Here is a 55,917-nt window from a genome sequence, read left to right on the forward strand (position 1 = left end):
TGCGTATCGCATGTGCATGATTCGTCTTTCGCAATCAGGGATCGCTGCCAATGTACCGGCAACGCAAGATAGTCCGCGAAGTCCAGAAAACTTGCTCAAGAAACACACAACATCTATTTCTAGCTCTGACCAGCGCTGAGTACCGTTGACGCCTCTGAGCCATCATTACCACTGTCGCCTTAGGGCCCGATAGCGTCCTTCGCCGTGGGGCAGAATCCGCCGCCCAAAGCAGACAGGGATGCTCATCTGTTTCTCGCTCAAAGCTGGCGAAGAATCCTTCGAAGCTCAGATAGTGAATTGCTGCAAGGTAGCAATCCGAGCTCCTCCGCTTCTTGTGGCGAAACATCTTCTGCGATAACCAAAATAGACAACGCATGAAGCCTGTCCTGCAAGTCTTTGGGGACGCCTTCAAGCGCCGAAAGATGTAGCTCAAGACTTGCGGCAATTGCGCTCGCGGGAGCTAAGCCAGTAGCGTACTTGTCCGCAATTTCCAGCACTCGCTCGGCTATTGAGGTATTCGACATATCGTGAATTTCCGCTCCTGGCCGCTTGCGGCCGTTGACTGAGGATACCTGCTGTGGGTGTTCATGGTGCCGGACTGACCGATCACCATCGCCGGAATGCGCAAGCAGACGAAGTATCCGGGCTTTGTTTAACCAAACTCCACCGGACTTGGCAGCAGGTCGCGGGGCAGCTTCCACTTATCGCGGTCGCGGCCATACAGCGGCGGTGGCTTCCAATGGCCTTGCACCAGCGCGGACAGCCCCGTGATAACCAGCCTGTCTATCAGCGCCTGGGTGTTGCTGTTCGGGAAAAGTCCTTGCGCAGCCTGTAGAGCCTCCACAGCAGCAGGTCCGGGCATGTAGTCCACCCGCACCCGGCGAGCCCTTGCGGTCGTTTGATTCGCATCGATTGTTTTCATTTTTTTCAGAGCAACGAACCTTGCGCGGCGGTCGGGCATCAGTCCCACGCGCTCAGGTCGTGGCTGTATTCGTCACGCTCCCGGGTCAGGCCATCGTCACCAATGCGCACGGCGGGTGCCGGTCTCTGCTTGGGCAGCTTGTGCGAGTGCCGTGCGGTAGCCTGTTGCTGTGCTGCGCGGGCTACACGCAGGCGGTCTTGATGTGGTGCAGTCCACTGGGAACGGCGGCCCACTGTGTCCCACAACTTCCCAAGTGAAGTGACAGCAGGCAGGGGCTGTTTTGAGAGTGGGGAATGGGTGAACCCTACACAGGATAGGGTTCGAGGTTTCTCCCCCTCCTTTTGAAACCCTATGGGGTTTGATTCAATCCCTATGGGCCTTGGTGGGGGCTCGCTCTGCGGCGGCTTGTCCGATGGGCGGATGGTGTTCGCGTCGATTCCCAATGCCAGCATTGCGGCGGTCGGGTCACGCTCTATAGATGCCACCACGCAGGGCCAAAGCGGCCCATTCGCAGCGGAGAGCCCCAGCACTTCGCAGCGTCGAAAAACCGCTGCAATGGCCCATTGCTTCGCCACCCCGCGCACCTTCGCTTCCGCGTGTTTCAGGCCAGCAGGCCCGGCCACTTTCGAAAAGAACCTTTCCCGCAAGCGCTTCAAGGCTGCGCGGTCGATAGGTGCGCTGCCTACGTGTGCGCCATCCTTCACAGGCAGTAGCAACACGTGCAGGTGCTTTGCCGACTCATCGCAGTGGACTACCGCACTCAGCACCGGCAGGGCCAGCGCACCAGCCAACCAGGCAAGGCACTTCGCGAAGTAATCTGCAGGGTCAGGAACTGCGGCCTGTTGAGGAAGGCTAAAAACCGCCTCGATGGCTTGGCAATGGTCACGGCGCAGACTACCGCGAACGATGCCCGCAGCGGTCTGTAAAGCCTCGGCCTGGGCGCACACCTCGGCAGCCGTCGCGGGCCCATGTAAAACGCTGTTGCAGTGTGTGCGGGTCGGGTCTATGTGACCTGTAGCGCCTTGCTCGGCCTGTATCTCGCGCAGGTTGTGCCGGGCGGCCTCCAACAAAGTGCAGGGCTTGCGTCCATTCACACGGGATAGGCCAATGCTCTTTACGGCAAAGTGGGCGATATTTTCAGCCATTTGCCTGCCCTCCTTTGCGAAACCAACGAGACGGGGCAGCGCACCACAGCGCAAGCAACAAACGATTGAGGGCGGAAACTATCATTGCTCCACCCCAAGCGCGGCTTTGATCCCAGCCACAGGCCACCCCAAACGACCGTTAATGCGGACGGGGCGCAGGCCATCAGGGAACGTTTCGGCGCTGGCCCAACCCCTCAGCGTCTGCGGACGGCGTAGCAAGTAATGCGCGGCCTGTTCAGTGGGCACCGTGGGCCGGTTAACCATTTCCAGCCGGGGAAATTGCTGGGGCTCAGTAGCAGTACGGCGAGTTTTCACCAGCTTAGCGGGTACAAGCAGCGAATCAGGCTGTCGCATGGTCGTAGATAGCATTGCATATCTCCTGCGCCTCTCGGCGTTAGGTGTTCAAAATCGTCAGTTGACAGGATTAATCGACTGACACAACCGGCGCATCACTGCGTTTGGTCGTTGATTGGATTTTGAACCTTTCTATCTAGGTTTGGCAATTACTGGCTTACGAAAAATTGGTCTCGCATCATTATTTCGTATGCTCGGGCATCTTTAACAATTTTGATCCAAGCAGGGTCGGCGGAGTAATAGCGTCTCTCCAAGGCCCCCATATTCATGGGGCTTGTCTTTTTCGCCCATGACTCCATGCGAATCACAATCTTTATTGCTTCAACAACTGTTAGATGACTTTCCTCGATAACGGCATCCACATCGATGCGGAACCCGGCGTTTTCATGGGGACCCCATTCAGGGGGGCGTCCTGGGGGATCAACGACCTTAAAACCAGGAACATGCGCTTGTGCAAGCCTGAATGCCAACGAGACCCAGTCCCCTTGATTTACTTCATGAACGGCGAAAAGCTCCGGCAACTTCGAGACCATTTCATCCACAATTCGCTGCGACTCAGCTTGAAATTCACTCTCAGTATGAAGAATACCCAGTCGCTTCCGAACAATGGTTTTCTTTAGTGCCCCCGTGTATTTCATCGCCCCCCCAAAATGCAGCCCTAAAAAAAAGTCCCAGCTGGCGGGCAGGGAAACCCGCTTTTCGGTTCGCGGGCCTAGCTGGGCAAAACTGATTTATGCGGCTTGCACCACGCGCAGCTTGCCGGGGTCGGCGTCGGCATCAAACTGCACACCGGCCAGTGCCAGAATGTGCGCCTCTATGCACTCAAGGAACGGGCGCAGAGCGTCAATGCTGCGAGGCCTGTAGCCCTCGGCGGTAGCGCTTGGCTTGTGCCCCATCACTTGCGCGATAGCCCCAGCAGGAGCCCCCGCAGCCTCACCCAGCAGAGAAAAGGAACGGCGCAGCCCGTGGATTGTCAGGCCCTCGATTGCGGCGCTTTGTAGGGCCTTTGAGTGGCTGTTGCGAGTGTCTGTAATGCGCCCCGCCTTGCCGGTGCTGGCAAACACATACGGCCCCACTCTGGGCAGCGTTGCCAGCATTTGCGCCATGTAGGGGCTCAGGGGAATGGTTCGCGTTGTTTCCACCTTGTCCGCAATGGTCAACTTGCGCCACTGAAAATCCACGTTCGCCCATGTGAGGGCGGCCAGTTCTTCACGGCGGGCACCCGTCAGCAGCAAGGCGCGCAGATAGGCGCTTGCGGTACGGTTGCTCAGTTGCTCCACACCAGCCCACCAGCCGGGCACCTGGGCGGCTTCTAGGGCGTCTGTGCGGCGGGTGTTGCTGGGTAAGCTCTCCACGATGGCGGCGGCCTTGCCTGCGTCACGGTCTGTCAGGTTTCGATACTCAGGGCGGGCAGCGCACCAACGCAGAAAGCCCCTGAACATCATCAAGGCGCGGGCGGCTTGATGTTTGCCTGCCACGGCCTCGCGGTCGTACCAAATTTTCAGCGTGTCCTCATTCACCCTCGCCAGCGGCAACGCCAGCAGGGGATACAGCGGCCCCGGCCTTGTCACGCCCTGCCCTCGCTTCTTCTTTTCGCCACCGGGCGCCGCCATCGCTTCCAGGTCGGCACGGTAACGGGGCTTCCATGCATCCCGGCGCTTGGGTTTGCCGTTCTCCAGATACAGCGGCCACACCTCGCCCACGGTCAGCGCCTTGGCAGTTGCGGCGGCCTTTGCTGCAGCCTTGTCCGCCTGCTGCTGCCGTTCCACCTCGCGGGGGTCGGTGCCACTGTCCACCAACACCTTTAGGTGTTGCGCCTCGCGCCGGGCTTTTTCAATCGACCAATCAGCGGCGGTGCCAATGTTCACGCGCAGGCTTGACCCATTCAGGCGCGACTCAAATACGTAGGTCTTTCGGCCCGTTGGGGTCACGCGCAACGCCAGAGCGGGGGCCTCGGTATCCCATAGAAAAGCCTGGGATTTGCCAGCGGGACAAGCAAAGGCGTCCACACGGCCAGCGGTCAGTCTCACCCGGTTTTGTAGCTTGCTCATGGCGCCCCTTGGAATCTGTAGGCAATCTGTAGGCAAATTCAATAGAAATTGCCGAATTTCAATCAACACTTTTACTGGTTGCACATCCAGTAAATTTCTCATAAGTCGTTGATTTTTATCGATTCTACCTACACCACTCAACAGAGGCAAATACAATCATCCCATCATTCGTAATGAGAAGGTCGGGTGTTCGATTCATCTCTCCGGCACCAAATAAAGGCCCCTGATTCGCAAGAGTCAGGGGCCTTTTGCTTGGGAATAACCCAACATGCACTCCTGAAGCGCCCACAGGCAAACAACATCACGGCCCTTACGCGCAAGGGGCTGTGGCACCTGACGGGTCGAAGAACCTGCACTCAACCGTCGGTTGCCGCGAGGGCTGCCCACGTCGGACAGCTCAGTGCCCATAAACACGCAGGCCCACCAGCACCACCACCGCCAAGCCCAGCGCGAGCGTGGTGAACTGCCAGAAAACGACCGGATTGCGCTCCACGAGCGGTACAGCCCGCTTGTGCTGAAACTGCAGGCCGGGTGAGTGCAAGTCGTGCAGGAACTCTGACACGGCCTCTTGGCGCTTGAGCGGGTCTGGGTGCAGTGCTTTCTGCAGCACGCCATCCAGCCAGTCCGGTAGCTCGGGCCGATGGTGGCGCACGGGTACATACCTTAGCCCTTTCAGATCTGCCGGAGAGCGTATGCGTACGACCTGCAGGCCATAGGGGAGCTGTGCCGTCAGCATCTGGTAGGCCAAAACCGCCAAGGAAAACAGATCGGAACGGGCTGTGCCCACCTGGCCAACAAAGCACTCGGGGGCGGTGTACTGCAAGGTGCCCGCGATGGGAGGTGCTTCGTGGGCGCCGGGCGTTGCGGGTGCCAGCCCTGCCACCAGGGTGGACCCGAAATCGATGATGCGCACGGTGCCGGTGCGGTCGATCATCACGTTTTCAGGCCGCAAGTCCTGGTGCAACATTTCCTTGTTGTGAAATGCGTGCAGCCCTTTGGCGACCTGGCCAATGAGGCTGCGCACGGCGTCGAGGTCTGGGTGGGGATGGTCCACCATCCACTGAGCCAACGTCTGGCCCTCCACAAACTCCATTGCCACATACACATGCTGGCGAGGTCGATCACTGACATGGGGCCTGAGCACATGGGTGCTGTGGATACGCCGGGCCACCCACTCTTCCAGCAGGAATTGATCAAGATAGCCCGGGTCATCACTCAGCGCCGTAGACGGCGTTTTGAGCACCACCTGCTGCCCTGTCCGCTCGTCCACGGCTAGATGCACGTGGCTGCGTGAACTGGCATGCAGTTCACGCACCACGCGGTAGCCCTCGAACAGCATGCGCGGTGACAGCGTTGGTGGCAGCGCCAGCCCCTCGCGCAGCACCTGCAGGTTATGGGGACTGGGCTCTGGCAACGCATCAATGCGCAGCAACTGCACCGTCATGTCGTCGTCAGCGCCCCGCGCCTGAGCGAGGGTGATCAGTGCTTCGGCAGCGCTGTCGAAGTCGTCGGCAAAACGGGACAACGCGTGGTGCACGTCCGAAGCATCGAAATACGCGTAGGCCCCATCTGTCGCCAGGACATAAAGGGCACCGACCTCAGCCACCATGCAGGCATAGTCGATCTCCACGTTGTCGCTGGCGCCGAGCGCGCGGCCCAGGAACGACTCCAAGGAGGAAAGATGGACACGGTGGTCCTTCGTTAGTTGCTCCAATGAGTGCGCATGCAGGCGATATATGCGTGCGTCACCGACATGCAATACGTGGACTTCGCGGCCTTTCAGAATCAACGCACTGAAGGCACAGACGTAGCCGCGATCCTTGTCGAATCGCGCGTGGCTGCGCATGGTTTGCGCATGCAGCCACGCATTGGTGGCACCGAGCACGCGCTGCGCCGACCTGCGCACCGACCAGGCGTCGGACGTAGCGTAGTAGTCGTCGAGAAAGCTGTGCACCGCGGCGGCGCTGGCCTCCTGGCTGACGGCGCTGGAGCCAATGCCGTCGGCGAGCGCAACGGCGATGCCTTTGGAGGTGCGCAGCGGCTCGGCCGGCAGCATGGCGCCGTGAAAGTCCTGGTTGACGCCGCCCTGCCCCGCCCGCGAGTGTTGGCCCAGCGTGACGCCGAGGTGGGTGTTGCTCTTGCCGCTCATGGCACAGGTGTACACGCACGCAGGGCCGGACCGTTCCGGCCCTGCAGGGTCTTCAGGCCACGTTGCGCTTCGGCGCGGTCTTGTAGTGGGTGGAGTACAGCATGGCCCCCACGAACGTCAGGCCGCCCACCAGGTTGCCGATGACGGTGGGAATTTCATTCCAGACCAGGTAGTCCATAACCGTGAAGTTGCCACCCAGCAGCAGGCCCGAAGGGAACAGGAACATGTTGACGATGCTGTGCTCGAAGCCCATGTAGAAGAACAGGGCGATGGGGATCCACATGCCGATGGCCTTGCCCGACACCGAGGTGGACATCATGGCCGCCACCACGCCGGTGGACACCATCCAGTTGCACATCACGCCGCGGACGAACAGGGTCAGCATGCCGGCGGCGCCGTGCGCGGAGTAACCCACCGTGCGGCCCTCGCCGATGTGGCCGATCTTCACGCCGACGGCGTTGGGTGCCTCGCTGAATCCGAAGGTGAAGATGATGGCCATGAACACCGCCACCATGAAGGCACCTGCGAAGTTGCCGCAGAACACCAGCGTCCAGTTGCGAAAGACGCCACCCCAGGTGGCGCCAGGACGCTTGTCGAGCACGGCCAGCGGGGCCAGCGTGAACACCCCTGTCAGCAGGTCATAACCGAGCAGGTACAGCAGGATGAAGCAGCCCGGGAACAGCATTGCGCCCAGGAGCGCGTTGCCGGTGTTCACCGTGACGGTGACGGCGAAGGCGGCGCCCAGTGCCAGCATGGCACCGGCCATGAAGGAGCGGATCAGCGTGTCGCGGGTGGACATCAGCAGCTTGGATTCACCGGAATCGACCATCTTGGTCACGAACTCGGCGGGGGCGAGGTAGGCCATTGCATTTCCTTTGGGACGGGAAGACTGACATGCGCCCCAGGGGATCCACCCAGGGAAGCGCGCAAGAAAAGGAGGAAAAGAAAACGGCGTCCGCTGCGCCCCCCATGCAGATGGGGAACGCAATGGACGCCGTTATCCTCGGATGCGCGATTCTTGGACCTGCGGGTGAACCGCAGGCGGTGGATGGCAGGCCGCCGTTAGCCCGCCATCCAATGCACTCTATGCAATTTCCGTACCCTCATTGGGGCCGTTCAGGGTGGCTTGCGTCCCGCATTCCGTGCATGCGCGGCGCCTGCGGAGCAGGAATGGCTTCACGGCGGTGCCGTCAAGCACCACCATGGATCAGATGGATTTGTCGCCCTTGCGATCGGGGTGGGCGAATGCCAGGTCCGGCAGGGATAGCGTGGCCTCGGCCACATCGAGCAGGCGGCGGTTCTGGTCCATCGAGGTCTTTTGCAGCACGCGGAAGGCGACTTCCTCGTTCATGCCCAGGCGGGCCATCAGCACGCCCTTGGCGCGCTCGATCACCTTGCGCTCGTTGAGCGTGCGGCGCGCCGCCTCGAGCTCGGCCTCCATGCTGGCCATGCGCGCCGACTGGGCCTGCAGCAGCTCCAGCAGCGAGGCCGATTCGGCCCCCTGCGCTCCCGCTGCCGACTGCTCCACCGCGGTCGGCGCGATGGCGATGTCGAAGAAGCGGTCCACCGCGTGCGTGCGCTGCGGCGGGTTGTCGCGCAGGCCGCGCAACAGGCCCTTGGAGTCCTGCAGGTCCTGCTGGGCCTGCACGATGTGCGCTGCACAGTCCTCGCGCAGGCGCTGCACCAGGTCCACCTGCAACTGCCACAGGGCCGTGATGCGCTCGGTGCACACATCGAACCAGGCGTCGCTGAGGTTGCTGTCCAGCGCGGCACCCGGCCGCACCACGCACAGCGTGCGCCGCAGCCGCTCCAGCTGGGCCATGCCGGGGGCGAGTTGCTGCTGCTCCCAGCGGGTGCGCAGCGCCGCATCGGCAAACTCGGCAAAGGCGCGCAGGCTGCGCTCCTGGGCGTCGATCAGGTGCAGCACGCGCTGCTGGTGGGCGTCGCTGCCCTGGCCCGAGGCGAACAGCAGCGCGCCCATGGCCCGCTCCTGCCCCGCCTCTTCCTGCGCCTGCACCAGGTGCACCAGGGCCACGAGCTGGCGCGAGACGCTGGGCAGCCCGGCCGCATCGGCCACGTGGAAGACCAGCTCGACCAGCCCGGCGATCAGGTGGCTGAACGCGGCAATCGAATCGTGGGCGGTCATCGCCTGCTTGTCGATCTGGCTGCGCAAGGCGGGCAGCGCATCGAGGCCCAGCAGCGCCCAGGCCATCAGCGACAGGGCCTTGGCTGTGGCGCCCTGCGCAGGCTCGACATGCTGGGCGAATTCCCCGCGCAGCTGGGCCTCCAGCGCCACGACCTCCTGCACGATACGGCCCCGCAGGTCGGCAAAGCGCTGGGCCTTGGAGGCCAGATAGACGCCCGAAGCGCCGCGCTCGCGCTGCAGCCCCTCGATCAGTTGCCCGACCACGTCCACCAGCGCGGCCCGGCTGGCAAGGTGGCGCACCGCATCGATCTCGAGCTGGCGCGAGCGCAGCACGAGGCTGGAAACGGACAGGGGCGCGGCGGCCAGATCGGGCATGCGGAGACTCCGGGATTCAGGATACGCAGATGCTAACCCCGCCCGGCCCCTGCAGCGGCATTCAAGCCACGGCCACGCTGATGCGCCCGCCCTCGGCACGCACGCCGTGCGCCTGCACCGAATGCTCGGGCGCCTCCAGGCATTCGCCGGTGCGCAGGTCGAAATGGTTCTTGTACAGCGGCGAGGCGACCACGACGCGCTCGCCCAGGTTGCCGATCAGCCCGCGCGAGAGCACGCTGGCGCCCGACTTGGGGTCCACGTTGTCGATGGCGAAGAACTGGTCGCTGCCGGTACGGAACACCGCCACATGGCGGTCGGCCACCAGGGCGCAGACGCCGGTGCTGGGCAGGATGTCGTCGACCGCGCAGATGTCGGTCCAGGCAAGGGAGTCGGTGCTGCTGTTCATGGGAAGTGCGCTCATGGTGTTCTCGTCCTTCTTCTTCAAGCGGCCTGATGGATGAGGATGACCTTGGCAGGGCCGGTTCCACGCTCATCGGCGCGCGCCGGGCGGATCTGGCCGCGTTCCTCGACGAAGAGCACGTTCTCGTCGGCCTTGTCGCTGTTCACGAACGAGCGGAAGCGCTTGCGCGTCTCGGGGTCGGTCACGGCCGTCTTCCACTCGCACTGGTAGGTGGCCACCACGTGCTGCATCTGCGATTCGAGCTCGGCGCACAGGCCCAGGCTGTCCTTTTGCAAAACATCCTTGAGGTAGTCGAGGCCGCCCTCCAGGTTCTCGCGCCAGGTGCTGGTGCGCTGCAGCCGGTCGGCCGTGCGCACGTAGAACATCAGCACCCGGTCGATCATGCGCACCAGGTCTTCCTTGGACAGGTCGGAGGCGAACAGCTCGGCATGGCGCGGCTTCATGCCGCCGTTGCCGCAGATGTAGAGGTTCCAGCCCTTTTCGGTGGCGATGACGCCGATGTCCTTGCCCTGCGCCTCGGCGCATTCGCGCGTGCAGCCCGAGACGCCGAACTTGATCTTGTGCGGGGCGCGCAGGCCCTTGTAGCGGTTCTCCAGCTCCACGGCCAGGCCCACGCTGTCGCCCACGCCATAGCGGCACCAGGTCGAGCCCACGCAGCTCTTGACCGTGCGCAGGGACTTGCCGTAGGCATGGCCGGACTCGAACCCGGCGGTGATCAGCTCTTCCCAGATCAGGGGCAACTGCTCCAGGCGCGCACCGAACATGTCCACCCGCGCACCGCCGGTGACCTTGGTGTACAGGCCGTACTTCTTGGCCACCTGGCCCACGGCGATCAGGCCGTCGGGCGTGACCTCGCCACCGGGCATGCGCGGCACCACCGAGTAGGTGCCGTCCTTCTGGATGTTGCCCAGGTAGTAGTCATTGCTGTCCTGCAGGCCGGCCAGCTCCTTCTTGAGCACGAACTCGTTCCAGCACGAGGCGAACACGCTGGCCGCCACGGGCTTGCAGATGTCGCAGCCCATGCCCTTGCCATGCTGGGCCAGCAGTTCTGCGAAGCTCCGGATGTTGCCCACGCGCACCAGGTGGTAGATCTCCTGGCGCGAATACGCGAAGTGCTCGCAGATGTGGTTGTTCACGGCCATGCCGCGGCGCGCCATCTCGGCCTTCATGACCTGGGTGACCAGGGGCACGCAGCCGCCGCAGGTGGCACCGGCCTTGGTGCAGGCCTTCATCTCGGCGATGGTGCAGGCGCCATTGCCCACAGCCTCGCAGATGCCGGCCTTGGTGACGTTGTTGCACGAGCAGATCTGTGCCGTGTCGGGCAGGGCGTCCACGCCCAGGCCGGGCTTGGCCTTGCCGTCGCTGGACGGGAAGATCAGGAACTCGGGGTCCTCGGGCAGCGTGATGCCGTTGAGCGCCATCTGCAGCAACGTGCCGTACTCGGTGGCGTCGCCGATCAGCACAGCGCCCAGCAGCTGCTTGCCGTCTTCGCTGATGACGATCTTCTTGTAGACCTGGCGGCGCTCGTCCACGTACTGGCAGGTGCGGCTGTGCGGCGTTTTCGCATGCGCGTCGCCGATGCTGGCCACGTCCACGCCCATGAGCTTGAGCTTGGTGCTCATGTCGGCACCGACGAAGGCCGCGTCGGTCTCGCCCGCGATGTGGCGTGCCGCCACGCGCGCCATGTCGTAGCCGGGGGCCACCAGGCCGAAGGTCTGCTCGTTCCAAGAAGCGCATTCGCCGATGGCATACACGTCGTGGTCGCTGGTGCGGCAGGCGCTGTCGATGGCCACGCCACCGCGCGGGCCGATGGCCAGCAGGCTCTGGCGGGCCAGTTCGTCGCGCGGGCGGATGCCGGCGGAGAACACGATCATGTCGGTCTCCAGGTAGGTACCGTCGGCAAACACCATGCGGTGGCGCGCGCGGGCGCCGTCGGTGATCTCCTGCGTGTTGCGGCCGGTGTGCACCTGCACGCCCAGCTCCTCGATCTTGGCGCGCAGCACGCGGCCGCCGCCCTCGTCCACCTGCACGGCCATGAGGCGCGGGGCGAATTCGACCACGTGCGTTTCCAGGCCCATGTCGCTCAGTGCCTTCGCGCATTCCAGGCCCAGCAGGCCGCCGCCCACGACCACACCGGTCTTGGACTTGGCGCCCGATGCCTGCATGGCCTCCAGGTCCTCGATGGTGCGGTAGACGAAGCAGTGCTCACGGTCGCGCCCGGCCACCTGCGGCACGAAAGGGTTGGAGCCGGTGGCCAGCACCAGCTTGTCGTAGTGGAGCACCTCGCCGTCGACCGTGGTCACGGTGCGGATGCGGCGGTCCACCGATGCGGCCCGCGCCGCCAGGCGCAGGGTGAAGCCGGTGCGCTCGAAGAAGCCGGGTTCGACCAGGGAGAGCTCGTCGGCCGAAGTCCCGCTGAAGAAGGCCGACAGGTGCACCCGGTCGTAGGCGGGGCGCGGCTCCTCGCACAGCACGGTGACTTCGACGCCGGTCATGCCGGTCTCGGCCAGGCTTTCGAGGAACTTGTGGCCGACCATGCCGTGGCCAATGAGAACGATTTTCATGCTTGCTCATCCTGCAAGAACCCGGGGAACCGCATCAAGGGGTGCAGGATGTGCCGTGCCTTGCGGCACAACGCACCCTCCGCGGAACCACGGGCGTGGGTTGGAACTACCAAGCGGCCGGCTGCATAAGCCGCGGCTCGCTCGGGTGTTCCGCCATCATTAGCGGAGGGGTTGTTGTCAGTCCGCAGGCAGCTTCACCGGCGGGTGTCCATCCAAATGCAATATCCATGCCGGGGTGCGATTGGCCTGAGAACCGGGGCAGTGTGGGCTTTCGAGAGGTCGTGCTCCACGGCTGTCTGCGTGGGCCCTGCAATCTCGCATCAATGCGGTGCACGGCCTCACCAACATAGGGCGAGCGCCTGAAGCGGGCCGTGTCAGGCAGGTTCAGTAGCAGCGGCACGCATGCTTGGCGGTTGACCGGAGGTATGAAACGCCTGAAAGACATACTGCGTGGAAGCTCATGCTGGCTCACCGTGCCGAACCCTGCCTTCGCTTCGGGCCCGATCGAGCGTCTGCGGTGATTTTTTTGTTTTCAAACCCGCGATCCAGAGGCAGACTCCATCGAGATGAGATAGCCGTGAGGAGACCAGCTCCACCGCAACCACGGAGACATCACCATGACAGAACGCAGATCCACAAACGACAGGCGCAGCGGCATGGATCGCCGACAAGAGGAAAAAGGCCCTCCCACCAATTACGAACGGCGGCGTACGATCGAAGCACGGCAACCCGAATTGACCGAGCTGCACTTGAGCGAAGAAGAACTTCATGCACTGGGGTTCAAGCAAGGCGAGCCTGCCCCCAAAAAACCTCGCTGATCCGGGCCGCCCCAGCCATGGCGTCAGCGCAACTCGCCGAGGCTGAACCTCAATGCTCGTTGTCAGCCACGGTGAGCACCCGATGCGCCACCATGTCCAGCGCAGGCCGGGTGACGCCCTGCTTGTCGGTCCAGACCTTGGGCACCAAGCTACCGGCGAGGGCCAGCGCATCGCCGTCGCGCAAGTGGTGCAGGGACGCGCGGACATCGCTGTCAAATGCGATCACATTCACGAACAACGTCTCGCCATCGGCCGTGCTAGCGCGCACCTTGGCCACGGTGAAGAGCTTGCCCGTCTTGTCGGTACGCTGCTCGGCATCGCCATAAAGGCGCCCTGACACCAATCCATCGATCATGTGAGTCCTTGGCCCCGAAGACGCACTGGGCGCGCGTAGCAACGAGGGCGGTTGTTTGTGGGCACCTGAGGTGAGCCGCGGGGAAGGCGAGCACCCCCTGCCACCACGGCAATTCACGGCACCGATTTCACGGCGCCAGCAAAAAAGCCCAGAACCTTTCGGTTCTGGGCTTTTGCGATCAATGGTCGGCGTGGCGGGATTCGAACTCGCGACCCCTTGCACCCCATGCAAGTGCGCTACCAGGCTGCGCTACACGCCGACAAGACTTAGATTATATGCAGAAAAACCCTCAGTTCAGAGAAAGCAGCGCACGAATCTCAAATAATTCTTTGCGCACTGCATTGGAGTCCAGCGTGAACCCCGTCGCCTCGATAGAGAGGTCACGGGCGCTGTCCACCAACATGCTCGGCATCTCGGAATCCAGTCCATCCAATGGCGCATCGGGTCCCACATCATCGCGGGCAGGATGCGCAAGCTCCTGCAGGCGATTGCGCGCGCCACTGATCGTGAAACCCTGGTCGTACAGCAGGTCACGGATGCGGCGGATCATCAGCACCTCATGGTGTTGGTAATAGCGCCGGTTGCCACGCCGCTTCATGGGACGCAGTTGCGTGAACTCCTGCTCCCAGTAACGCAATACATGGGGCTTGACGCCACATAACTCCGCGACCTCACCAATCGTGAAGTAGCGCTTGGCGGGGATGGAAGGGAGGGGGGTGCCCATGGGTTGTGGATTCAAACCGAACAGCCGACTAGCGTACTGCAGACGCGCACAGACCGCCAGCCATCGGCAACATTCTGGTCACAAAAACGGCACAAATTCACGAAGCAGCGGCCGTCTGGATTTGTTCCTTGAGCTTGCTGCTGGCATGAAATGTCACCACGCGGCGTGCCTTGATCGGAATGGCCTCGCCCGTGCGCGGATTGCGCCCCGGGCGCGGCGCCTTGGTGCGAATCTGAAAATTGCCGAAACCCGACAACTTGACATCCTTGCCTTCCACAAGGCTCTGGGAGATCAGATCGAAGAACGCGTCGATCATGTCCTTGGACTCGCGCTTGTTCAGGCCAATCTGATCGAACAGCAGATCGGCCAGCTGCGCCTTGGTCAGTGCCGGTGTTTCCAGGCTTTCGACGGCAAATTCGATCATGGCATCACTCCCCTCTTGGGCAATATCGTTGTCATCAAACACGCAGACGCGCACCCGTGCGCTGCACCAGCTGGGCCACCACGGCCTGCATCGCGGCCTCGATCTCGGCCTCGGTCAGCGTGGCCTCGTCCCGGGCCAGGGTCAGGCGCACGGCCAGACTCTTTTCACCCTGAGCAAGGCCGCCAGCGGGTGCTTCTTCGCCTGCACGCAGGGGCTTGGGGCGGTACACGTCGAACAGCACCGTCGAGCGCAACATGCCGCCCGGAACGGCCTGCTGCACCGCCGAGATCACGTCAGCGTGCGTCACGCGCTCAGCCACCACAACGGCCAAGTCACGCTCGACCGCCTGGTGCTTGGCCACGGCCTTGAACTGCGGCACCACGCGCTGCATCACGGCGTCGAGCTCGAGCTCGAACATCACCGGTGCCAGCGGCAGGTCCCAGGACTGGCGCCACTGCGGGTGCAGCTCGCCCACGAAGCCGATGGCGCGGCCGTCTACCACCACGCGCGCGCAGCGGCCTGGGTGCATGGCTGGGTGCGTGGCAGGCTCGAAGCTGGCCTGCAGCGGGGCCAGCAAGGCCTCCACGTCGCCCTTCACATCGAAGAAGTCGATGGCCTGCTCCTTGCGGCCCCACTGCAGCGCATCGTTCGGGCCGTAGGCCAGGCCGGACACGCGCATGGGCTGGTTGAAGCCTTCGACGGTGGTGTCGGTGTTGCGCACCGTGGCGTCGCGCAGAAACACGCGGCCCAGTTCGAACACGCGCACGCGCTGGGCCTTGCGGTCCAGGTTGAACTTCAGCACTTGCAGCAGCGAACCCAGCAGCGTCGAGCGCATCACGCTCATCTGGCTGGCGATGGGGTTGAGCAGCTTGATGGGCTGGGGGTTCGCGGCCAGCTCGTGCTCCCAACGCTCTTCGACAAAGCTGAAGTTGATGGTCTCCTGGTAACCCAGACCGGCCAGCGAGCGGCGCACGGCAAACGGGCTGCGCGTGGCCTCGGCCGGCAGCTTGGGCGTGATGGGCGCCAGGGGCGGCGTGGTGGGCAGGTTGTTGTAGCCCACCATGCGCGCCACTTCTTCGATCAGGTCTTCTTCGATGGTGATGTCGAAGCGGTACGCGGGGGGCGTGACGGTGAGCGTGCCTTCGCCCTGCACCACCGGCAGGCCCAGGCGGGCCAGCACGTCGGCGCACTGCGCCTGGGTCAGGGGCATGCCGATGACCTTGGAAGCACGCGCCACGCGCAGCGTGACGGGCTGGGGCACCGGCAGGTTCACCGACTGGTCGTCCATGGGGCCGCAGGCCGTGTCCGGCGTGCCGCAGATGTCGATGACCAGTTGGGTGATGCGCTCGATGTGCTCGACCGTGAGGCTCGGGTCCACCCCACGCTCGAACCGATGGCCGGCATCGGTGGAGAAGTTGAAGCGGCGCGAGCGCCCGGCCACGGCTTTGGGCCACCAGAAGGCCGCCTCGATGTAGATGTGCTTGGTGTCGTCGGACACGGCGGTGGCGTCGCCGCCCATGATGCCGGCGAGCGACTCGACCTGCTGCTCGTCAGCGATCACGCCGACCTTGTCGTCCACGGTGATGGTGTTGCCGTTGAGCAGCTTGAGCTGCTCACCCGGCTTGCCCCAGCGCACGTCCAGGCCGCCGTGGATCTTGTCGAGATCAAAAATGTGCGACGGCCGGCCCAGTTCGAACATCACATAGTTGGAGATGTCCACCAGCGGCGACACGCCGCGCTGGCCGCAGCGGGCCAGGCGGTCCAACATCCACTGGGGCGTGGCGGCGCGCGTGTTCACGTTGCGCACGATGCGGCCGGAGAAGCGGCCGCACAGGTCGGGCGCGCTCACCTTGACGGCGAGCTCGTCGGACAGTTTTGCAGCCACGGCGGGAAACGAAGGCTGCTGCAGCGGCACGCCGGTGAGGGCCGACACTTCGCGCGCAATGCCGTACACGCTGAGGCAGTGCGCCAGGTTGGGCGTGAGCTTGAGCGTGAACAGCGTGTCGTCCAGGTTCAGGTGGGTGCGGATGTCCTGGCCCACGGGCGCAGCGGCATCGAGCTCGAGCAGACCGCCATGGTCCTCAGACAGCTTGAGTTCGCGGGCCGAGCACAGCATGCCCTGGCTTTCTACGCCGCGCAGCTTGCCGACCTTGATGAGGAATGGCTTGCCATCGTCGCCAGGCGGCAGCTCAGCGCCCACCAGCGCGCAAGGCACCTTGATGCCCACGCGGGCGTTGGGCGCGCCGCACACGATGTTGAGCAAGGCGCCCTGTCCCACATCCACTTGGCACACGCGCAGGCGGTCAGCGTCGGGGTGCTGCACGGCTTCTTTGATCTCGCCCACCACGATCTTGGTGAAGGGCGGCGCCACGGGGCGCAGCTCTTCCACCTCGAGGCCGGCCATGGTCAGCGTCTCGGCCAGCTCGGCCGTCGTGAGGGGTGGGTTGCAGAACTCGCGCAACCAGGATTCAGGAAATTGCATAGTCGGACTCTTGTTCTAAAGGATCGGCGCGCTGCCGCCGGGCGTGCGCGCGTCGCTAAATCGGCGGGCTTTACTGGAACTGCGAGAGGAAGCGGATGTCGCCGTCAAAGAACAAGCGCAGGTCGTTCACGCCGTAGCGCAGCATGGTCAGGCGGTCGGGGCCCATGCCGAAGGCAAAGCCGATGTACTTTTCCGGATCGAGGCCCATGTTGCGCACCACGTTTGGGTGCACCTGGCCGGAGCCGGCCACTTCCAGCCAGCGCCCGGCCAGCGGGCCGGTCTGGAACTGGATGTCGATCTCGGCACTGGGCTCGGTGAAGGGGAAGAAGCTGGGGCGGAAGCGCAGCACCAAATCGTCGCTCTCAAAGAAGGTGCGGCAGAACGCCGTGAAGATGACCTTCAAGTCCTTGAAGCTCACGTTCTCGCCGATCCACAGGCCTTCGCACTGGTGGAACATGGGCGAGTGGGTGGCATCGCTGTCCACCCGGTAGGTGCGACCCGGCGCAATCACCCGGATCTCGGGCATGGCCTGGCCGGCGTCGAGCAGCGTGCGGTGTTTTTTCACATGCTGCACCGCGTGGCGGATCTGCATGGGGCTGGTGTGGGTGCGCAGCAGGTTGGGGGCGGTGTCAGTGCCGCCCTCCACGTAGAAGGTGTCGTGCATGGAACGCGCAGGATGGTCTTCCGGTGTGTTCAGTGCGGTGAAGTTGAACCAGTCGGTCTCGATCTCGGGGCCCTGGGCCACGTCAAATCCCATGGAGCCGAAGATGCCCTCGATGCGCTCGAGCGTGTGCGACACCGGGTGCAGGCCGCCCTGCCCGCGCTGGCGGCCCGGCAGGCTCACATCCAGCGCCTCGGCCTTGAGTTGGACCTGCAGCTCGGCATCGGCCAGCGCCTGGCGCCGCGCCGTGAGAGCGGCTTCGATGGCCTGCTTGGCAACATTGATGGCGGCACCGCGGGATTTCTTTTCCTCGACGGACAGTTGCGCCATGCCCTTCATGAGCTCGGTTACGCGGCCCGCCTTGCCCAGAAACTGCGCTTTGGCGTTTTCCAGATCAGCAGGGGTGGCGCTTTGGGCAAACAGTTGCGTCGCGCTTTCGACCAGGGAATCCAACTCGTTCATATCGACTCTTGAAAATGAACAAGGGCTAGCGCCTTTTCAAGCCCTAGCCCTTGCTGTTATTGCGCAAGCAGCTATCAAAAAGATAGCCACTCATCGTGAACTCAAGCAGCCAGTTTGGCCTTGACTTGGCTTACGATGCTGCCAAAGGCAGCCTTGTCGTGCACTGCGAGATCGGCCAGCATCTTGCGGTCGATCTCAATGGATGCCTTCTTCAGGCCGTTGGCGAACTGGCTGTAGGTCAGGCCCAGTTCACGGGCAGCGGCGTTGATACGGGCGATCCACAACTGGCGGAACACGCGCTTCTTGGTGCGGCGGTCACGGTAGGCATATTGCCCAGCCTTCATTACCGCCTGTTTGGCGATACGGTAGACATTACCGCGGCGACCACGGAAACCCTTAGCAAGGGCGAGAACTTTCTTGTGACGGGCACGGGCCGTTACACCACGTTTGACGCGAGGCATGTATGTACTCCTTGTTCGTCGTTAATTACACGCCCATGCCGGGCAGCATTTGTGCGATAGAGCCCATATTGGTCTCATGCACAGCAACTGCACCACGCAGGTGGCGCTTGTTCTTGGTGGTCTTCTTGGTCAAGATGTGACGTTTGAAGGCTTGACCGCGCTTGACGGTGCCACCGGGACGAACGCGGAAACGTTTTTTCGCGCTGCTCTTGGTCTTCATTTTGGGCATGTGAATGCTCCTTTTCTTTGTGCTCGTGAGGCGTTTGCAAACCGATCTGCAAACTTGTTGGCCCCGAGCCACTTTTATCGAAAGGCTCGCGCCTTTCGCTCGGCAGCGCCGAAACACTGCCTTTTTGAACACCGCCCCTCGCAGGAGCAGCGTTCAAAATTTCACACCAACCAGTGCACCCTCAGGCTGCAGTGCCAGTTGCCGGAGCGCCTTCTGCAGCTTGCTTGGCTGCAGCAGGCTTCTTTTTACCGGGGGCGATCATCATGATCATCTGGCGGCCTTCCAACTTGGGAAACTGCTCGATGATGATGCTGTCTGCCAATTCGTCCCGAATGCGATTCAACAAGGCAAGACCCAACTCTTGGTGCGTGATTTCGCGGCCACGGAAACGCAGCGTGATCTTGCACTTGTCGCCATCCGCCAAAAACCGACGGATATTGCGCATCTTGATGTTGTAGTCACCATCGTCCGTACCTGGGCGGAACTTGACTTCCTTGATCTCAATGACCGTTTGCTTGGCTTTGGCTTCCGCCGCACGCTTTTGCTCTTGGTATTTGAACTTGCCATAGTCCATGAGGCGGCATACCGGAGGATTCGCCGTGGCAGCGATTTCCACCAGATCCACATCCAGCTCACCCGCCATGCGCAAGGCTTCCATCAGGCTGACGACGCCCAAGGGTTCATTTTCAGGCCCGGAAAGACGAACTTCCGGAGCCATGATTTCACGGTTCAGGCGATGCTTGCGCTCTTCACGGTGGCGACGATCACGAAATTCAGTAGCGATGGCTATCTTCCTTCAATCAAATTACTACAAACTTTGTAGCTACAACCGCACACATGGCAGGCGCCGAAGCATGTTTTCACTAAAAATCAGGCTTTGGTGGCGATGTCTTGGGCGATCAGCTCAGCGAACGCTTCAACAGACATCACGCCGAGGTCACGATTGCCTCGGCCACGCACTGCGACGGCTCCTGCGGCCTTCTCCTTGTCGCCCGCGACAAGGATGTACGGCAGCTTTTGCAACGAATGCTCACGTATTTTATACGTAATCTTCTCGTTGCGCAGATCGACCGCCACTCTAAGGTCTTGATTCGGCAGTGCTTTTTGCAGCTTTGCAGCAATTTCGCGACAGTAATCGGCCTGTGCGTCAGTGATGTTGAGCACGGCAACCTGCACCGGCGCCAACCATAGAGGGAAGGCGCCTGCATAGTGCTCAATCAGCATGCCGATGAAGCGCTCCATGCTGCCCACGGTCGCACGGTGCAGCATCAAAGGGCGCTTGCGGCTGCCATCTTCAGCCACATATTCTGCGTCCAGGCGCTCAGGCAGATTGGGGTCGATCTGCATCGTGCCGCACTGCCACTGGCGACCCAGCGCATCCTTGAGCGTGTACTCGATCTTGGGACCGTAGAACGCGCCCTCGCCTTCGGCGATCTCGAACTCGCAGCCCGAATGGCGCAGGCCATCCATCAGCGCCTTCTCTGCGCGGTCCCACGATTCATCGGTGCCGATGCGCGCCTCAGGCCGCGTGGCCACCTTGTAGATGATGTCGGTAAAGCCGAAGTCCTTGTAGACCTTCTGCACCAGTGCGGTGTAGTTGGCACACTCTTCCAGCACCTGCTCTTCGGTGCAGAAGATGTGTCCATCATCCTGCGTGAAGCCACGCACACGCATAATGCCGTGCAGGCCACCCGTGGGCTCGTTGCGATGGCAGGCACCGAACTCGCCGTAGCGCAAAGGCAGGTCGCGGTAACTCTTGATGCCCTGCTTGTAGATCAGGATGTGCCCAGGGCAGTTCATCGGCTTGAGCGCGTACTCGCGCTTCTCCGACTCGGTCGTGAACATGTTGTCGCGGTACTTGTCCCAGTGGCCTGTTTTCTCCCACAGGCTCTTGTCCAGGATCTGCGGGCCCTTGACCTCCTGGTAACCATTGTTGCGGTACACGCGGCGCATGTACTGTTCCACCTCTTGCCACAGCGCCCAGCCCTTGGGGTGCCAGAACACTGTACCCGGGGAATGCTCGTCCATGTGGAATAGATCCAGCTCCCGACCCAGCTTCCGGTGGTCACGTTTCTCGGCCTCTTCCAGCATCGTGAGGTACTGCTGCAGCTCCTCCTTGGACGTCCACGCGGTACCGTAGATGCGCTGCAGCATCTCGTTGCGGTGGTCGCCACGCCAATAGGCCCCTGCCACCTTCATCAGCTTGAAGAACTTGAGCTTGCCTGTACTGGGAACGTGGGGACCACGGCACAGGTCCTCGAAATTGCCTTCACGATAAAGGCTCACATCTTCATTGCTGGGGATGCTGGCAATGATCTCCGCCTTGTAGTGCTCGCCAAGTCCCTTGAAATATGCAACGGCCTCGTCACGCGGCAGCACGCGGCGCACCACGGGCTCGTCCTTCGCAGCCAGTTCGGCCATGCGTTTTTCGATGGCCACCAAGTCTTCGGGAGTGAAAGGACGCTTGTACGCAAAGTCGTAGAAGAAACCGTTTTCGATCACCGGACCGATGGTCACCTGCGCCTCTGGGAAGAGTTCCTTGACGGCGTAAGCCAGCAAGTGGGCAGTGGAGTGGCGAATCACCTCCAGACCATCCGCATCCTTGGCCGTGATGATGGACAGTGGGCTATCTGCCGTAATCTGATAGCTGGTATCTACCACCTTGCCATCGATCTTGCCAGCCAGAGCTGCCTTGGCGAGTCCCGAGCCGATGGATGCAGCCACTTCGGCCACAGTGACAGGACCTGGAAACTCGCGCTGCGAACCGTCAGGAAGCGTGATGTGAATCATGGGAGTAACTCTTTCTTTTCAATCAGTGCAGTGGGTACGGGCACGCGCCAGGCCCAGAAAACAAAAAAGCGCGGAACAGGTCCGCGCTTTCTGGAGGAAGTATGCAATCTCGTGCAGGCGCGAACAGCCAGCCTCAACGGCCGGTCAACATCTCCGATGTAGTTCGCGGTGTCATAACCAGATTGCCTTTCTCGCTCTTGTGCAGTGGAATTTCCGCCATTTTACCCTCGCATCGGAATTGAATGCCCAAACAGGACACCTGCGCCTATCAACTGATGGCATTTCCGCCACACCCATCGGGGGAGCGCAGGTACGTCCGCCAAGCGGGCGCTAGGCTCTCTGGCCACGCAGGCCAATGAAATTTCGACGCGGAAGCCACTGCCGATCCAGGTGGAAACTGTGCGATGATTTTTAGCCGCAAGAGACATGGCAACGACCTTGGGCACCATGAAACGTGAGAAAGTCCTGCGCAGAGACACCACCGGCTCGTAGCCGATCTTCGGCCGGGATCGGCTTTATGAGAATGTTTATGCACCCAGAGATTTCCGTTGTCATCCCGGTTTATTGTGAAGAAGCAGGCATTCGCCACACGCTGCGGGAGGTGGAGAAATTTCTGACTTTGTCAGCCTCCACTTGGGAAATCGTGGTGGTGGATGATGGCTCCAAGGACAACACCTGGAACGAGATCACAACGATCTCTCAAACCCTGCCCCAGTTGCGGGGTCTGCGCCTGAGCCGCAATTTTGGCAAGGAAGCAGCGGTCTCGGCAGGCTTGGAGGCCGCAGGCGGCAAGGCGGTGATCATCATGGATGGAGACATGCAGCATCCCCCTTCCCTGCTGCCGACCATGATCGAGACATGGCGCACGGGCGAGTTTGACATCGTGGAAGCCGTCAAATCCAGCCGGGGCGACGAATCTGCCCTCTCTGCTGCACGGGCAAAACTCTTCTATCTGATTTTGCGGGCCTTCTCGGGCCATGACCTGAACGGCGCATCAGACTACAAGCTGCTCGATCAACGGGTCATCGAAGCGTATCGCACGATGAAAGAGCGCAACGTGTTCTTTCGCGGCATGATCAGCTGGATGGGATTCAGGTCTACACAGATCCCCTTCGAAGTCGAGCCACGCATCGCTGGCGATTCGGGATGGTCCGTCTTCGGATTGATTCGCCTCGCCGCCATTGCCGTCACGAGCTTCAGCACTTTTCCACTGCATCTGATCACGATTTTTGGCGTGCTCTTTTTCGCCTTCTCCGTGGTTCTGGGGATGCACACGGTGTACATGAAGTTGTCGGGGGCAGCCATCAACGGCTTTACCACTGTCATCTTGCTGCTGTTGATCATTGGCAGCTCGCTAATGATCGGCCTCGGCATCATCGGCGAATATCTGGCGCGCATCTATGACGAGGTCAAACAACGGCCCCGCTACATCGTCTCCCAAAAGCTGCCGCTGAACCCATCTTCTGAAAGCCCAAGCAGCCATTGAGTCCGCCACGCCGCTCGTCTCGGCACATCCTCGCGCAATGACCCCGCGTTTTGCGCCACCGTGGGACCAGTTCGCAGCCGTCTAGCATTCCTTCTGAACAACGCCTGGACCTTCGCGCGCAAGACCTAGGACATGCCATAGGCAATCTCCGCGAACGGCCTCACCCCCACCCAGCAAAGTGCGGCTCTTGTACGCTCTTGCCCTTCCACAGACAGGGCACCGTACCCAACCACCAGATGATCCAGAAGGTAGACATGCAGACAGCCGCTTTTCCGACCACCCAGCGAACATCGAGTGACTGGATAGCACTGATCTTCGTCGCCGTACTCGGGGCCATCCAGGTCTATTTTTTTGACATCACATTCCATGGTCCGGACCAGATCCGCGATGTGGAAATTGCACGCAGACTGATTCATCACCAGGAGTGGCCACTCAACGGCCCACCGCTGTTCGGGGAACGTTTTAACCTGCCACCAGGCTTTTACTATCTGCTTGCCCTGCCCCTTCTGGTCAGGGACACAGAGGCCGCGATCTTCATCACATTTGGTGCCCTGTTTGCGCTGTCGGTCTGGTACCTGTTGCATGTAATCCAAGCGCATTTGGGCTCCAGGTGCGCACTTGCCTATGCAGTGCTGGCGTTTCCCATCTTTGCGTCTTTTTATACCCATAGCGCCTGGAACCCCGCCCTGGTAATGACACTGAGCAATGTGGTCCTGGGCTTGTTCATCCGCCTAGCGCACCAACGCCGCCACGATGGGCTGCTGCTTCCCCTGGCCGCATTCCTGCTCGTGCAGATACACCCTTCTGCCGCGCCCCTGCTGCTGGGTCTGGGGGCCTACGCACTGCTGAACTACCAGATTCTCCTGAACCGCAAGACACTGGCGTCCCTGCTCCTCGTTGCAGGGCTGACATGGGTGTGGATCAGCAAGTCAGGTGTTATTTCCAAGCTCCTATCGTCGGCCCCGGCGTCCGCCGGCATATCCCCCGGCAATGGCTGGCTCAGCAATCTGCTGGACGTGGACAAATGGCGCGACGTTTTCCTGATGCCCTACAGCGCCATTGAAAGCATCCAGCCGGCCATCAACGGACTGGGCGCACTGGCAGGCTTTCAACTGGCCCTGATGGGGGTGGGTGTGTTGTTGGGCGTCGTCTTTGCGGCAAGAGAGCGCACCATCCGTTGGATATTGACCACCACGGTGCTGTGGTTCATCGTTTCCATGGCTTTCCTGAGCCAGGGCGCTTTCTGGCACCTGGATGTGGTGCACCCATGGCTTGCCGTACTCGCTGCCTCGGGACTAGCGCGCGCCAGCGAAAGAATCAGGCTGTCCACCAGGCGTTTCAATGCCGTGGCCGCAACATCCCTGGCCCTCATTGTCGTCGCCCATCTGACCCTCTACACGCAGTTCGAGAAGAAGGGCAAATACGATCTCTTGCTCGCTTCGCTGTTTTTCCCCAAGCTGGAACCCCTGGATTACAAGATCCCGGGATACACGTTCAAGCACCTGCATGCAATGCGCGACAGCCTGACGAGCCGAGGGATCTGCCAGGATCAGGTCATTGGCCTGGACCCCATGGTGATGGGCAATGCCGTCAACCGAACGCTCAACGCGCCGTGCACCTCCCGAGCGACCACGGGACAGGTTTCGCAGAACCTGTATTTCATATCCGGCGAGCAGGATGCACTCCTGTTTGACTTCACCCAAGGCTTGCAACCCTTGACCACAGTGGGCTCCAGCGGGATGTACGCAGTCAAGAACACCGGTGCTCTGCTCAACGGCAAAGCCGAAAACAATGTCTTGTCGCACAAAAAAATGGACTACATGACCTTCCTGCCCGCGCGACTTGAGGATGGCCTGACCATCACCCTCCCGCCAGCATCAGACACCATCTTGCGTGTTGCCTTGCGGTGCGGCCAGGACTACCCCATCGGGCAACAGACGCACTGGACGGTGCAAGGCGCAGAGTACAAAAAACCCCTGGTCGCCATACACACCCGCTACCTGGGGTCCAACTACTACGACCTGGAATGGACACTGACCATGCCAGCAGGCCAAACCCAGGACGCCACGGTTTCCTCGACACTGGGTCCGCTCGATTGCGACGTCTCCGCAATAGCCCGTCCTCTCCAGATGCACTGACAAGCCTCCCCGAAAAGGCTGCAAGAAGCATCACCGCAAAGTTCGTGGGCGGTAAAGTGCCTATGTCCGGCCCAACACCCAGGAAAGCGGAAAAAAGCCCCTCCGCAAGGCGGCCTCTTGTTTTTCTGCACCCGGATCTGTTTCATCACGGCCATACGGTCGTTCGGGATGCAACACACTCAGCGCTGGAACTTTTTCATCAACCGGCGCAAGAGCCCGGGGGGAGCACCGGGAGTCGTGTCAAACCATTCAGCAACACTCCAGGGCTGGGACGCCTGCAGCCCCGCCCCCTCTTCGCCATCCGCGGCCTCGGCTTCTCCTTTGAAGCCTTCAGACGCCACCACCCCACTGCTATAAATAGCGCGCTGTCGCCACAAGTCGGAATATCCGTTGCCATCGGCAACTCCAAAATCCGACAGCCCCGGTGAGCCCATCCGTTTTCTTTTAATGGCCACGATTTCATTTCGCAGAATCAAGCAATGCGACTTTTCATCGGGAGGTAATTCAATGTTTCGGACAGCTCTCGCAACCATCTCTTTTCCGACCAACCCCGCCACACCCGTGATGAGATCCTGAGGTTCGCACACGGTCGCCAACGCCTTGCCAAAAAGCGCTGGCCCAGTGGGGCACAGCGGTGTGTTGCCGTAGTAGCCGCGGCGCACATTGGCACAGACCATTTGAATAGTGACCTCCAATGCCTTGTGTCTGGGCGGCACGGAAAATACTCCGTTGCTCACATCCCAGGGTGAAGACCACATGAAATCCCGAAACACCACCACGCGGCGGGCATCCATCGGCAATGAGCGCAGAAAATAATACGAAAGATCCGCATAAATACCTCCGTACTCATACAGGACGCAATACCGTGCCAGATCTGCCTTGTATGCGTAGGGCTTCAGCTCCCCAAAAGCCCTCAACACCTCTTGAGAAAATTTTTCTTCAATGAATGAAAACAGCTCCGCATAGCCAAAAAGCTTGTGGGGAATATGGGGGTGGTTTCTTTGAAGGGAATGGACGTTCTCCAGGATGAGATATGGCAAAGACGCTGCATTGGCATCACCGGACGAGTTGATCCAAATGCTGGTCAGCAGCATTTCTCAACCTTTCAAGCCGAAAGTCATCACCGGCGGCCGATGACCAACATCCGTGTGTTCCACGGCTGCGCTGGAGGCCGGATGATCCTGGGCATCTGTCATGGATGCGCGGCGTCCCAATCTTGCAATCTTTCAAAATTGCCGATCTCCATCGCTGTTGTCAGCGGCCGACGGTGTGCGCCCAATACGGTAGAGAGCAAAATTTTCTCGGCGCCAAGGTACGCGCTCCGGGAGAGTTCTTCTTCTGACGAGCCGCAATGCGGCAGCCTGATATCCATCAAGATCACATCCCCAGCTTCCACATTGATGGATTGAACGAGAGAGGCATCAGCAGGTTCGCTGGCGGAATCGCTATCGAGAGAAATGGGCGCCGGGCACCGTCTTCAGGCTCTTTCCGGCCTGCAGATATACCAAGGCCTTGTATACCCCTCCTCCATCAGGCCCCCAACACAGATCAGCGTTGAGGTGATGCTGGTATTTCCCCCTCAGCAGATCAACATGCCAGGGTTGCGATCTGTTGACGGTGATGTCGCTCAAGCCGATGGATCGGAGCCTTTTACGTCCTGACGCCTCGCCCAAAACCGCCAGAATCTTTTCATTCCCGGACATCCATGTATGAAGCGGCTCCAAGTCGGGATATCGATGAAACCCCGCAAGATGGCCCGCAGAGGGATGTGGGCGTGTTTGTTTTAAAGAACCGATGCTTCTCAGCACCAACTCTCGTGCCCACTCCACTTGGCTGAGGGGATACAAAGCGGGCAATACAACACAACCATCCCTCCGCAGGATCTCCGCTTTTTCGATTGCCTCACCTGAGTTCATCCTCACATCTTTCGATCAAAAGTGGCCGTGCGTAAAACAGTCGCACATTCACAAGGCCCTTCTTGTAGTGCCCCACATCGGTTTGACTCAATACAAATACCCAGATGGGGAACGACAAGTGAAGGTCCAATCAGCCTTGGAGAGCCCATCGGTTGGAGTCTCTATTCGCACAGGAACAGCTGGCATTTTTTGGTGGCATTGTTTTACAACAAAAAAGCCCGGGGGTTGCCCGGGCTTCCTGTTCTCACACCCCGCTGATAGGCAGGGGTTGGCACTCCATCTCAGTGGAACTGCTCTTCTTCGGTCGAACCCGTCAGGGCCTTCACAGAGGACGAGCCGCCCTGGATCACCGTGGTCACGTCGTCGAAGTAGCCTGCGCCCACTTCCTGTTGGTGCGACACGAACGTGTAGCCCTTGTCGCGTGCTGCGAATTCTGGCTCTTGCACCATGTTCACGTAGTGCTTCATGCCTTCGCCGTTGGCGTATGCATGGGCGAACTGGAACGTATTGAACCAGTTGATGTGGATGCCGGCCAGCGTGATGAACTGGTACTTGTAGCCCAGGGCCGACAGGTCTTCCTGGAACGAAGCGATCTGGCTGTCGTTGAGGTTCTTCTTCCAGTTGAACGATGGCGAGCAGTTGTACGACAGCAGCTTGCCGGGGCAGGCGGCGTGCACGGCCTGGGCGAATTCGCGGGCGAAGCCGATGTCTGGCACGCCGGTTTCGCACCACACCAGGTCGGCGTAGGGAGCGTAGGCCACGCCACGGCTGATGGCTTGTTCCAGGCCGTTCTTGACGCGGTAGAAACCTTCTTGCGTGCGCTCGCCGGTCAGGAAAGGCTTGTCGTTGGCATCGTGGTCAGACGTGATCAGGTTGGCAGCTTCTGCATCGGTACGGGCCAGCACGATGGTGGACACGCCCATCACGTCGGCCGCAAAACGTGCGGAGATCAGCTTTTCGCAGGCTTCCTGCGTAGGCACCAGCACCTTGCCGCCCATGTGGCCGCACTTCTTCACGGCAGCGAGTTGGTCTTCGAAGTGCACGCCGGCAGCGCCCGACTGGATCATGTTCTTCATCAGTTCGAAGGCGTTCAGCACACCACCGAAACCGGCTTCTGCATCGGCCACGATGGGCAGGAAGTAGTCGATGAATTCCTTGTCGCCGGGGTTGATGCCACGGCCCCACTGGATTTCGTCGGCGCGCTTGAAGGTGTTGTTGATGCGGCGAACCATGGTGGGCACCGAGTCGTAGGCGTACAGCGACTGGTCGGGGTACATGGTCTCGGACGTGTTGCCGTCAGCGGCCACTTGCCAGCCCGACAGGTACACGGCTTCCAGACCGGCCTTGGCCTGCTGCATGGCCTGGCCGGCGGAGATCGCGCCGAATGCGTTCACATAGCCCTTCTTGGCGCCGCCGTTGATCTTGTCCCACAGCTTTTCAGCGCCGCGCTTGGCCAGCGTGTGCTCGATAGGCAGCGAGCCGCGCAGGCGCACCACATCGGCGGCGGAGTAGCCGCGCTTCACGCCCTTCCAGCGGGGGTTCTGGGCCCAGTCTTTTTCCAGGGCGGCAATTTGCTGTTCGCGGCTCAGTTGTTCGTTGAGGGATTGGGGCATGAGATCACTCCAGAGGTTGGTTGAAAACGCCGGGCTGCTTGTGCTGCCCTTGGAGATAACTTTAAGTCTTCTATAAGACTTGAGCAAGCTCTTATGTCTTATACAAGAGATAAATTTTCTCCTTGAAAAACAACAACTTAACCACACCATTTCTCAATACAGAAATTGATTTCTCATATCAAGAAAAATTGCGGCAATGCAACATCTATCGTATTCTGCATTACGAAATCCAGTTTTTGCATTACAAAAAATCTATGGCGTCACAGAGTGCCCAAACGCGGGGCCTTCAGCCAGTCCCCCTCGGGAATGCGCGGCGCAGAGACTACATATCGGGGATTGATCTCATAGACCAGGCAGGACACGGCTCGCCCGCCTACATCGACCACGATGTCGCGCTTCACATACTCGTCGCTGGGATTGGCGCCCAGGTCCTCGATCTCGTCCAGAACGCTCTCCAGTGCAGGCTCAATGGCATACACCTCGCCCTGAACCCACAAAGGCCCGCCCAGCGCCATGCCCGGATAGGCTCCCAGGTGGTAGAGCACCCCCTCCACTTGGGCGGTGCCCAGGAACCGGGGCGCCGGGCGAAGGCGGGTGATGTCATTGGATCCGCCGCGCCGCAGCGTGCCATAGACAAAGACACAGCGCAGGGAGGCAGCGGGCAGGATTTCGTCGGGCATGATGCGCACCTCTTTTTGGCATAAAACAGGTTCTTGGCAATCTCCAGTCTAGTGAACACCATCCCCAGCCGACCTTTCGCGTATCTGTGCCTGGCCCTCAGCATGGCGCTGGTGGGCAGCTACGTGGCGCTGTCCAAACCCCTGGCCGCCGTCCTGCCGGTATTCCTGCTCGCATGGATGCGCTTTGGCATTGGCGGTGTGGCCATGCTGCATTGGCTCAGGAAGCCTGTGGACGAGCCCCCACTCACCCCACAAACCCGGCGACTGCTGTTTCTGCAATCGTTCCTGGGCAATTTCCTGTTCACCATCTGCATGATCTACGGCGTGAGTCTGACCGATGCCGTCTCGGCCGGCGTGACCCTGGCTGCGATTCCCGCCGCAGTGGCGGTGATGGGCTGGGCTTTTCTGCGGGAACGCGTCGCACCACGCACCTGGGCGGCCGTGGCCTGTGCCGTGGCGGGAATTGCCTTGTTTTCGCTATCAAAACAAGAGCATTCAGCGCTTACTGGACAAGCGCTAGGCACTAAAAATTCTCAAAACCTTGCCTGGCTGGGGCCTTGGCTGCTGCTGGGCGCGGTGGTGTGCGAGGCGGCCTATACGGTGATCGGCAAGAAGCTCACGGGCAGCCTGGGCCCCAAGCGCATCTCCTCGCTCATCAACCTGTGGGGCTTTGTGCTGTCCACGCCGTTCGGGCTGTACGCAGCCTGGCATTTCGACTTTGCCGCCGTGGGCTGGGGCATCTGGACGTTGCTGGTGTTCTACGCGCTGGCGGCCTGCGTGTGGACGGTGTGGCTCTGGATGACCGGGCTCAAGGCCGTGCCAGCTGCGCAGGGTGGCGTCTTCTCGGTCATGCTGCCAGTGAGTGCTGCCTTGGTAGGCGTGCTGGTGCTGGGTGAATCACTGACCCGCTGGCAATGGGCGGCGTTTGCCATCGCGCTGGCCAGCATGCTGCTGGCCACCCTGCCCTCACGCGCCGCCCTGCGTGTGGGTCGGCATGGCGGCCGCGCAGGCTGATGGGGGCCCACCAGCCACCCAGCCCCAACGGCTACGCAGCCAACGGGCGCGCGCTGACGACGATGCCATCCGCATCGGCATACAACCAGTCGCCCGGCCGCACCCAGACCCCCTGGATCTGCACAGCAACATCGCGCTGTCCTTCCCCCCGGCGCTCGGTCGGCAAGGGAATCAGCGCCAGTGCACGAATGCCAACGGCCGCCGCGTTCAACTCGGCCACGTCACGCACGCAGCCGTCCACCACCACACCGGCCCAGCCATTGAGCGCAGCGGTAGCCGCCAGATTGCCCCCCACAAGCGCCCGGCGCAGCGATCCGCCACCATCCACCACCAGAACGCGGCCCTCTCCCGGCGACTCCACCGCAGCCTTGACCTGCGTGTTGTCCTCATGGCACTTGACGGTGCTTACCGGGCCTGCAAACGCGGCCACGCCGCCAAAACTCTGAAAAACGGGGGGCAGAACGCGAAAAGCCCCGGTCATGTCGCCCTTGTGCACATCGCAAAAATCGCAGGTACTAAAGGGGGCGGCAGAAGGTGCAGCAGTCATTTTTGGAAGGCCTTTCGGACGAAGTGAACAACGGGAACGCAGCGGGCGCACAGCGCCGGACAGGTTGCCCCGCATTGTCATACAGCCCCAGGGGGCGGACTGGAAAACGCGGCCGGCGCAGGCGGCTTTGTCAAGGCGGAAGCGCCGCGTGGGCGACTTATTGGCCTGCACGCGGCACCACCGCTACAAATCGAGGCAAAAAAAGCCGTTTCTCCCTTGGAAACGCGTTTTTTTCCCAGTAGCATCAGCCTGCCAGTGGGAAAGCCTAGTTTTCGCTGGTGAAAATTTACTTCCAACAAGGAAAACCCAACATGGCAACTGCAAAAAAAGCTCCGGCAAAAACAGCCCCCGCAGCCAAGACGGCTGCTGCCCCCGCCAAGAAGCGCACCCCCAACGCTGCTTTCATGAAAGCACTCACGCCCAGCCCCGCGCTGGCCGCCGTGGTGGGCTCGGCACCGCTGCCACGCACGGAGATCATCAGCAAGCTGTGGGTCTACATCAAGGCCAACAACCTGCAAGACGCTGCCAACAAGCGCAACATCAACGCTGACGCCAAGCTCAAGGAGCTGTTCGGCAAGCCCCAGGTCTCGATGTTTGAACTGGCTGGCCTGATCGGCAAGCACGTCAAGTAAACACGCACCCTGGTGCACAAAGAAGCCGGCCCAGCCGGCTTTTTTCCGTCTGGACTCCGGCAAACTGTGGCGTATTGGCATCAATGCAAATGAGAATGACCCGCATTTGATGTAACATAAAGAAGCAAGTCGAAGCACAGCCATGTTGATCTAGCCACTGCCTTTCGTCTGCAATCAGCGCCCCACGCGCCACCTGCACCCATTCCCCATCGACGGAGGCCATCTTGGCAAAAACACGCGCTCAGCGCCGCAGCTCCGTGCTGCGCCCACAACAATCCTCTCCCTCCCCCGTGTCCACCACATCGCGCGGCTTGTCCTCCGACAAGGCACTGCTTCCGCTGGGCGCGCTGATGCTGGCCGCCTCCGTGGGCGCCATGGCACAAACCACCACACCAGAGAAAACACTGGCCCCCGTCGTGGTCAAGGAACGGGCCGAAGCCCCTGAGGGCAAAGACAGCGTGCGTGCCACCGAGACCACCATTGGCAAGGGCAAGCAGCAGCTGCGTGATATTCCGCAGTCGATCACGGTGGTCACCGAGCGCCTCATCGACGACCGTAACCTCGACACCGTCAAGGAAGCCCTGAAGAACACCGCCGGCATCACTTTTCTGGCGGCCGAGGGCGGCGAGGAAGACATCCGCCTGCGCGGCTTTGCGCTGCAAAGCACGGGCGACATGTTCATCGACGGCATGCGCGACCCCGCGTTCTATGACCGCGACACCTTCAACCTGGACCGCGTCGAGCTGCTGCGCGGATCCGCCTCCATGCTGTTTGGGCGCGGCTCCACCGGCGGCGCTGTGAACCAGGTCAGCAAGGCCCCCCGCCTCATCGATTCGCACCAGGTGGACCTGACCCTGGGCAGCCACCAGTACCGCCGCATCACGGGCGACTTCAACATCCTCACGGGTGAAAACGCCGCCCTGCGCCTGAACGCGATGAGCACCACGGCCGACAACAATGGCTCGGGCAGCAGCCTTGAGAAGAAGGGCATTGCAGGCACCTACGCCTTTGGCATCGGCACGCGCGACGAGTTCGCCGTGAGCCTGTACCACCTGGACAACAAGAACGGCATGAACTACGGCATGCCCTGGATCCGCCGCAGCGCCAACTCGCCCGTCAGCGACACTACGCTGCTGCCGCTGGACCCCAAGAACTACTACGGCGCCGCCAGCGACTACAACGCAGGCAGCGCAAGCTTTGCCACGCTGGGCCACATCCACCGCTTTGACGGCGAATCGGAGCTCAAGACCCAGGTGCGTTTCGGCCGCTTCGAGCGCGACCAGCGCGCCGGCACCGTGCGTCTGGCCGCCGCGGCCCAACAGCCGGGCGGCATCGCCGCAACGCTGGACAGCTTCGGCCCCGCCACGCGCCTGACGCGCGGCACGCAGCTCAAGATCCAGAACATGGACACCGTGCACCTGCAAAGCGACTTCAGCAAGAAGTTCGAAGCACTGGGCTACAAACACGAATTGCTGGCAGGCGCCGACTTCGCGCACGAGAAGAAGACCGTGTACGCCGCACGCAACGCCGCGCAAGGTGGCGTGGACCTGGTCAAGCCCCCCACCACCGTGGCCACGCCCAACGATGGCGTCGGCGTGGACGAAACACGCCGCGTGCTGCGCACGTCGAGCGACTTCGATGCCAAGGGCTACGGCTTCTATGCCCAGGACCTGATCCAGATCGCTCCCCACTGGAAGCTGCTGGCCGGCCTGCGCTACGACAACATGGATGGCAGCTACAACACGTTTGGCATCCCTGCTGCAGCCCCAGGCCCTGTCACTACCACCAGCTACCGCCAGAAGATTTCCGAGTGGAGCAAGCGTGCGGGCGTGCTGTACCAGCCCAACGATCTGCAGTCGTACCACTTCTCGTACGGCACCTCGTTCAACACCTCGGGCGACACGTATTCGTACAGCGCCGCGACGGTGAACACGCCCCCCGAAGCCAGCCGCAACATCGAGATCGGTGCCAAGCTCGACTCGGCCGACAAGCGCTTCACCACGCGCCTGGCCGTGTTCCACTCCACCAAGTACCGCGAGCGCAACACCGATCCCGACCTGAATATCGCCGTGCTGTCGGGCAAGCGCCACGCTGCCGGCGCCGAGATCGACATTACGGGTCGCCTGACCTCCAAGTGGGAGGTCTACGGTTCGTACATGTGGATGCCCAGCGCCAAGATCGACATCGGAGCTGAAGGCGCCGAAGGCCAGGGCAGCCGTCCATCGCTCACGCCCCGCCACAGCGGCACGGTGTGGACCACCTACCAGATCACACCTGAACTGCGTGTGGGTGGCGGCCTGAACTTCCGCAGCTCGCAAACCCCCAACCGCAACCCCGGCTGGGAAGTGCCTGGCTACGTGACCGCCGACCTGATGGCCGAATATGCCATCAACGAGCGCTACACGATCAAGGCCAACCTGAGCAACGTGACGAACAAGCTGTACGCCGACTCGATCTACAGCGGCCACTACGTGCCCGGCGCAGGCCGCATCTTCCAGGTCACGGCCAGCATGAAATTCTGATCTGCGTCACAACGTTTCTTCAAGGTATTTGCCGCCCCCTTACCGGGGCGGCTTTTTTGCTTTACAACCCACGCCATGCTGCTCACGCTCCCCGATCTTCTCTCGCCCCACGACCTGCAGACCGCCCGCCAGCTGCTGCGCAATGCCCCTTGGGCCGACGGCAAGGACAGCGCGGGCACACAGGCGCGCCAGGCCAAGAACAATGAACAACTGCCACGCGACTGCGAGGCCGCGCAGCGCATTTCAGCCCTGGTGATGGCGTCGCTGGACCGCAGTGCGCTGTTCCTGACCGCTACCCTGCCCAAGCGCGTGTTTCCCCCGCGCATCAACCGCTACGGCGGCGGAGCCAACCACTACGGCGACCATGTGGACAGCGCCGTTCGCCAGATGGCCGACCGGCGTGAACGCCTGCGCACCGACATCTCGTGCACGGTGTTCCTGTCGGAGCCCGACGAATACGACGGCGGCGAGCTGTGCATCGACGACACGTTTGGCGAGCAGCGTGTCAAGCTGCCGGCAGGCCACGCAGTGATCTACCCCGGCACCAGCGTGCACCAGGTCAGCCCCGTGACCCGCGGGCACCGCATGGCCTGCTTCTTCTGGATCGAAAGCATGGTGCGCAGCGACGAGCAGCGGCGCCTGCTCTACAACATGGACATGGCCCTGCTGCGCCTGCGCCAGCAGCACGGCGAGTCGCCTGAGACCGTGGCGCTCACGGGCACCTACCACAACCTGTTGCGCATGTGGGCGGATACGTGAGCCAGCCTCCCGCCGATCCCCGCACCGCGCTGCCGCCCGGCATCGTGAACCTGGCAGACCACGAGGCCCATGCCGCCACCCACCTGGAGCCCGGGGCCTGGGCCTACTTCAACGGAGCCGCGGCCGACGAGATCACCCTGGCTGCCAACCGCCGGGCCTGGGACCAGATCGGCTTGCTGCCCCGCGTGCTGCGGCCCCTGGCGGGCGGGCACACACGCGTGGAACTGCTGGGCCGCACGCTGGCCCACCCCATCCTGCTGGCCCCTGTGGCCTACCAGCGCATGGCCCACCCCGACGGCGAACTGGGCGCAGCCTATGCCGCCGCCGCCTTGGGCGCGGGCATGGTGCTGAGCACCCAGGCGAGCACCCGGCTGGAGGCGGTGGCCAGTGCCATCCGGGACGATGCGGGGCGGGGGCCGTTGTGGTTCCAGCTGTACCTGCAGCACGACCGCGATTTCACCCGTGAACTGGTCGAACGGGTCGAACGCGCGGGCTACGAAGCCCTGGTGCTGACGGTGGACGCGCCCTGCCACGGGGCACGCGACCGCGAACGGCGGGCCGGGTTCCGCCTGCCGGCTGGCATCAGCGCCGCCAACCTGCTGGGCATGCTGCCCCCGCTGGAAGTCCCGCTCGCCCCCGGCCAGAGCGCACTGTTCGATGACTTGCTGCAGCACGCCCCCACCTGGGCCGATGTGCAGTGGCTGCAGTCCATCACCCGGCTGCCTGTGCTGCTCAAAGGGGTGCTGCACCCCGACGACGCCCGTGAGGCCGCCAGCCTGGGCGTGGCAGGAATCATCGTCTCCAACCACGGTGGGCGCACGCTGGACACCACGCCCGCCACCGCCACCCAGCTGCCGCAGGTGGTCGAGGCGGTCCGCGCCGTTCACCCAACGATGCCGGTGCTGGCGGACGGGGGCATCCGGCGTGGCACCGACGTGCTCAAGGCGATGGCGCTGGGGGCCAGTGCCGTGCTGGTGGGGCGCCCCGCCGTCCACGGCCTGGCCAATGCCGGGGCTGCCGGCGTGGCCCACGTGTTGCGGCTGTTGCGCGATGAACTGGAGATCGCGATGGCGCTCACCGGCTGTGCCACCTTGGCCGACGCCTCCCCCGCGCTGCTGGTGCGGCGTTGACGACTTTCCGGCGATCTGGCGCTTTGTCCCCGTTGCGGGAAATGATTTATTGCAAATGCGATAGATTCGTATTTATAATGCAGACACCTTCAACAGCCAGCCACACTGCCTGCCGCCATGATCGTCTGTGTTTGCCGCCGGATTTCCGACCGTGAGATTGCCCGCCACGCACGTGCAGGCATGAGCTTTGACGAAATCCAGTTCGAACTGGGCGTGGCCACCCAATGCGGGTGCTGCGAAAGTTGTGCCCGCGATGTCGTGGCGCAGTGCAATGCATCGAATCCGGTGGCCGCCCTGCACAATGAGGCAGCGCCGAAAACGATCCAGCTTGCCAGCTCCATCCTGGAAAGCAAGTCATGGAACTCCTCTCTACACTCGCAGGCAGCCTGATCCTCGTCGCAGGCTCGGCCTGGTGGATTTTTCGCAAATAATCGAGGTCTTTTAGGGCGCTAGCGCTTGATGTACAAGCGCTAGCCGCTATCATTTTTATGTCTCACCCAGATCGTTTTGCCACCCCCGGGGGGTTCAGCCGCAACACCGTGATCGTGGGCTCTGTCGTCGCTCTGCATGTTGCGGGCCTTTGGGCCCTGCAGTCCGGCCTGCTGCGCAAGGCCGCCGAGATCATCGTGCCGGCGGAACTGCTGACGGAGTTCATTGCGCCACCCGCCGCACCCAAGATCACGCCCCCGCCGCCTGCCCCCCCGCCGCCGCCCAAGCCCGCCCCCAAGGTGGCTCCGCGCCCCGCGCCCATGCCGGTGGCCATTGCAGACCCCACCCCCGCACCCAATGCCCCCACGGGCATCACCACACCCCAGCCGCCTGCGCCCCCCATCGAGGCGCCCATGGCTCCGCCCGCGCCAGCCCCGGCGCCCCCGGCTCCGCCCGCCCCCCCCAAGATCGAGCTGCCGTCCAGCGACGCCGCTTACCTGAACAACCCCAAACCCAGCTACCCCGCCATCAGCAAACGCATGGGCGAGCAGGGCAAGGTGATGCTGCGCGTGCTGATCGGCATCGACGGTACCCCGCAGAAGGTGGAAATCAGCAAGTCCAGCGGCTTCGACCGCCTGGACCGACAGGCCCAGGAAGCCGTCATGCGCTGGCGCTTCGTGCCCGGCAAACGCAACGGCGTGCCCGAGACCATGTGGAACCTGGTCCCTGTCAACTTCGTTCTCGAATAACCAAATTCACCACCAATTACCGCTTTAGGGAGTTTTTCTCATGGAATCGCAATTCGGCATCGCCAACGTCTGGATCCAGGGCGACTTTGTCACCCGCGCCGTCGCCATCCTGCTGCTGGCCATGTCGCTGGCCTCGTGGATCGTCATCCTCATCAAGGCCCTGGACATCATCAAGTTCAAGAAGCACACCCGGGCTGCCCAGGACTTCTGGCACAGCGAAGACTTCGCCGCTGGCCTGACCAAGCTGGGCGCCGACCCGACCAACCCCTTCCGCCACCTGGCGCTGGAAGGCCGTGAGGCCACGGCCCACCACCGCAACACCAAGGCGCACTTGCACGACAGCCTGGACGTGAGCGACTGGGTCACCCGCTGCCTGCGCAACTGCATCGACGAATTCACGTCGCGCCTGCAGTCCGGCCTGGCCATCCTGGCCTCGGTGGGTTCCACCGCCCCCTTCATTGGCCTGTTCGGCACCGTCTGGGGCATCTACCACGCACTGCTGGCCATTGGCACTTCGGGCCAGTCCACCATCGACAAGGTGGCCGGCCCCATCGGCGAGGCGCTGATCATGACGGCCCTGGGCCTGGCGGTCGCCATCCCTGCGGTGCTGGGCTACAACGCGCTGGTGCGTGGCAATAAGTCCATCCTGGGCGGCCTCAACAGCTTCGCCCATGACCTGCACGCCTACTTTGTCACCGGCGCCCGCGTGAATGCGCCCGGCGAGCAAGGCAAGGTCCTGCCCATGAAGAAAGGTGGCTAAGCCATGGCCTTCGGAACCCAAGACGACGCCGATGACGTGATGAACGAAATCAACATGACGCCCCTCGTGGACGTCATGCTGGTGCTGCTCATCATCTTCATCATCACCGTGCCCGTCATGAAGCACTCGGTCAACGTGGACCTGCCCCGCGCCACCAACCAGCCCGAGAACATCAAGCCCGAGACCGTGCGCCTGTCGGTGTCGGCCGATGGCAAGTATTTCTGGAACGAATCGCAGGTCACGGAAGAAGAACTCTTTCCCCGCCTGCAGGCCGAGGCCGCCAAGGAGCCCCAGCCTGACCTGCACATCCGCGGCGACAAGGAAGTGCGCTACGAACGCGTGGCCCAGGCCATGGCCGCAGCGCAACGTGCAGGTGTGCGCAAGATCGGGTTTGTGACCGAGCCCCAGTCCTGAGCGGAGCGTGCGGTGGGCATGCCCGCCGCACCCGATGCGCCAACAGCCTCTTACTCCGCCGGGCTCTCAGCCCGGCAGCCTGTTCAAGCCGCTGCCCGGTACAGCTTTGCTGGCCGGGCAGCGGTGTTGAAGGCCCCCGGAAAAGCGCCCCCGGACCGGCCAGAAAAAACAACAAAAAGAAACATCAAACCCGCTTGACTTGTAATTGCGAATCGTTATCATTAACAAAACGCACTGCAACGCAACAGGAAAAAATCTTCATGCAAGCCACACTGACCGCCGCCTCGCTCCTGCGTCCTCTTTCCGCCGACAAGGCTGCCTCGCAGGTCGGCCACGAAGGGGCCGTACCTTTTGCAGAGGCTGGCGCTGCTGCCGTGGACAGCAGTGCCTTGCTGCAAGGCCAGAAGGCGGTCGCCATCAGCCACAACGGTTCGGTCTACCGCCTGCAGGCCACCAAGCTGGGCAAGCTGATCCTGACCAAATAACGGCGTTTCTCCCTCCAGCGTGAACGGGTGAACGCAAAGGCCCAGCACAGGCCCTCCAGACAGGTTTCATCGTGGGGCGACTCCCGGGCTTGCAACAAGCTCGCAAGGGTCGTTTTTGCCAGCCAACGGGTTCGCCCGCGTAGCCAGGCTTTTTTTCTGCCCAGTTCTCCCCGCCCCAGGATGCTTCGAACCCAACAAAAAAACCGGCCACTGGGCCGGTTTTTTTGTTGGGGATGCAGGTTTGGAGTAAAAATTTGAAGATTTTTGGCGGTTAGCGCTTGATGGACAAACGCCAGCAGCTATAAATTCAATAGCACCCTCGACAACCCATGTGCATCAAAGCCCGAGCGCTGCAATCCCGGCACGGGCAATTTGCGCATCTTCGGTCGACTTCACGCCACTCACGCCCACGGCACCCAGGCACTGGCCGTCCTTGAGGATCGGCACACCGCCTTCGAGCAGGCCGTCGATGCCCGGCGCGCTCAGGAAGGACGTGCGGCCCCCGTTGACGACGTCCTCATACACCTTGCTCTCACGGCGGCCCAGGGCAGCCGTGCGGGCCTTGGACGGGGCGATGTGCGAGGACACGGCGGCGGCGCCATCCAGGCGCTGCAGCCACAGCAGGTGGCCACCATCGTCGACGATGGCGATCGTTACCGCCCAGTTGTTCTTCAGGGCTTCGGCTTCGGCCGCAGCGGCCACCGCCTTGACGTCGGCCAGTTCGAGTTCGGGTTTGGTTTTCATGGAGCAATCCGGAAAAGGAAGAAATGAAATGGAGGGTGAAAGGGTTGCCAGCAGGCCGCCCCCGGCACCAGAACCGGCAAGCATAGCGGCATCGCAGCGGCCCTTCACCCCCACCCAGGGTGAAAGAACCCTTACCAAAAGTAGGTGACCCAAAGCGGTTATTGCAAGGCCAAAAACCATCACCACCTAAAATTTGTCGTGTCTGCGTTGTGCAGGCCAACAAGGAGAGACACAAGATGAATGACCAAGTCACCACCCTGGGCCACTCTGCGGGCTATGGCGTCTCGCAGGAAGAGCGCCACAAGGTGCTTCGCAATACTTACTGGCTGCTCGCGCTGAGCATGATCCCCACGGTGCTCGGCGCCTGGGTGGGCGTGGCCACGGGCATCACCCAGTCGCTGCGCGGCGGCGTGGGCCTGATCGTTTTCCTGGGCGGCGCATTCGCCTTCATGTTCGCGATCGAAAAGACCAAGCGCTCGGCCGCTGGCGTGCCGGTGCTGCTGGCCTTCACGTTCTTCATGGGCCTCATGCTCTCGCGCCTGATCGGCATGGTGCTGGGCTTCAAGAACGGTACCGACCTCATCATGACGGCCTTTGCCGGCACCGCAGGCGTGTTCTTCGTGATGGCCAGCCTGGCCAGCGTGATCAAGCGCGACCTGTCGGGCATGGGCAAGTGGCTGATGGTGGGCGCACTGGTGCTCATGGTCGGCGCCGTCATCAACGTGTTTGTCGGCTCCTCGGTCGGCATGATGGCGATCTCGGTGGCTGCCATCGGCATCTTCAGCGCCTACATGCTGTATGACCTGAAGCAGATCCTGGACGGCGGCGAAACCAACTACATCAGCGCCACACTGGCGCTGTACCTGGACATCTTCAATGTGTTCCAGAGCCTGCTGGCCCTGCTGGGCATCATGGGTGGCGAGCGGGACTGATCCCCTCGTACTCGCGTGTGACCATCCTCAAAGGCTCCTCCGGGAGCCTTTTTTCTTGTACCTTTGCGCCGCCCGGGCCTCAATAGCGCGCACGGCGTGCCGATAATGCAAGTACATGTATCGCAAACCTTCCTCCACCGCATTGCGGCTGCTGGCTCTCTCCAGCATCCTGCTGCTGACTGCCTGCGACAAGATTCCCGGCCTGGGCCCGGACCCGCGCGTCGCCCAGCGTGAGGAGGAAGCCAAGGCCATCGGCGGCGCCTGCCGCCACGCACTGCGGGGCCTGGAAGACTGCTACACCCTGAACCCCAAGGCCGCCAAGGCCTCGGTGTTTGCCGGGTGGAAGGACATGGACGCCTACATGCGCGAGAACAAGCTGGAAGGCACACCTTCGGTGCTCGGCAAGGTGGAAAAGCCCGAACGCACAGAGCGGTCCGGCGACATCGAGACCGAACCCCGCGACCCCGCTGCCAGCCGCAGTCGCAGCTAACAACCCCATCCCGCCATCAGCATCTGAGGGGGCAGCCAGCACAGTGGCCGCCCTGCCCTCGCCTTGGGCTCAGACGCGCTCGAACACCGCCATGCTCTCCACGTGGGCCGTGTGCGGGAACATGTTCACCATGCCCGCCGCCGTGCACTGGTAGCCCCCCAGGTGGACCAGCAGCCCGGCATCGCGGGCCAGCGTGGCGGGGTTGCAGCTCACGTAGACGATGCGTTTCGGGGGCGTCCAGCCCTCGGCCCCAGCAGGCAATGGCCCTGCGCCCTCGGCACCGATGCGCGCCTGCTCGATGTCCGCAAGGGCCTTGGCCAGGGCGAATGCGCCTTCGCGGGGCGGGTCCACCAGCCATTTGTCGGCAGATCCGTCGGCCACCAGCATCTCTGGGGTCATCTCGAACAGGTTGCGCGCTACAAAATCAGTAGCTGCCAGCGCTTTATGGTCATGCGCGACGGCCTGATTCAAGGCATAGTTTTCGCGCGAACGTGCCACCAGCGCCTCGCTGCCCTCAATGCCCAGCACCTCGCGGGCCTGCGTGGCCAGCGGCAGTGTGAAGTTGCCCAGGCCACAGAACCAGTCGATCACACGCTCATGGGGCTGCACATCCAGCAGGCGCAGCGCGCGCGACACCAGCACGCGGTTGATGTGCGGGTTCACCTGCGTGAAATCGGTGGGCTTGAAGGGCATGGTGATGCCGAAGTCCGGCAGTGCATACGACAGCTGCTCGCCGCCTTCGTCCAGCAGCTTCACGGTGTCCGGCCCCTTGGGCTGCAGCCACCATTGCACGTGGTGCTCGGCCGCAAAGGCGCGCAGCCGGGCGAGGTCATCCGCGCTCAGCGGCTCCAGGTGGCGCAGCACCATGGCGGTCACAGTGTCGCCACAGGCCAGTTCGATCTGTGGGCAGGTGTCGCGCGCGTCCATGCCTGCAATCAGCGCCCGCAAGGGCATCAGCATGGCGTCCACATGGGGCGGCAACACGGGGCACTGCTGCATGTCTGCCACATAGCGGCTTTTGCGTTCATGAAAGCCGATCAGCACCTGGCCCTTCTTGATCACATGGCGCACGGACAGCCGGGCGCGGTAGCGATAGCCCCAGGACGGGCCTTCGATGGGGCGCAGCATGGTCTGGGCCTTGACCTTGCCCAGATGCCAGAGGTTGTCTTCGAGTACCCGCTGCTTGACGGCCACCTGGGCGCCGACATGCAGATGCTGCATCTTGCAGCCACCGCACGCACCGGCATGCAGGCCAAAGTGTGGGCAGCCAGGGCGCACGCGCTGCGACGATTCACGGTGGATCGCCAACAGGCTGGCCTGCTCCCAGTTGTTCTTTTTGCGGTGGGTGTTGGCGGTAACCAACTCGAAGGGCAAGGCACCGTCGATGAAGATGACCTTGCCGTCGGGCTTGCGGGCGACGCCCTGGGCATCCAGGTCCATGGACTGGACCTGCAGCCAGCCCTCGGGCAGGTCGCCCTGGGAATTCTGCTCGGTCGGTTCAAACGCGGGGGATAGTTCTTTCGGTTCGCTCATCCCCCGATTGTCTCAGGCCCGGGACGCCCTTCCGCCGGGGCCGCCGCACCGGGGTCCTGAGAACCTGCTCACGATCGCGCAGGGGATCGTGAGCCGCTTCTTAGCCGCGATCTGCGCGGGCAGGACGGCCGCCCATGCCCATGGAGCCCGTGGCCCCCTGTGCAGACGCCAGAGGCAGCTTGTTGATGGGGAGGTCGCAGTTGTGGTTGTCGGGCGAGAACACCAGCGTGGAGCCCGGGGCAACGAGAGGCAGGGTCTGGTGAATCTGGTAGGACATGTCCACCGGCGGCTCCGGCGCGCGGTACACGATGTCCTTGTCGGGGCCGTAGACCACGTAGCACGAGGCCGCGGCCGACTGGCTGAAAAAGGCGGCTGCCAGCAGGGCAGCAGCAGCGTATGGGAAGCGGATCATGGTTCTTCTCCTCAATCTGGCAGGTCTGCTGGGCATTATGCGGGCTTTGGCAGGTCGAGCCAATGTGGGTGTGGCCTGGAGGCTGCGGTGCGGCTGCACGCCCCCCTGGCTTTCAACGCAGATGTAGGTGGTTGGTGTGCTTGACCTCCTCCATCACCGCATAGGTGCGCGTCTCGCGCACGCCGGGCAGTTGCCACAGCACATTGCCCGCAAACACGCGGTAGGCATTCATATCGGCCGATCGCGTCTTGAGCAGGTAGTCAAACCCGCCCGCCACCATGTGGCACTCCATGATCTCGGGGTGCACCTGTACGGCGGCCTTGAACTGGTCGAACACGTTGGGCGTGGTGCGGTCCAGCAGCACCTCCACGAACACCAGCATGCCCGCACCCAGCTTGAGCGGGTTGAGCCGCGCCTCGTAGCCCAGGATGAAGCCATCGCGCGTGAGGCGTTGCACCCGCGCCAGCACGGCCGTGGGCGACAGGGCCACCGCCTCGGCCAACTTGAGGTTGGCAATGCGGCCGTCCTCCTGCAGGATTGACAGTATCTTGCGGTCAATCCGGTCCAGATCGGGTTCTGTTTGCATGTCGATTAGAGTTTTATTCGGCTTCCGTGCCAATTTTCGACCATTTATTCATCACCAACCCAAGGATCATCGCCAATAACGCGCCCAACCAACACTTCCCACCGTGTTGGGCCCCGCCAAATCCCTGAAAGACACCGCCATGACGCAGCCCTCCGCCCCGTTTGCCGACTTCGCTCCCCGCACTCCGCTGAGCAACCCACTGCGCGCCGCCATCACCGCCGCCACCCGCCGCCCCGAACCCGAGGCCCTGGCCCCGCTGCTGGCCCAGGCCCGCCTGCCTGCCGATCAAGCGGCGTCCGCCGAGCAATTGGCGCTGCGCATTGCCAAGGCGCTGCGCGAACGCAAGGCCAGCGCCGGGCGCGCAGGCATCGTGCAGGGGCTGCTGCAGGAGTTTTCGCTGTCGTCGCAAGAAGGCGTGGCGCTGATGTGCCTGGCCGAGGCGCTGCTGCGCATCCCCGACAAGGCCACGCGGGATGCGCTCATCCGCGACAAGATCAGCCACGGCCAGTGGGATGCCCACCTGGGCAAGAGCCCGTCGCTCTTCGTCAACGCCGCCACCTGGGGCCTGCTCATCACCGGCAAGCTGGTGGCCACGCACAGCGAAGGCAGCCTGGGCAACTCGCTCAGCCGCCTGATCGGCAAGGGCGGCGAGCCGCTGATCCGCAAGGGCGTGGACATGGCGATGCGCATGATGGGCGAGCAGTTTGTGACCGGCGAGACCATTGACGAGGCCCTGCGCAACGCCCGCACGATGGAGGCCGAGGGCTTTCGCTATTCGTACGACATGCTGGGCGAGGCCGCGCTGACCAGCGCAGACGCGCAGCGCTACTACGCCTCGTACGAGCAAGCCATCCACGCCATTGGCAAGGCCTCTGCCGGGCGCGGCATTTACGAAGGGCCTGGCATCTCCATCAAGCTCTCGGCCCTGCACCCGCGCTACAGCCGCGCGCAGTTTGGCCGTGTGATGGACGAGCTGTACCCGCTGGTGTTGCGCCTCACGGCCCTGGCCAAGCAGTACGACATTGGCCTGAACATCGACGCCGAAGAAACCGACCGCCTGGAGCTGTCGCTGGACCTGCTGGAGCGCCTGTGCCACGAGCCCACGCTGGCGGGCTGGAACGGCATCGGATTTGTCATCCAGGCCTACCAAAAGCGCTGCCCGTTCGTCATTGACTACGTGGTTCAACTCGCCCGCCGCACCCAGCGCCGGCTGATGGTGCGCTTGGTCAAGGGCGCGTACTGGGACAGCGAAATTAAGCGCGCCCAGGTCGATGGCCTGGAGGACTACCCCGTCTACACCCGCAAGGTGCACACCGACATTTCGTACATCGCCTGCGCACGCAAGCTGCTGGCCGCGCCCGAGGCCGTGTACCCCCAGTTCGCCACGCACAACGCCGAGACGGTGGCCACCATCTACCAACTGGCAGGCAGCAACTACTACGCGGGCCAATACGAGTTTCAGTGCCTACACGGCATGGGCGAGCCGCTCTATGAGCAGGTGGTGGGCGCCATCACTGCGGGTAAATTGGGACGCCCGTGCCGCATCTACGCCCCCGTGGGCACGCACGAAACCCTGTTGGCCTATTTGGTACGCCGCCTGCTGGAGAACGGCGCCAACACCTCGTTCGTGAACCGCATTGCCGACGAAACGATTGCACTGGATGAGTTGGTACGCAGCCCCGTGCAGGTCGTAGACCAGCAAGCTGCGGTGGAAGGCACTGCGGGCCTGCCCCACCCCCGCATTGCCACGCCGCAGGGCCTGTATGGCGCGCACCGCACCAACTCGCGCGGGCTGGACCTGTCGAACGAGAACACGCTGACCGAACTGGCTACCGCCCTGCAAGCCACTGCCGCCCATGCCTGGAACGCCGGCCCCTTGCTGGGCACCGATGCCCCTGCAGGCCCTGCCCAGCCCGTGCGCAACCCCGCCGACCACAGCGACATCGTGGGCCAGGTGCAAGAGGCCACCGAAGCCGACGTGGACCAGGCGCTGGCCCACGCCCAGGCCGCCGCAGCACCCTGGGCTGCCACACCGCCCGCCGAGCGTGCCGCCGCCCTGCTGCGCGCGGCCGATCTGCTGGAAGAGCGCATGTTGCCCCTGCTGGGCCTGCTGATGCGCGAAGCCGGCAAGAGCGCCAGCAACGCCGTGGCCGAAGTGCGCGAGGCCGTGGATTTCTTGCGCTACTACGCGGCACAGGTGCAAAACACCTTCGACAACACCACCCACATCCCGCTGGGCCCTGTGGCCTGTATCAGCCCCTGGAACTTTCCACTCGCCATCTTCATGGGCCAGGTCGCGGCCGCGCTGGCTGCGGGCAACCCCGTGCTGGCCAAGCCCGCCGAACAAACCCCGCTGATCGCCGCCGAGGCCGTGCGCCTGCTGTGGCAAGCCGGTGTGCCCCGCGCTGCATTGCAACTGCTGCCCGGCCAGGGCGAAACCGTGGGCGCCCGCCTGATCGGCGACGCCCGCGTGATGGGCGTGATGTTCACCGGCTCCACCGAGGTGGCGCGCATCCTGCAGCGCACCGTGGCGGGTCGGCTCGATGCCGCAGGCCGCCCCATCCCGCTGATTGCAGAAACCGGCGGGCAGAACGCGATGATCGTGGACTCGTCCGCGTTGGTGGAACAGGTGGTGGGCGACGCCGTGTCGTCCGCCTTTGACAGCGCAGGCCAGCGCTGCTCCGCACTGCGCGTGTTGTGTGTGCAGGACGACGCTGCCGACCGTGTGGTCGAGATGCTGCAAGGCGCCATGGGCGAGCTGCGCGTGGGCAACCCCGGCGCACTGTGCGTGGACGTGGGCCCGGTGATCGATGCCGACGCACAAGCGGGCATTACCCAACACATCGAGACCTTCAAGGCCAAGGGCCACCGCGTATTCCAGCACCCGAACCATGTGTCGGCAGCCGGAGCACGGGGCACCTTTGTGCCCCCCACATTGATCGAGCTGAACCACATCGGCGAATTGCAACGCGAAGTCTTCGGCCCCGTGCTGCACCTGGTGCGCTACGCCCGCAACGACCTGGACCAGTTGCTCGACCAGATCAACGCCACCGGCTACGGCCTGACGCAAGGCGTGCACACCCGCATCGATGAAACCATTGCCCGCGTGGTGAACCGCGCCCACGCGGGCAACGTCTACGTGAACCGCAACATGGTCGGTGCCGTGGTGGGCGTGCAGCCGTTTGGCGGCGAAGGTCTGTCGGGCACCGGCCCCAAGGCAGGCGGGCCGCTGTATCTGCTGCGGCTGCTTTCCCAGCGGCCAGCCGACGCGCTGGCCCGCACCTTTGCCGACGCGGCCCGCATCGCGCCACCTGAGGAAACGCAGCGGGAACGGCTGCTGGCCCCGCTCCACACGCTGCAGCAATGGGCTACGGCACAAGACCATCCCGCCCTGGCCCGCACCTGCGAGCGCTTTGCCGCAGAAACCCAAAGCGGCACTGCCCGCACCCTGCCCGGCCCAACGGGCGAGCGCAATGTCTACACCCTGGCCCCGCGCAGCCGCGTGCTGTGTTTGGCGCAAGACACCGACGATCTGCTGACACAAACCGCCGCTGTGATGGCCACGGGCGGCACTGCGCTCTGGCCGACCGATCAAGCCGGCCTGCGCGCGCAACTGCCCACACGGGTACAGGCCCAGATCGCGTTGCAGGACAACGCGCTGGTAAACAGCGCGGTGGGGCTGGACGCAGTGCTGCACCACGGTGACGCGGCCTCTCTGCACACGGTGTGCACCGCCCTGGCCCGACGCCACGGGCCGATCGTGGGCGTGACAGCGCTGCCAACCGGCGCGGTGGATATCCCGCTGGAGCGCCTGATCATCGAACGCGCGCTGAGCGTGAACACGGCGGCTGCGGGCGGGAATGCGAGCTTGATGACGATTGGATGATCGCCCGGCACCGAGGTGCCATCCTGCGGAGAAAAGTTGAATCAAATTGGCCGCTAGCGCTTATTTATCAAGCGCTAGCAGCTATTGATTCAGTAGCAATTCAAGAAGCCGATGCCAGCGGCAGATTAAGCAACAGGTTCTGCGGCTTGATGCGCACCACACCCTCGGCGGTGGTCGCCAGCCCCAGGTACACCGGCTTGCCCGCCACGTCGGCGCGCATCTCGGCCGGGTTGGCAAAGGTCAGCGTGAACAGGCTCACCAGCCGCGCCATCCGAGCTGCATCGACTGGGTGGTCCTGGTACAAGTCATTGAGGAGGGCCGTGGACTCCACGTCCAACCCCACGTGCCAGCGCCACGCGCTGTCGGTGACCTGGTGCACGGGCTCGATCAACACCTGAACACCCAGCAGGTGGGCAACCCACCGCTCCAGCACCCGTGCCAGCGCCTTGAGGCCCGAGCGCGCGCGCGTCACCTTGAACGTCAGGCCATGGCTCAGGTCCTGCGTCAGCTCGTGGGTCAGGTCGAGTAAAAAATGGTGGCGATCGCTCGCCTGCCAGTACTGACCGGCGTTGTCGGCGGCAAGTACCTGGACCTGCGCTGTGGGCTGCAATGCGCCGCTTTGCAGTAGAAGGCGCCCCACCTCCCCCAAGCCCGCTGTTTCATTCAACATGTCCAGCGTTGCGCGGTCGCCCGCCAACATCTGCCCATCTTGCAGGGTGATGCGCTGGGGGCGGAACAGCATCTCGGCCGCACGGGCTTCAAAGGCGTCATTGCAGTCATCGAGCAGGTTGCGCAGCAGGGCCTGCACCGCAGCGTCAATGAACACGGCTGGCACGTTGACCGTCGCACTGCGCATGAGTTGCAGGTAGTACGCCTCCAGTGTGCCCGCAGCCAGCAAGCCATCGCGAAAGCGCAGGAACACAGCGTAGTTTTCGCGTGCGTCGTCATCCTGCACAGCGGCCAACTCCTGAGGGGCGACGCTGCGTGCTGACGACATGGCCAAAGATTCGTGCAAAGCCACCTCCGCCGGGCACGACTCCGGCACCAGGTCCAGTTCGGGTCGGGTCAGCAGCCATTGCAGGTACGCATCGGTGGGCACCAGCCAGCCGCGCGTATCCCGGGCCAGCGCCTGAAAGCCGCATCCGGGCCAGAAATCAGCGGGCGCCGTCATGCGAAGGCCCTTTGCCCCAGGGGGAAGAGCGTTGTGAGGGAGCCAGTGGGGGGCATCAAGGGTCGAACCATGGAGGACGTGGGGTGGAAGCTGGAGTGGATGTGGGCGTGCAACGGGTGGTTTCACAGAAGGTTGCGGCACGGCGCGGGCACAGGCGGTGACTGCTGCCATCGCATTCTGCACAGCTTATGCGGCGCGCGGGCGCCTCTCGCGGACTGCCCCGACCCCATCAGCGAAAAGGGTGCGGCCTCGTACCGAAAAGCACCGTTTTTCCGCTGCTTACCCCGGGATTGGCGCGGGCGAATTCAGGGACCATCAGGGCAACGTCCATAGAACCCCCATCGGCCCGGTGATTGGCCCGGTGCCACGCCATGGACTGCCAGTCCATTGAAGGAGTCGCAAGATGCTCGATATTTCACAAGCCACCAACATGCTGACGTCCCTGGGCGTCTCCAGCACCATGGCGGCCAAGGCGGCCGAGCGCACGGCCCAGAATCACGCGGGCGCAGACCCTGTCACCTTTCTCAAAGAACTGCAGACCACGCTGGAACAGCTGTCTGCCGAGGCGGCGCAGGGAACAGCGGCTGGCACCACGGGGGCTACCACCACTGCCGCACAAACCAAACCCTACCAATCCACTGCGGCCCTCTACAGCAGCAAGGGCGCGACGGAAACCGGGACGACCCAGGCCGCAGTCAAGGCGCCCTTCAGCAACCTGGAAGAATTTCGCGAATGGGAAAGTGACCTGGGCGACACTTTTGCAGAAGACTATGAAGTGCCGGACTATGTGCGGATGATTTCGATGTCGCTGAGCGGTGGGGACCAGGAAGTGGTCGGCCGCTACATGTTCTTCAAGAACCACCCCGAATTTGCGGCCGACTATGAAGCCATTCGCAGCGGCAAACTGTCCAAGTTCCCGACGGACGGCTCGACGCTCGTCAAGAGCGACCTGACCGAGATGCCTTCGGAGACCGCATCGTTCTACAAGAAAAACACCGCCAGGCTGCTGGCGGCCGAGGGGTTCAACATGGACCCGACACTCGCCAAGATGCGAACAGATGGCGTCGTCGAGGTGCCCGACGGCGTCAATCCGTCGGAATGGCTCATGAACAACCGCTGGACGCCCGACGAAATCGTGGCCCAGAACAACCGCGTCGTTTTTGCCCGCGCACCGTACATCGGCCTGGACGGAAAAGGTGCCGACACCTACCGCCTGACCACCTACGACTCCGCCACGAACAGCATCATCAACTTCGACGGAATCGCCTACGACCCCGTTACAGGCGAAGCCAAAGCCTGATCCTGGCCCAGCATCGGGGTTTGCCTTCTTCCATGGGAGGGGGAGGCGCGGTCTGGCATGGTCCGCCTAAATGAACCTCTTCAACCAGGGGGTACGGTGGAAAACCAGCGCCACCACCAGCGCGCCCCCAAACACCAGAGCAGCCACAAGCGGCACGGTGAGCAATGGTGCATTGTCCTCGGGCTTGAAACCGTATTCCCGGAACGACTCCAGCAAAATGGGGTGCACCAGATAGACGCCCAGCGTCAACGGAGCAACCCGCTGAACAGACTGCGCCCATCTACCCGCCAACGCGCATCGCTTGAGCATCAGCATCACGCTGATCGACATGGGAACGACGGACAGGCTCAGGTAGCCATAGAAATACAGCCCTTTGTCCAGCCCTTGCGCACGGCCCAGCCAGTAACAGCCCACGGCGGTGACCGCCACAGCCAACCCAAAGACCGCCATCAACACGGACAGAGGGACCTTTCTGTCACTGGTCTGGATCAGGTAGCCGCAGAGGAAATACGGCAGATACGGCAGAAACCAGTTGATGAAGAGGCCCGCTCCATCGCCAGAGAAGACGCGGGAAAACTCGTTCACGCCAGACAGCACAAACATCAAGGCCACGAGCCACCACAGATCGCGCCGGCTTGTGTTGCGGACCAGCGTCCTCAGAAAGGGAACAAACAGGTACAGGCACAGGATCATGTACAGAAACCACAGATGGTAGTGAGGCCACCCTCTGGCAACGCTGTGCAAGACATCCATCGCGCGCAGCTCGGCCAGGGCCCCCCGGTGGTTCCAGAGAATGTAAACCGCGCTCCAGAAAGCAATTGGCAGCAGGACCCGCGCCGCCCGCTTGCGGTAGAACTCGGCCACGCTCTCGGTCTTGCGGGGGTCGAGCAACAACGCCCCACTCACCATCACGAACACCGGCACACACCAGCGCACGAGTGCGTCGTACAGATTGCCGTACCACCAGCCGGAGGAGCCCAGCGCGGTCAGGGTCACCACGCTGGCGGCCACGTGCAGGACCACCACGGCCAGGATCGAGACGACCCTCGCAGCATCAAGCCAGATCATTGTTTCAAGGTCTTGGCGTGACAGTGCTTGTTATTCCCACTCGATCGTCGCAGGCGGCTTGCTGCTCACATCGTAGGTCACGCGGTTGATGCCACGCACCTCGTTGATGATGCGGCCTGACACCTTCTTGAGCAGCGCGTAGGGCAGCTCCGCCCAATCCGCGGTCATGAAGTCGCTGGTCTGCACGGCGCGCAGTGCCACCACGTAGTCGTACGTGCGGCCATCGCCCATCACGCCCACGCTCTTGACGGGCAGGAAGACGGTGAAGGCCTGGCTGGTGAGGTCGTACCAGGTCTTTCCGGTGGCTTCGTCGATGTGGTTGCGCAGCTCTTCGATGAAGATCGCGTCGGCGCGGCGCAGCAGGTCGGCATACTCTTTCTTCACCTCGCCCAGAATGCGCACACCCAGTCCGGGGCCGGGGAAGGGGTGGCGGTAGACCATTTCGGGCGGCAGGCCCAGAGCCACGCCGAGTTCGCGCACTTCGTCCTTGAACAAATCGCGCAGGGGCTCCAACAGCTTCAGGCCCAATTGCTCGGGCAGGCCGCCCACGTTGTGGTGGCTCTTGATGGTGACGGCCTTCTTGCTCTTGGCGCCGCCGGATTCGATGACATCGGGGTAGATGGTGCCCTGGGCCAGGAAGGTAGCGCCCTTGTGGCCTCCGTCACCGGCCTTCAGTTTCGCGGCTTCGGCCTTGAACACGTCGACGAACAGGCCGCCGATGATCTTGCGCTTGGCTTCGGGCTCGCTCACGCCCGCCAGCTTGCCCAGGAACAGGTCGCTGGCGTCCACGCGGATGACCTTGGCGTGCAGCTTGCCGACGAACATGTCCATGACCATGTCGCCTTCGTTCAGGCGCAGCAGGCCGTGGTCGACGAACACGCAGGTGAGCTGGTCGCCGATGGCGCGGTGGATAAGCGCTGCGGCCACGGACGAATCGACGCCGCCCGACAGGCCGAGGATCACTTCCTCATTGCCCACCTGCTGGCGGATCTGCTCGACGGCTTCAGCGATGTGGTCGCGCATGACCCAATCGGGGCTGGTGCCACAGATGCCGAGCACGAAGCGGTCGAGCAGCGCCTTGCCCTGCACGGTGTGCGTGACTTCAGGGTGGAACTGCACGGCGTAGAAACGGCGGTCTTCGTCGGCCATGCCGGCGATGGGGCAGCTGTCGGTGCTAGCCATGAGTTTGAAGCCCGGGGGCAGTTCTGTGACCTTGTCGCCGTGGCTCATCCACACGTTGAGCATGCCGTGGCCTTCAGCGGTGGTGAAGTCGGCAATATCCTTGAGCAGTGCGGTGTGGCCGCGGGCGCGCACGGCGGCAAAGCCGAACTCGCGCTTGTGGCCGGTTTCGACCTTGCCACCCAGTTGCTGCGCCATGGTTTGCATGCCGTAGCAAATGCCCAGCACGGGCAGGCCCAGATCGAACACGGCCTGCGGGGCGCGGTCGGTGGTGTCTTCGGTCACGCTGGCATGGCTGCCCGACAGGATGATGCCCTTGAGCGAACCGTCCTTGGCATAGTCACGCACCCATTCGTCGGTCACATCGCACGGGTGCACTTCGCAGTACACATTGGCCTCGCGCACGCGGCGGGCGATGAGCTGGGTGACTTGCGAGCCGAAATCGAGGATGAGGATTTTCTGGTGTTGCATGGCGGTGGGTGGTCGAGGGGATGGCAAAAAATGGGGCGCCTGCTCAGAGGCTGGAGAGGTCGAGAAGCGGTACGCCGCTGCGCTTGGCGGCGGCTGCCTGGGCGGGGTCGAACGTGGCCAGGGGCAGGCGCAGGGAGCGGGCCAGCCACAGGTAAGCGGCGTCGAAGGTGGGCAGGCCGGTATCGAGCGCCACGTCGAGCACCGCCTTGTGCTGGGCAGGGGCCAGCTCGTGCAGCTCTACGCGGTGGCGTATGGCTTCGAGCACGCCCCACAGGCCTTCAACCGATGCGGGCGGGATGCGGCCGCTGTGCACGCCGCTGCTGATGAGGTTGTTGCACTCCCACTGCCAGAGGTTGGGGGCCTGGGGCTCGACCTCGTCGCGGCGGATCAAGGTGTACAGGCGGCGCGTGTGCTCACTGGCCGCGTCGGGCAGCAGCCAGGCGGCGGTGACGGAAGCGTCGAGGACAAAGGCGGTCATGCTGCGGCCCTGCCCTTGCAGCGAAGCGTGTCGGGGATGTCGGGAGTAGCGGCCTCGGCTGCTGGGCGGATGCTGGCGTGAAGGGCATCCATCTGGCCCAGTTCGCGGGCGATCTGCTCGTCGGTGATGACGGGGCGGCGGCGCACAGGCAGCAGGCGCACCACCTCTTTGCCGTGGCGGGTGATGCGCACTTCCTCGCCCTGCTCGACCAGCTCGATCAGGGCAGAGAACCTGCTCTTGGCTTCGTAGATGCCGACGGACTGCATGGATGCGTGGACCTCAAAAGAAAAAGTCTGGCCTGAATGGTGAATTCAGGTCAGACTATATCATTCTGATCAGATATTTTCAATCAGGCCAGACTCAGGATCTCAGATGGTAGACCAGACCCACGTCCGGCGACGCCCACGATCCTAGCCAGGGCAGCCGTGCAAGGGCCGCCCCGCCGCACTGGCTGCGTCCCCCTTCCCGAATGGCGAAGCTGTTCGAGAGAAGGGGGAAGGCGCGAAGCGACTTAGGGGGTTGTCCCTTATTAATCAGCGCGGTAGTTCGGCGCTTCCTTGGTGATCTGCACGTCGTGCACGTGGCTTTCGCGAATACCAGCCGTGGTGATCTCGACGAACTCGGCCTTGTTGTTCATCTCTTCGATGGTGGCGCAGCCACAGTAGCCCATGGAGGCACGCACGCCACCGGCCATCTGGTAGACGATGGAAACCATGGAACCCTTGTAGGGCACGCGGCCTTCAATGCCTTCAGGCACGAGCTTGTCGGCATTGGGGTTGCCGGTGCTCGATTCCTGGAAGTAGCGGTCGGCACTGCCCTGCTGCATGGCGCCGATGCTGCCCATGCCGCGGTAGCTCTTGTAGCTTCGGCCCTGGAACAGGATGACTTCGCCGGGCGCTTCTTCGGTGCCCGCAAACATGCCACCCATCATCACCGTGCCTGCGCCAGCGGCCAGGGCCTTGGCGATGTCGCCGCTGTAGCGAACGCCACCATCGGCAATCAGTGGCACGCCCGTGCCCTTGAGTGCGGTGGCTACGTTGTCGATGGCCATGATCTGGGGCACGCCCACGCCGGCCACGATGCGGGTGGTGCAGATGGAGCCCGGGCCGATACCGACCTTGACGGCGTCCGCACCAGCTTCGACCAGCGCCAGCGCGGCCGCGCCGGTGGCGATGTTGCCGCCGATCACGTCGATCTGCGGATAGTTCTGCTTGACCCAGCGCACGCGGTCGATCACGCCCTTGCTGTGGCCATGGGCGGTGTCCACCACAATGACATCGACACCCGCCTTGACCAGCGCTTCCACGCGCTCTTCAGTGCCCTCGCCCACACCCACCGCAGCACCCACGCGCAGACGGCCAGCGGCATCACGCGCCGCATTGGGGAAGCTTGTTTGTTTGGTGATGTCCTTCACCGTGATCAGACCCTTGAGCTCAAAGGCGTCGTTCACGACCAGGATGCGTTCGAGCTTGTGCTTGTTGAGCAGCGCCTTGGCTTCGGCGGGCGTGGTGCCCTCCTTCTCATTGACCGTGATGAGTTTTTCGCGCGGGGTCATGATCTGGTGGACCTTGACGTCGTAACGCGTCTCAAAACGCAAGTCGCGGCCGGTGACGATACCCACAACCTTGCCGCCATCGCACACCGGGAAGCCCGAGATACCGAGCTGTTCGGACAGCTGCAGCACCTGCAGCACGGTGTGTTCGGGGGTGATGACCACCGGATCACGCAGCACGCCCGATTCGTAGCGCTTGACTTTGGCCACGTGGGCAGCCTGTTCTTGCGCCGTGAGGTTCTTGTGCACGATGCCGATGCCGCCCTCCTGGGCAATGGCAATGGCCAGGCGCGCCTCGGTCACGGTGTCCATGGCGGCGGACACGAGAGGCAGATTCAGCTGGATGTTACGGGAGAGTTTCGTCGCAAGGGACGTGTCCTTGGGCAGGACCTGGGAGTACGCTGGCACCAGCAACACATCGTCGAAGGTGAGCGCTTTTCCAAGAAGGCGCATGAGAAAGCTCCAAAAAAAGGATTGTACCCGCGCCGCGTGTGGCGAAAACACGCCCACCCGTCCGCAACGCACTGGCGGGGGGGGAATCACATGGATAAACTTGTCCGCATGAAAATGCACAAGCTTCTCCTGCTGGCCGTGGCCTGCACCTGGACCATGGGCGCAGCAGCGCAATGGCAGTGGATCGACAAGGACGGCCGCAAGGTCTTCAGTGACCGCCCGCCACCACAGGAAACCCCTGAAAAAAATATCCTGAAGCAACCGGGTGGTGGCGTCCCACGTTCAGCACCCGCCCCAGCGGCAGCCACGCCAGCGGATGGCGTGCCTGCGGCCACCGCCACCGCAGCAGCCTCCGCACCAAAGCCCGCCGCCAGCGCGCCGGGCAGCGGCAAGGACAAGGCCCTGGAAGAGAAAAAAGCACAGGCAGAAGCCGCGGAAGCAGCCAAGAAAAAGACGGAGGAAGAAAAGCTGGCCAAGGCCAAGGCGGACAACTGCACACGTGCGCGTCAGGCCAAGGCAACGTTTGACTCGGGCAAGCCAGTCACTCAGTCCAACGCACAAGGCGAGCGCATCTTCCTCGACGAATCCGCCCGCGCGGCAGAATCCAAGCGCATCGAAGGCATCATCGCTGCCGACTGCAAACGCTGACGCACAGCCGTCACCAAGGGCGGTGTCAGTAGCCCGATTTCCCCCCCGGCCGCTGACGGGAAAACAAACCAGGAGTGCGGGCACCCTGGCGCGCAAAACGCTCACGGCGGGCCACCTTGGGGTCCACTTTCAGCGAGCGATAAACCTCCACGCGGTCCAGGTGCTTGACAGGCGCATCCAGTGACGCAGCACGGCCCCAGATTCCCA

Annotated in this window: 52 protein-coding genes and 1 tRNA gene (1 of these 53 cut by a window edge); 18 read left to right on the forward strand and 35 right to left on the reverse strand. The window is 62.8% G+C overall.

Features of this window, described 5'->3' with window-relative positions; genetic code table 11:
- Positions 1–257 precede the first annotated feature (257 nt).
- The 10 genes from ASE52_RS25585 to nirB all read right to left on the reverse strand — a co-directional run bounded on the left by ASE52_RS25585 (position 258) and on the right by nirB (position 12,127).
- On the reverse strand, positions 258–524 hold the full coding sequence (locus ASE52_RS25585; RefSeq protein ID WP_140426158.1) for a hypothetical protein: 267 nt from the start codon (positions 522–524) through the stop codon (positions 258–260).
- A 128-nt stretch (positions 525–652) separates the two neighbouring features.
- Positions 653–961, reverse strand: coding sequence for a hypothetical protein (locus ASE52_RS07780; protein WP_140426159.1), 309 nt, complete (start codon positions 959–961; stop codon positions 653–655).
- On the reverse strand, positions 961–2,067 hold the full coding sequence (locus ASE52_RS25590) for a plasmid recombination protein (protein ID WP_140426160.1): 1,107 nt from the start codon (positions 2,065–2,067) through the stop codon (positions 961–963). The genes ASE52_RS07780 and ASE52_RS25590 overlap by 1 nt, the downstream gene beginning before the upstream one ends.
- 503 nt (positions 2,068–2,570) lie before the next feature.
- Positions 2,571–3,059, reverse strand: coding sequence for a hypothetical protein (locus ASE52_RS25595; RefSeq protein WP_140426161.1), 489 nt, complete (start codon positions 3,057–3,059; stop codon positions 2,571–2,573).
- A gap of 93 nt (positions 3,060–3,152) precedes the next feature.
- Complete coding sequence (locus ASE52_RS07795) at positions 3,153–4,472, reverse strand: integrase family protein (RefSeq protein ID WP_057224946.1); 1,320 nt, start codon at positions 4,470–4,472, stop codon at positions 3,153–3,155.
- A 397-nt stretch (positions 4,473–4,869) separates the two neighbouring features.
- The gene (locus ASE52_RS07800) at positions 4,870–6,621 is read right to left on the reverse strand and encodes a bifunctional protein-serine/threonine kinase/phosphatase (RefSeq protein WP_057224948.1); all 1,752 of its coding nucleotides are present in this window, start codon (positions 6,619–6,621) and stop codon (positions 4,870–4,872) included.
- 52 nt (positions 6,622–6,673) lie between these two features.
- On the reverse strand, positions 6,674–7,486 hold the full coding sequence (locus tag ASE52_RS07805; RefSeq protein WP_010465827.1) for a formate/nitrite transporter family protein: 813 nt from the start codon (positions 7,484–7,486) through the stop codon (positions 6,674–6,676).
- Between the two features lie 342 nt (positions 7,487–7,828).
- Positions 7,829–9,142, reverse strand: coding sequence for a nitrate regulatory protein (locus ASE52_RS07810; RefSeq protein WP_057224950.1), 1,314 nt, complete (start codon positions 9,140–9,142; stop codon positions 7,829–7,831).
- Positions 9,143–9,203: 61 nt separating this feature from the next.
- Entirely contained in the window at positions 9,204–9,563 is a 360-nt protein-coding gene (nirD, locus tag ASE52_RS07815; RefSeq protein WP_225584989.1) for a nitrite reductase small subunit NirD, read from the reverse strand.
- A gap of 20 nt (positions 9,564–9,583) precedes the next feature.
- Positions 9,584–12,127: a nitrite reductase large subunit NirB gene (gene nirB / locus ASE52_RS07820; protein WP_057224951.1), complete on the reverse strand. Its 2,544-nt coding sequence runs from the start codon at positions 12,125–12,127 to the stop codon at positions 9,584–9,586.
- A 617-nt stretch (positions 12,128–12,744) separates the two neighbouring features.
- Between nirB and ASE52_RS25035 the strand changes: the two genes are divergently transcribed.
- Complete coding sequence (locus ASE52_RS25035) at positions 12,745–12,945, forward strand: hypothetical protein (protein ID WP_082606790.1); 201 nt, start codon at positions 12,745–12,747, stop codon at positions 12,943–12,945.
- A 49-nt stretch (positions 12,946–12,994) separates the two neighbouring features.
- On the opposite strand, the gene ASE52_RS07825 is transcribed toward ASE52_RS25035, so the two are convergent.
- The 10 genes from ASE52_RS07825 to thrS all read right to left on the reverse strand — a co-directional run bounded on the left by ASE52_RS07825 (position 12,995) and on the right by thrS (position 21,533).
- Positions 12,995–13,300: a single-stranded DNA-binding protein gene (locus ASE52_RS07825; protein ID WP_057224953.1), complete on the reverse strand. Its 306-nt coding sequence runs from the start codon at positions 13,298–13,300 to the stop codon at positions 12,995–12,997.
- 182 nt (positions 13,301–13,482) lie between these two features.
- Positions 13,483–13,559: transfer RNA gene (locus ASE52_RS07830), tRNA-Pro, on the reverse strand.
- 30 nt (positions 13,560–13,589) lie between these two features.
- Entirely contained in the window at positions 13,590–14,024 is a 435-nt protein-coding gene (locus ASE52_RS07835; protein WP_010465952.1) for a MerR family transcriptional regulator, read from the reverse strand.
- Positions 14,025–14,121: 97 nt separating this feature from the next.
- A complete protein-coding gene (locus ASE52_RS07840; protein WP_035198379.1) occupies positions 14,122–14,448 on the reverse strand; it encodes an integration host factor subunit alpha in 327 nt (108 codons plus the stop codon).
- A 34-nt stretch (positions 14,449–14,482) separates the two neighbouring features.
- Entirely contained in the window at positions 14,483–16,930 is a 2,448-nt protein-coding gene (gene pheT / locus ASE52_RS07845) for a phenylalanine--tRNA ligase subunit beta (protein WP_057224955.1), read from the reverse strand.
- A 70-nt stretch (positions 16,931–17,000) separates the two neighbouring features.
- Positions 17,001–18,053, reverse strand: coding sequence for a phenylalanine--tRNA ligase subunit alpha (gene pheS / locus ASE52_RS07850; protein ID WP_057224957.1), 1,053 nt, complete (start codon positions 18,051–18,053; stop codon positions 17,001–17,003).
- 101 nt (positions 18,054–18,154) lie between these two features.
- Positions 18,155–18,514 (reverse strand): 50S ribosomal protein L20, encoded by a 360-nt coding sequence (gene rplT / locus ASE52_RS07855; protein WP_010465961.1) that lies wholly within the window; start codon positions 18,512–18,514, stop codon positions 18,155–18,157.
- Between the two features lie 25 nt (positions 18,515–18,539).
- Entirely contained in the window at positions 18,540–18,743 is a 204-nt protein-coding gene (rpmI, locus tag ASE52_RS07860; RefSeq protein ID WP_010465963.1) for a 50S ribosomal protein L35, read from the reverse strand.
- Positions 18,744–18,924: 181 nt separating this feature from the next.
- Complete coding sequence (gene infC, locus ASE52_RS07865; RefSeq protein WP_167539801.1) at positions 18,925–19,527, reverse strand: translation initiation factor IF-3; 603 nt, start codon at positions 19,525–19,527, stop codon at positions 18,925–18,927.
- Between the two features lie 86 nt (positions 19,528–19,613).
- Positions 19,614–21,533: a threonine--tRNA ligase gene (gene thrS / locus ASE52_RS07870; protein WP_057224960.1), complete on the reverse strand. Its 1,920-nt coding sequence runs from the start codon at positions 21,531–21,533 to the stop codon at positions 19,614–19,616.
- A 529-nt stretch (positions 21,534–22,062) separates the two neighbouring features.
- Between thrS and ASE52_RS07875 the strand changes: the two genes are divergently transcribed.
- Together ASE52_RS07875 and ASE52_RS07880 are read left to right on the forward strand one after the other, a co-directional pair.
- Positions 22,063–23,019: a glycosyltransferase family 2 protein gene (locus ASE52_RS07875; RefSeq protein WP_198928069.1), complete on the forward strand. Its 957-nt coding sequence runs from the start codon at positions 22,063–22,065 to the stop codon at positions 23,017–23,019.
- A gap of 236 nt (positions 23,020–23,255) precedes the next feature.
- Positions 23,256–25,157 carry a hypothetical protein gene (locus ASE52_RS07880; RefSeq protein ID WP_057224965.1) on the forward strand — a complete coding sequence of 634 codons (1,902 nt, stop codon included), beginning with the start codon at positions 23,256–23,258 and terminating at the stop codon, positions 25,155–25,157.
- Positions 25,158–25,336: 179 nt separating this feature from the next.
- Here the strand turns inward: ASE52_RS07880 and ASE52_RS07885 are convergent, their stop codons facing one another.
- The 3 genes from ASE52_RS07885 to ASE52_RS07895 all read right to left on the reverse strand — a co-directional run bounded on the left by ASE52_RS07885 (position 25,337) and on the right by ASE52_RS07895 (position 29,366).
- A complete protein-coding gene (locus ASE52_RS07885) occupies positions 25,337–26,251 on the reverse strand; it encodes a glycosyltransferase (RefSeq protein ID WP_057224967.1) in 915 nt (304 codons plus the stop codon).
- 1,103 nt (positions 26,252–27,354) lie between these two features.
- Positions 27,355–28,686 carry an isocitrate lyase gene (gene aceA, locus ASE52_RS07890; protein ID WP_056171944.1) on the reverse strand — a complete coding sequence of 444 codons (1,332 nt, stop codon included), beginning with the start codon at positions 28,684–28,686 and terminating at the stop codon, positions 27,355–27,357.
- Positions 28,687–28,946: 260 nt separating this feature from the next.
- On the reverse strand, positions 28,947–29,366 hold the full coding sequence (locus ASE52_RS07895) for a gamma-glutamylcyclotransferase family protein (protein ID WP_057225309.1): 420 nt from the start codon (positions 29,364–29,366) through the stop codon (positions 28,947–28,949).
- Positions 29,367–29,417: 51 nt separating this feature from the next.
- Between ASE52_RS07895 and ASE52_RS07900 the strand changes: the two genes are divergently transcribed.
- Complete coding sequence (locus ASE52_RS07900; protein WP_277814400.1) at positions 29,418–30,380, forward strand: DMT family transporter; 963 nt, start codon at positions 29,418–29,420, stop codon at positions 30,378–30,380.
- Between the two features lie 31 nt (positions 30,381–30,411).
- Here ASE52_RS07900 and rraA read toward each other — a convergent pair whose 3' ends face one another.
- Positions 30,412–30,927 carry a ribonuclease E activity regulator RraA gene (gene rraA / locus ASE52_RS07905; protein ID WP_057224969.1) on the reverse strand — a complete coding sequence of 172 codons (516 nt, stop codon included), beginning with the start codon at positions 30,925–30,927 and terminating at the stop codon, positions 30,412–30,414.
- A 311-nt stretch (positions 30,928–31,238) separates the two neighbouring features.
- Here rraA and ASE52_RS07910 point away from each other — a divergent pair, with 311 nt between their 5' ends.
- From ASE52_RS07910 to ASE52_RS07950, 9 genes are all read left to right on the forward strand, one after another.
- Positions 31,239–31,559: an SWIB/MDM2 domain-containing protein gene (locus ASE52_RS07910; protein ID WP_010458169.1), complete on the forward strand. Its 321-nt coding sequence runs from the start codon at positions 31,239–31,241 to the stop codon at positions 31,557–31,559.
- A gap of 350 nt (positions 31,560–31,909) precedes the next feature.
- Positions 31,910–34,081, forward strand: coding sequence for a TonB-dependent siderophore receptor (locus ASE52_RS07915; protein ID WP_241776957.1), 2,172 nt, complete (start codon positions 31,910–31,912; stop codon positions 34,079–34,081).
- Positions 34,082–34,156: 75 nt separating this feature from the next.
- The gene (locus tag ASE52_RS07920; RefSeq protein ID WP_057224973.1) at positions 34,157–34,840 is read left to right on the forward strand and encodes a Fe2+-dependent dioxygenase; all 684 of its coding nucleotides are present in this window, start codon (positions 34,157–34,159) and stop codon (positions 34,838–34,840) included.
- Complete coding sequence (locus ASE52_RS07925; RefSeq protein WP_057224975.1) at positions 34,837–35,970, forward strand: alpha-hydroxy acid oxidase; 1,134 nt, start codon at positions 34,837–34,839, stop codon at positions 35,968–35,970. The genes ASE52_RS07920 and ASE52_RS07925 overlap by 4 nt, the downstream gene beginning before the upstream one ends.
- 117 nt (positions 35,971–36,087) lie before the next feature.
- Positions 36,088–36,360: a (2Fe-2S)-binding protein gene (locus tag ASE52_RS07930; protein ID WP_057224977.1), complete on the forward strand. Its 273-nt coding sequence runs from the start codon at positions 36,088–36,090 to the stop codon at positions 36,358–36,360.
- Positions 36,361–36,458: 98 nt separating this feature from the next.
- Positions 36,459–37,148, forward strand: a complete 690-nt coding sequence (locus tag ASE52_RS07935) for an energy transducer TonB (protein ID WP_057224979.1) — start codon at positions 36,459–36,461, stop codon at positions 37,146–37,148.
- A gap of 40 nt (positions 37,149–37,188) precedes the next feature.
- On the forward strand, positions 37,189–37,908 hold the full coding sequence (locus ASE52_RS07940) for a MotA/TolQ/ExbB proton channel family protein (protein ID WP_010458181.1): 720 nt from the start codon (positions 37,189–37,191) through the stop codon (positions 37,906–37,908).
- Positions 37,909–37,911: 3 nt separating this feature from the next.
- On the forward strand, positions 37,912–38,322 hold the full coding sequence (locus ASE52_RS07945; protein ID WP_010458183.1) for a biopolymer transporter ExbD: 411 nt from the start codon (positions 37,912–37,914) through the stop codon (positions 38,320–38,322).
- Positions 38,323–38,582: 260 nt separating this feature from the next.
- Positions 38,583–38,807, forward strand: coding sequence for a hemin uptake protein HemP (locus ASE52_RS07950; RefSeq protein ID WP_010458185.1), 225 nt, complete (start codon positions 38,583–38,585; stop codon positions 38,805–38,807).
- Positions 38,808–39,143: 336 nt separating this feature from the next.
- Here the strand turns inward: ASE52_RS07950 and ASE52_RS07955 are convergent, their stop codons facing one another.
- On the reverse strand, positions 39,144–39,551 hold the full coding sequence (locus ASE52_RS07955) for a heme-binding protein (protein WP_010458090.1): 408 nt from the start codon (positions 39,549–39,551) through the stop codon (positions 39,144–39,146).
- Positions 39,552–39,787: 236 nt separating this feature from the next.
- Between ASE52_RS07955 and ASE52_RS07960 the strand changes: the two genes are divergently transcribed.
- Positions 39,788–40,483 (forward strand): Bax inhibitor-1/YccA family protein, encoded by a 696-nt coding sequence (locus ASE52_RS07960; protein WP_057225313.1) that lies wholly within the window; start codon positions 39,788–39,790, stop codon positions 40,481–40,483.
- Between the two features lie 115 nt (positions 40,484–40,598).
- Entirely contained in the window at positions 40,599–40,973 is a 375-nt protein-coding gene (locus ASE52_RS07965; RefSeq protein WP_010458088.1) for a hypothetical protein, read from the forward strand.
- A 69-nt stretch (positions 40,974–41,042) separates the two neighbouring features.
- Here the strand turns inward: ASE52_RS07965 and rlmD are convergent, their stop codons facing one another.
- From rlmD to ASE52_RS07980, 3 genes are all read right to left on the reverse strand, one after another.
- The gene (gene rlmD / locus ASE52_RS07970) at positions 41,043–42,506 is read right to left on the reverse strand and encodes a 23S rRNA (uracil(1939)-C(5))-methyltransferase RlmD (protein WP_010458086.1); all 1,464 of its coding nucleotides are present in this window, start codon (positions 42,504–42,506) and stop codon (positions 41,043–41,045) included.
- 100 nt (positions 42,507–42,606) lie between these two features.
- A complete protein-coding gene (locus ASE52_RS07975) occupies positions 42,607–42,918 on the reverse strand; it encodes a hypothetical protein (RefSeq protein ID WP_010458084.1) in 312 nt (103 codons plus the stop codon).
- Positions 42,919–43,030: 112 nt separating this feature from the next.
- The gene (locus ASE52_RS07980; RefSeq protein ID WP_055398143.1) at positions 43,031–43,504 is read right to left on the reverse strand and encodes an Lrp/AsnC ligand binding domain-containing protein; all 474 of its coding nucleotides are present in this window, start codon (positions 43,502–43,504) and stop codon (positions 43,031–43,033) included.
- 139 nt (positions 43,505–43,643) lie between these two features.
- Here ASE52_RS07980 and putA point away from each other — a divergent pair, with 139 nt between their 5' ends.
- Positions 43,644–47,390 carry a trifunctional transcriptional regulator/proline dehydrogenase/L-glutamate gamma-semialdehyde dehydrogenase gene (putA, locus tag ASE52_RS07985; RefSeq protein WP_057225315.1) on the forward strand — a complete coding sequence of 1,249 codons (3,747 nt, stop codon included), beginning with the start codon at positions 43,644–43,646 and terminating at the stop codon, positions 47,388–47,390.
- Positions 47,391–47,490: 100 nt separating this feature from the next.
- On the opposite strand, the gene ASE52_RS07990 is transcribed toward putA, so the two are convergent.
- Positions 47,491–48,561 carry a DUF6352 family protein gene (locus tag ASE52_RS07990; RefSeq protein WP_057224981.1) on the reverse strand — a complete coding sequence of 357 codons (1,071 nt, stop codon included), beginning with the start codon at positions 48,559–48,561 and terminating at the stop codon, positions 47,491–47,493.
- A 403-nt stretch (positions 48,562–48,964) separates the two neighbouring features.
- On the opposite strand from ASE52_RS07990, the gene ASE52_RS07995 reads away from it, so the two are divergent.
- The gene (locus tag ASE52_RS07995; RefSeq protein WP_057224983.1) at positions 48,965–49,861 is read left to right on the forward strand and encodes a hypothetical protein; all 897 of its coding nucleotides are present in this window, start codon (positions 48,965–48,967) and stop codon (positions 49,859–49,861) included.
- A gap of 66 nt (positions 49,862–49,927) precedes the next feature.
- Here ASE52_RS07995 and ASE52_RS08000 read toward each other — a convergent pair whose 3' ends face one another.
- The 5 genes from ASE52_RS08000 to guaB form a co-directional block, all read right to left on the reverse strand.
- On the reverse strand, positions 49,928–50,929 hold the full coding sequence (locus ASE52_RS08000) for an acyltransferase family protein (protein WP_057224985.1): 1,002 nt from the start codon (positions 50,927–50,929) through the stop codon (positions 49,928–49,930).
- A gap of 30 nt (positions 50,930–50,959) precedes the next feature.
- Complete coding sequence (gene guaA, locus ASE52_RS08005) at positions 50,960–52,579, reverse strand: glutamine-hydrolyzing GMP synthase (protein WP_057224987.1); 1,620 nt, start codon at positions 52,577–52,579, stop codon at positions 50,960–50,962.
- Positions 52,580–52,622: 43 nt separating this feature from the next.
- Entirely contained in the window at positions 52,623–53,057 is a 435-nt protein-coding gene (locus tag ASE52_RS08010) for a type II toxin-antitoxin system VapC family toxin (protein ID WP_057224989.1), read from the reverse strand.
- The gene (locus tag ASE52_RS08015; protein ID WP_057224991.1) at positions 53,054–53,323 is read right to left on the reverse strand and encodes a type II toxin-antitoxin system prevent-host-death family antitoxin; all 270 of its coding nucleotides are present in this window, start codon (positions 53,321–53,323) and stop codon (positions 53,054–53,056) included. Before ASE52_RS08015 ends, ASE52_RS08010 begins: the two co-directional genes overlap by 4 nt.
- 263 nt (positions 53,324–53,586) lie before the next feature.
- A complete protein-coding gene (gene guaB / locus ASE52_RS08020) occupies positions 53,587–55,062 on the reverse strand; it encodes an IMP dehydrogenase (protein ID WP_057224993.1) in 1,476 nt (491 codons plus the stop codon).
- A gap of 108 nt (positions 55,063–55,170) precedes the next feature.
- On the opposite strand from guaB, the gene ASE52_RS08025 reads away from it, so the two are divergent.
- Complete coding sequence (locus ASE52_RS08025; protein WP_057224996.1) at positions 55,171–55,710, forward strand: DUF4124 domain-containing protein; 540 nt, start codon at positions 55,171–55,173, stop codon at positions 55,708–55,710.
- A gap of 25 nt (positions 55,711–55,735) precedes the next feature.
- On the opposite strand, the gene ASE52_RS08030 is transcribed toward ASE52_RS08025, so the two are convergent.
- Positions 55,736–55,917, reverse strand: the 3' portion of a protein-coding gene (locus tag ASE52_RS08030) for an RnfH family protein (RefSeq protein ID WP_057224997.1). It continues 181 nt past the right edge of the window; the window shows 182 of its 363 coding nt (coding positions 182–363); its start codon lies beyond the right edge, outside the window; it ends in the stop codon at positions 55,736–55,738.

The sequence above is a fragment of the Acidovorax sp. Root275 genome, assembly GCF_001428965.1.
GTDB lineage: Bacteria > Pseudomonadota > Gammaproteobacteria > Burkholderiales > Burkholderiaceae_C > Acidovorax > Acidovorax radicis.

What these genes read in the sequence shown, in the direction of transcription:
- ASE52_RS07825 (WP_057224953.1), bottom strand. Translation starts at nt 13,300, where the DNA reads ATGATCGATGGATTGGTGTCAGGGCGCCTTTATGGCGATGCCGAGCAG.
- ASE52_RS07895 (WP_057225309.1), bottom strand. Translation starts at nt 29,366, where the DNA reads ATGCCCGACGAAATCCTGCCCGCTGCCTCCCTGCGCTGTGTCTTTGTC.
- pheT (WP_057224955.1), bottom strand. Translation starts at nt 16,930, where the DNA reads ATGCAATTTCCTGAATCCTGGTTGCGCGAGTTCTGCAACCCACCCCTC.
- ASE52_RS25035 (WP_082606790.1), top strand. Translation starts at nt 12,745, where the DNA reads ATGACAGAACGCAGATCCACAAACGACAGGCGCAGCGGCATGGATCGC.
- ASE52_RS07840 (WP_035198379.1), bottom strand. Translation starts at nt 14,448, where the DNA reads ATGATCGAATTTGCCGTCGAAAGCCTGGAAACACCGGCACTGACCAAG.
- ASE52_RS07935 (WP_057224979.1), top strand. Translation starts at nt 36,459, where the DNA reads ATGTCTCACCCAGATCGTTTTGCCACCCCCGGGGGGTTCAGCCGCAAC.
- ASE52_RS07940 (WP_010458181.1), top strand. Translation starts at nt 37,189, where the DNA reads ATGGAATCGCAATTCGGCATCGCCAACGTCTGGATCCAGGGCGACTTT.
- aceA (WP_056171944.1), bottom strand. Translation starts at nt 28,686, where the DNA reads ATGCCCCAATCCCTCAACGAACAACTGAGCCGCGAACAGCAAATTGCC.
- thrS (WP_057224960.1), bottom strand. Translation starts at nt 21,533, where the DNA reads ATGATTCACATCACGCTTCCTGACGGTTCGCAGCGCGAGTTTCCAGGT.
- rpmI (WP_010465963.1), bottom strand. Translation starts at nt 18,743, where the DNA reads ATGCCCAAAATGAAGACCAAGAGCAGCGCGAAAAAACGTTTCCGCGTT.
- ASE52_RS07795 (WP_057224946.1), bottom strand. Translation starts at nt 4,472, where the DNA reads ATGAGCAAGCTACAAAACCGGGTGAGACTGACCGCTGGCCGTGTGGAC.
- ASE52_RS07835 (WP_010465952.1), bottom strand. Translation starts at nt 14,024, where the DNA reads ATGGGCACCCCCCTCCCTTCCATCCCCGCCAAGCGCTACTTCACGATT.
- ASE52_RS07780 (WP_140426159.1), bottom strand. Translation starts at nt 961, where the DNA reads ATGCCCGACCGCCGCGCAAGGTTCGTTGCTCTGAAAAAAATGAAAACA.
- ASE52_RS08010 (WP_057224989.1), bottom strand. Translation starts at nt 53,057, where the DNA reads ATGACCGCCTTTGTCCTCGACGCTTCCGTCACCGCCGCCTGGCTGCTG.
- ASE52_RS07965 (WP_010458088.1), top strand. Translation starts at nt 40,599, where the DNA reads ATGTATCGCAAACCTTCCTCCACCGCATTGCGGCTGCTGGCTCTCTCC.
- ASE52_RS07975 (WP_010458084.1), bottom strand. Translation starts at nt 42,918, where the DNA reads ATGATCCGCTTCCCATACGCTGCTGCTGCCCTGCTGGCAGCCGCCTTT.
- ASE52_RS07805 (WP_010465827.1), bottom strand. Translation starts at nt 7,486, where the DNA reads ATGGCCTACCTCGCCCCCGCCGAGTTCGTGACCAAGATGGTCGATTCC.
- ASE52_RS07910 (WP_010458169.1), top strand. Translation starts at nt 31,239, where the DNA reads ATGGCAACTGCAAAAAAAGCTCCGGCAAAAACAGCCCCCGCAGCCAAG.
- ASE52_RS25595 (WP_140426161.1), bottom strand. Translation starts at nt 3,059, where the DNA reads ATGAAATACACGGGGGCACTAAAGAAAACCATTGTTCGGAAGCGACTG.
- ASE52_RS07885 (WP_057224967.1), bottom strand. Translation starts at nt 26,251, where the DNA reads ATGCTGCTGACCAGCATTTGGATCAACTCGTCCGGTGATGCCAATGCA.
- rraA (WP_057224969.1), bottom strand. Translation starts at nt 30,927, where the DNA reads ATGACTGCTGCACCTTCTGCCGCCCCCTTTAGTACCTGCGATTTTTGC.
- ASE52_RS07990 (WP_057224981.1), bottom strand. Translation starts at nt 48,561, where the DNA reads ATGACGGCGCCCGCTGATTTCTGGCCCGGATGCGGCTTTCAGGCGCTG.
- ASE52_RS07875 (WP_198928069.1), top strand. Translation starts at nt 22,063, where the DNA reads ATGCACCCAGAGATTTCCGTTGTCATCCCGGTTTATTGTGAAGAAGCA.
- rlmD (WP_010458086.1), bottom strand. Translation starts at nt 42,506, where the DNA reads ATGAGCGAACCGAAAGAACTATCCCCCGCGTTTGAACCGACCGAGCAG.
- ASE52_RS25585 (WP_140426158.1), bottom strand. Translation starts at nt 524, where the DNA reads ATGTCGAATACCTCAATAGCCGAGCGAGTGCTGGAAATTGCGGACAAG.
- ASE52_RS07950 (WP_010458185.1), top strand. Translation starts at nt 38,583, where the DNA reads ATGCAAGCCACACTGACCGCCGCCTCGCTCCTGCGTCCTCTTTCCGCC.
- ASE52_RS08025 (WP_057224996.1), top strand. Translation starts at nt 55,171, where the DNA reads ATGAAAATGCACAAGCTTCTCCTGCTGGCCGTGGCCTGCACCTGGACC.
- guaA (WP_057224987.1), bottom strand. Translation starts at nt 52,579, where the DNA reads ATGCAACACCAGAAAATCCTCATCCTCGATTTCGGCTCGCAAGTCACC.
- ASE52_RS07995 (WP_057224983.1), top strand. Translation starts at nt 48,965, where the DNA reads ATGCTCGATATTTCACAAGCCACCAACATGCTGACGTCCCTGGGCGTC.
- putA (WP_057225315.1), top strand. Translation starts at nt 43,644, where the DNA reads ATGACGCAGCCCTCCGCCCCGTTTGCCGACTTCGCTCCCCGCACTCCG.
- ASE52_RS08015 (WP_057224991.1), bottom strand. Translation starts at nt 53,323, where the DNA reads ATGCAGTCCGTCGGCATCTACGAAGCCAAGAGCAGGTTCTCTGCCCTG.
- nirD (WP_225584989.1), bottom strand. Translation starts at nt 9,563, where the DNA reads ATGAGCGCACTTCCCATGAACAGCAGCACCGACTCCCTTGCCTGGACC.
- ASE52_RS07800 (WP_057224948.1), bottom strand. Translation starts at nt 6,621, where the DNA reads ATGAGCGGCAAGAGCAACACCCACCTCGGCGTCACGCTGGGCCAACAC.
- ASE52_RS07960 (WP_057225313.1), top strand. Translation starts at nt 39,788, where the DNA reads ATGAATGACCAAGTCACCACCCTGGGCCACTCTGCGGGCTATGGCGTC.
- ASE52_RS07945 (WP_010458183.1), top strand. Translation starts at nt 37,912, where the DNA reads ATGGCCTTCGGAACCCAAGACGACGCCGATGACGTGATGAACGAAATC.
- ASE52_RS25590 (WP_140426160.1), bottom strand. Translation starts at nt 2,067, where the DNA reads ATGGCTGAAAATATCGCCCACTTTGCCGTAAAGAGCATTGGCCTATCC.
- ASE52_RS07955 (WP_010458090.1), bottom strand. Translation starts at nt 39,551, where the DNA reads ATGAAAACCAAACCCGAACTCGAACTGGCCGACGTCAAGGCGGTGGCC.
- nirB (WP_057224951.1), bottom strand. Translation starts at nt 12,127, where the DNA reads ATGAAAATCGTTCTCATTGGCCACGGCATGGTCGGCCACAAGTTCCTC.
- ASE52_RS07880 (WP_057224965.1), top strand. Translation starts at nt 23,256, where the DNA reads ATGATCCAGAAGGTAGACATGCAGACAGCCGCTTTTCCGACCACCCAG.
- ASE52_RS08000 (WP_057224985.1), bottom strand. Translation starts at nt 50,929, where the DNA reads ATGATCTGGCTTGATGCTGCGAGGGTCGTCTCGATCCTGGCCGTGGTG.
- ASE52_RS07920 (WP_057224973.1), top strand. Translation starts at nt 34,157, where the DNA reads ATGCTGCTCACGCTCCCCGATCTTCTCTCGCCCCACGACCTGCAGACC.
- ASE52_RS07915 (WP_241776957.1), top strand. Translation starts at nt 31,910, where the DNA reads ATGCTGGCCGCCTCCGTGGGCGCCATGGCACAAACCACCACACCAGAG.
- guaB (WP_057224993.1), bottom strand. Translation starts at nt 55,062, where the DNA reads ATGCGCCTTCTTGGAAAAGCGCTCACCTTCGACGATGTGTTGCTGGTG.
- ASE52_RS07980 (WP_055398143.1), bottom strand. Translation starts at nt 43,504, where the DNA reads ATGCAAACAGAACCCGATCTGGACCGGATTGACCGCAAGATACTGTCA.
- rplT (WP_010465961.1), bottom strand. Translation starts at nt 18,514, where the DNA reads ATGCCTCGCGTCAAACGTGGTGTAACGGCCCGTGCCCGTCACAAGAAA.
- pheS (WP_057224957.1), bottom strand. Translation starts at nt 18,053, where the DNA reads ATGAACGAGTTGGATTCCCTGGTCGAAAGCGCGACGCAACTGTTTGCC.
- ASE52_RS07810 (WP_057224950.1), bottom strand. Translation starts at nt 9,142, where the DNA reads ATGCCCGATCTGGCCGCCGCGCCCCTGTCCGTTTCCAGCCTCGTGCTG.
- ASE52_RS07930 (WP_057224977.1), top strand. Translation starts at nt 36,088, where the DNA reads ATGATCGTCTGTGTTTGCCGCCGGATTTCCGACCGTGAGATTGCCCGC.